61 protein-coding genes (2 of these 61 only partly in view) are annotated in these 53,104 nt (G+C 71.8%); 37 read left to right on the top strand and 24 right to left on the bottom strand.

What is annotated here, in order from left to right:
* Window positions 1-288: the 3' end of a DUF2272 domain-containing protein gene (locus C8P66_RS07455; RefSeq protein ID WP_245903297.1), read on the top strand. 558 nt of this gene lie to the left of the window's left edge; only the last 288 of its 846 coding nucleotides appear in the window; its start codon lies off the left edge, out of view; the stop codon is at window positions 286-288.
* On the opposite strand, the gene C8P66_RS07460 is transcribed toward C8P66_RS07455, so the two are convergent.
* From C8P66_RS07460 to C8P66_RS07470, 3 genes are all read right to left on the bottom strand, one after another.
* Complete coding sequence (locus tag C8P66_RS07460) at window positions 239-1,639, bottom strand: NAD(P)H-dependent flavin oxidoreductase (RefSeq protein WP_111397617.1); 1,401 nt, start codon at window positions 1,637-1,639, stop codon at window positions 239-241. The genes C8P66_RS07455 and C8P66_RS07460 overlap by 50 nt on opposite strands.
* 175 nt (window positions 1,640-1,814) lie before the next feature.
* A complete protein-coding gene (gene pnp / locus C8P66_RS07465) occupies window positions 1,815-4,037 on the bottom strand; it encodes a polyribonucleotide nucleotidyltransferase (protein ID WP_111397618.1) in 2,223 nt (740 codons plus the stop codon).
* 318 nt (window positions 4,038-4,355) lie between these two features.
* The gene (locus C8P66_RS07470) at window positions 4,356-4,760 is read right to left on the bottom strand and encodes a winged helix-turn-helix transcriptional regulator (protein ID WP_111397619.1); all 405 of its coding nucleotides are present in this window, start codon (window positions 4,758-4,760) and stop codon (window positions 4,356-4,358) included.
* A 78-nt stretch (window positions 4,761-4,838) separates the two neighbouring features.
* Between C8P66_RS07470 and C8P66_RS07475 the strand changes: the two genes are divergently transcribed.
* Together C8P66_RS07475 and C8P66_RS07480 are read left to right on the top strand one after the other, a co-directional pair.
* The gene (locus tag C8P66_RS07475) at window positions 4,839-5,153 is read left to right on the top strand and encodes a nuclear transport factor 2 family protein (RefSeq protein WP_111397620.1); all 315 of its coding nucleotides are present in this window, start codon (window positions 4,839-4,841) and stop codon (window positions 5,151-5,153) included.
* The gene (locus C8P66_RS07480; protein WP_111397621.1) at window positions 5,153-5,944 is read left to right on the top strand and encodes an SDR family oxidoreductase; all 792 of its coding nucleotides are present in this window, start codon (window positions 5,153-5,155) and stop codon (window positions 5,942-5,944) included. The genes C8P66_RS07475 and C8P66_RS07480 overlap by 1 nt, the downstream gene beginning before the upstream one ends.
* Window positions 5,945-5,978: 34 nt before the next feature.
* Here C8P66_RS07480 and C8P66_RS07485 read toward each other — a convergent pair whose 3' ends face one another.
* The 3 genes from C8P66_RS07485 to C8P66_RS07495 all read right to left on the bottom strand — a co-directional run bounded on the left by C8P66_RS07485 (window position 5,979) and on the right by C8P66_RS07495 (window position 10,347).
* On the bottom strand, window positions 5,979-6,488 hold the full coding sequence (locus tag C8P66_RS07485) for a GcrA family cell cycle regulator (RefSeq protein ID WP_111397622.1): 510 nt from the start codon (window positions 6,486-6,488) through the stop codon (window positions 5,979-5,981).
* Between the two features lie 147 nt (window positions 6,489-6,635).
* Window positions 6,636-7,613, bottom strand: a complete 978-nt coding sequence (locus tag C8P66_RS07490; protein WP_111397623.1) for an acetamidase/formamidase family protein — start codon at window positions 7,611-7,613, stop codon at window positions 6,636-6,638.
* A 91-nt stretch (window positions 7,614-7,704) separates the two neighbouring features.
* A complete protein-coding gene (locus tag C8P66_RS07495) occupies window positions 7,705-10,347 on the bottom strand; it encodes a DEAD/DEAH box helicase (protein WP_158537141.1) in 2,643 nt (880 codons plus the stop codon).
* A 198-nt stretch (window positions 10,348-10,545) separates the two neighbouring features.
* Between C8P66_RS07495 and C8P66_RS23505 the strand changes: the two genes are divergently transcribed.
* The 7 genes from C8P66_RS23505 to C8P66_RS07525 all read left to right on the top strand — a co-directional run bounded on the left by C8P66_RS23505 (window position 10,546) and on the right by C8P66_RS07525 (window position 15,476).
* Window positions 10,546-10,953, top strand: a complete 408-nt coding sequence (locus C8P66_RS23505) for a hypothetical protein (protein ID WP_146422749.1) — start codon at window positions 10,546-10,548, stop codon at window positions 10,951-10,953.
* 182 nt (window positions 10,954-11,135) lie between these two features.
* Window positions 11,136-11,954, top strand: a complete 819-nt coding sequence (locus tag C8P66_RS07500; protein WP_111397625.1) for a hypothetical protein — start codon at window positions 11,136-11,138, stop codon at window positions 11,952-11,954.
* Window positions 11,955-11,965: 11 nt separating this feature from the next.
* On the top strand, window positions 11,966-13,072 hold the full coding sequence (locus tag C8P66_RS07505) for a PstS family phosphate ABC transporter substrate-binding protein (RefSeq protein WP_158537142.1): 1,107 nt from the start codon (window positions 11,966-11,968) through the stop codon (window positions 13,070-13,072).
* Between the two features lie 65 nt (window positions 13,073-13,137).
* Window positions 13,138-13,821 carry a hypothetical protein gene (locus C8P66_RS07510; RefSeq protein WP_111397627.1) on the top strand — a complete coding sequence of 228 codons (684 nt, stop codon included), beginning with the start codon at window positions 13,138-13,140 and terminating at the stop codon, window positions 13,819-13,821.
* Between the two features lie 65 nt (window positions 13,822-13,886).
* On the top strand, window positions 13,887-14,321 hold the full coding sequence (locus tag C8P66_RS07515) for a hypothetical protein (RefSeq protein WP_146422752.1): 435 nt from the start codon (window positions 13,887-13,889) through the stop codon (window positions 14,319-14,321).
* A gap of 32 nt (window positions 14,322-14,353) precedes the next feature.
* Window positions 14,354-14,644 (top strand): hypothetical protein, encoded by a 291-nt coding sequence (locus C8P66_RS07520; protein WP_111397629.1) that lies wholly within the window; start codon window positions 14,354-14,356, stop codon window positions 14,642-14,644.
* A 31-nt stretch (window positions 14,645-14,675) separates the two neighbouring features.
* Window positions 14,676-15,476: a bestrophin-like domain gene (locus C8P66_RS07525; RefSeq protein ID WP_158537143.1), complete on the top strand. Its 801-nt coding sequence runs from the start codon at window positions 14,676-14,678 to the stop codon at window positions 15,474-15,476.
* A gap of 5 nt (window positions 15,477-15,481) precedes the next feature.
* On the opposite strand, the gene C8P66_RS07530 is transcribed toward C8P66_RS07525, so the two are convergent.
* Window positions 15,482-16,075, bottom strand: coding sequence for a hypothetical protein (locus tag C8P66_RS07530; protein WP_111397631.1), 594 nt, complete (start codon window positions 16,073-16,075; stop codon window positions 15,482-15,484).
* 66 nt (window positions 16,076-16,141) lie between these two features.
* On the opposite strand from C8P66_RS07530, the gene C8P66_RS07535 reads away from it, so the two are divergent.
* The 4 genes from C8P66_RS07535 to C8P66_RS07550 are packed head-to-tail and all read left to right on the top strand — an operon-like array spanning window position 16,142 to window position 18,935.
* Window positions 16,142-17,101 carry a hypothetical protein gene (locus C8P66_RS07535; RefSeq protein ID WP_111397632.1) on the top strand — a complete coding sequence of 320 codons (960 nt, stop codon included), beginning with the start codon at window positions 16,142-16,144 and terminating at the stop codon, window positions 17,099-17,101.
* Window positions 17,102-17,104: 3 nt separating this feature from the next.
* The gene (locus C8P66_RS07540) at window positions 17,105-17,656 is read left to right on the top strand and encodes a hypothetical protein (RefSeq protein ID WP_111397633.1); all 552 of its coding nucleotides are present in this window, start codon (window positions 17,105-17,107) and stop codon (window positions 17,654-17,656) included.
* Window positions 17,653-18,069 (top strand): DUF6524 family protein, encoded by a 417-nt coding sequence (locus C8P66_RS07545; RefSeq protein WP_111397634.1) that lies wholly within the window; start codon window positions 17,653-17,655, stop codon window positions 18,067-18,069. Before C8P66_RS07540 ends, C8P66_RS07545 begins: the two co-directional genes overlap by 4 nt.
* Window positions 18,066-18,935, top strand: coding sequence for a hypothetical protein (locus tag C8P66_RS07550; protein WP_111397635.1), 870 nt, complete (start codon window positions 18,066-18,068; stop codon window positions 18,933-18,935). The genes C8P66_RS07545 and C8P66_RS07550 overlap by 4 nt, the downstream gene beginning before the upstream one ends.
* Here the strand turns inward: C8P66_RS07550 and C8P66_RS07555 are convergent.
* The 6 genes from C8P66_RS07555 to gloB all read right to left on the bottom strand — a co-directional run bounded on the left by C8P66_RS07555 (window position 18,910) and on the right by gloB (window position 23,892).
* Window positions 18,910-20,064, bottom strand: coding sequence for an aminotransferase class V-fold PLP-dependent enzyme (locus C8P66_RS07555; RefSeq protein ID WP_111397636.1), 1,155 nt, complete (start codon window positions 20,062-20,064; stop codon window positions 18,910-18,912). The genes C8P66_RS07550 and C8P66_RS07555 overlap by 26 nt on opposite strands.
* A 115-nt stretch (window positions 20,065-20,179) precedes the next feature.
* Window positions 20,180-21,361, bottom strand: coding sequence for an MFS transporter (locus tag C8P66_RS07560; protein ID WP_111397637.1), 1,182 nt, complete (start codon window positions 21,359-21,361; stop codon window positions 20,180-20,182).
* A gap of 64 nt (window positions 21,362-21,425) precedes the next feature.
* Window positions 21,426-22,034: a class I SAM-dependent methyltransferase gene (locus tag C8P66_RS07565; protein WP_111397638.1), complete on the bottom strand. Its 609-nt coding sequence runs from the start codon at window positions 22,032-22,034 to the stop codon at window positions 21,426-21,428.
* A 10-nt stretch (window positions 22,035-22,044) separates the two neighbouring features.
* Window positions 22,045-22,533, bottom strand: a complete 489-nt coding sequence (locus C8P66_RS07570) for a cupin domain-containing protein (protein ID WP_111397639.1) — start codon at window positions 22,531-22,533, stop codon at window positions 22,045-22,047.
* Window positions 22,533-23,138 carry a glutathione S-transferase N-terminal domain-containing protein gene (locus C8P66_RS07575; RefSeq protein WP_245903299.1) on the bottom strand — a complete coding sequence of 202 codons (606 nt, stop codon included), beginning with the start codon at window positions 23,136-23,138 and terminating at the stop codon, window positions 22,533-22,535. Before C8P66_RS07575 ends, C8P66_RS07570 begins: the two co-directional genes overlap by 1 nt.
* A 25-nt stretch (window positions 23,139-23,163) precedes the next feature.
* Complete coding sequence (gene gloB, locus C8P66_RS07580) at window positions 23,164-23,892, bottom strand: hydroxyacylglutathione hydrolase (RefSeq protein ID WP_111397640.1); 729 nt, start codon at window positions 23,890-23,892, stop codon at window positions 23,164-23,166.
* A gap of 47 nt (window positions 23,893-23,939) precedes the next feature.
* Here gloB and C8P66_RS07585 point away from each other — a divergent pair, with 47 nt between their 5' ends.
* Window positions 23,940-24,698, top strand: coding sequence for a class I SAM-dependent methyltransferase (locus C8P66_RS07585; RefSeq protein WP_111397641.1), 759 nt, complete (start codon window positions 23,940-23,942; stop codon window positions 24,696-24,698).
* Between the two features lie 12 nt (window positions 24,699-24,710).
* On the opposite strand, the gene C8P66_RS07590 is transcribed toward C8P66_RS07585, so the two are convergent.
* Window positions 24,711-25,289, bottom strand: a complete 579-nt coding sequence (locus tag C8P66_RS07590; protein WP_111397739.1) for an NAD(P)H-dependent oxidoreductase — start codon at window positions 25,287-25,289, stop codon at window positions 24,711-24,713.
* Between the two features lie 130 nt (window positions 25,290-25,419).
* On the opposite strand from C8P66_RS07590, the gene C8P66_RS07595 reads away from it, so the two are divergent.
* The 3 genes from C8P66_RS07595 (at window position 25,420) to C8P66_RS07605 (ending at window position 28,270) form a co-directional block, all read left to right on the top strand.
* A complete protein-coding gene (locus C8P66_RS07595; protein ID WP_111397642.1) occupies window positions 25,420-25,839 on the top strand; it encodes a PadR family transcriptional regulator in 420 nt (139 codons plus the stop codon).
* Between the two features lie 64 nt (window positions 25,840-25,903).
* A complete protein-coding gene (locus tag C8P66_RS07600; RefSeq protein ID WP_111397643.1) occupies window positions 25,904-27,349 on the top strand; it encodes an FAD-dependent oxidoreductase in 1,446 nt (481 codons plus the stop codon).
* Window positions 27,350-27,613: 264 nt separating this feature from the next.
* Entirely contained in the window at window positions 27,614-28,270 is a 657-nt protein-coding gene (locus tag C8P66_RS07605) for a GntR family transcriptional regulator (RefSeq protein WP_158537144.1), read from the top strand.
* 4 nt (window positions 28,271-28,274) lie between these two features.
* Here the strand turns inward: C8P66_RS07605 and araD are convergent, their stop codons facing one another.
* The 4 genes from araD to C8P66_RS07625 all read right to left on the bottom strand — a co-directional run bounded on the left by araD (window position 28,275) and on the right by C8P66_RS07625 (window position 32,923).
* Complete coding sequence (gene araD / locus C8P66_RS07610; RefSeq protein ID WP_111397645.1) at window positions 28,275-30,002, bottom strand: L-arabinonate dehydratase; 1,728 nt, start codon at window positions 30,000-30,002, stop codon at window positions 28,275-28,277.
* Window positions 30,003-30,157: 155 nt separating this feature from the next.
* Complete coding sequence (locus C8P66_RS24090; RefSeq protein WP_111397646.1) at window positions 30,158-31,204, bottom strand: NAD(P)/FAD-dependent oxidoreductase; 1,047 nt, start codon at window positions 31,202-31,204, stop codon at window positions 30,158-30,160.
* Window positions 31,204-31,848: a methyltransferase domain-containing protein gene (locus C8P66_RS07620; RefSeq protein ID WP_158537145.1), complete on the bottom strand. Its 645-nt coding sequence runs from the start codon at window positions 31,846-31,848 to the stop codon at window positions 31,204-31,206. The genes C8P66_RS24090 and C8P66_RS07620 overlap by 1 nt, the downstream gene beginning before the upstream one ends.
* A gap of 37 nt (window positions 31,849-31,885) precedes the next feature.
* Window positions 31,886-32,923, bottom strand: coding sequence for a beta-ketoacyl-[acyl-carrier-protein] synthase family protein (locus C8P66_RS07625; RefSeq protein WP_111397648.1), 1,038 nt, complete (start codon window positions 32,921-32,923; stop codon window positions 31,886-31,888).
* An 80-nt stretch (window positions 32,924-33,003) separates the two neighbouring features.
* Here C8P66_RS07625 and C8P66_RS24680 point away from each other — a divergent pair, with 80 nt between their 5' ends.
* Window positions 33,004-33,690: an AzlC family ABC transporter permease gene (locus tag C8P66_RS24680; RefSeq protein WP_158537146.1), complete on the top strand. Its 687-nt coding sequence runs from the start codon at window positions 33,004-33,006 to the stop codon at window positions 33,688-33,690.
* Complete coding sequence (locus tag C8P66_RS07635; protein WP_111397649.1) at window positions 33,687-34,025, top strand: AzlD domain-containing protein; 339 nt, start codon at window positions 33,687-33,689, stop codon at window positions 34,023-34,025. Before C8P66_RS24680 ends, C8P66_RS07635 begins: the two co-directional genes overlap by 4 nt.
* On the opposite strand, the gene C8P66_RS07640 is transcribed toward C8P66_RS07635, so the two are convergent.
* Complete coding sequence (locus tag C8P66_RS07640) at window positions 34,013-34,846, bottom strand: amidohydrolase family protein (RefSeq protein WP_111397650.1); 834 nt, start codon at window positions 34,844-34,846, stop codon at window positions 34,013-34,015. The two genes, C8P66_RS07635 and C8P66_RS07640, sit on opposite strands and share 13 nt — an antisense overlap.
* A gap of 54 nt (window positions 34,847-34,900) precedes the next feature.
* Window positions 34,901-35,704, bottom strand: coding sequence for an AraC family transcriptional regulator (locus tag C8P66_RS07645; protein ID WP_111397651.1), 804 nt, complete (start codon window positions 35,702-35,704; stop codon window positions 34,901-34,903).
* Window positions 35,705-35,745: 41 nt separating this feature from the next.
* Here C8P66_RS07645 and C8P66_RS07650 point away from each other — a divergent pair, with 41 nt between their 5' ends.
* The 5 genes from C8P66_RS07650 to C8P66_RS07670 all read left to right on the top strand — a co-directional run bounded on the left by C8P66_RS07650 (window position 35,746) and on the right by C8P66_RS07670 (window position 39,791).
* Complete coding sequence (locus tag C8P66_RS07650) at window positions 35,746-36,969, top strand: MFS transporter (protein WP_111397652.1); 1,224 nt, start codon at window positions 35,746-35,748, stop codon at window positions 36,967-36,969.
* A gap of 36 nt (window positions 36,970-37,005) precedes the next feature.
* Entirely contained in the window at window positions 37,006-37,812 is an 807-nt protein-coding gene (locus C8P66_RS07655; RefSeq protein WP_111397653.1) for a HesA/MoeB/ThiF family protein, read from the top strand.
* Window positions 37,809-38,189: a DsrE family protein gene (locus tag C8P66_RS07660; RefSeq protein WP_111397654.1), complete on the top strand. Its 381-nt coding sequence runs from the start codon at window positions 37,809-37,811 to the stop codon at window positions 38,187-38,189. The genes C8P66_RS07655 and C8P66_RS07660 overlap by 4 nt, the downstream gene beginning before the upstream one ends.
* A gap of 47 nt (window positions 38,190-38,236) precedes the next feature.
* Window positions 38,237-39,112, top strand: coding sequence for an SH3 domain-containing protein (locus tag C8P66_RS24325; protein WP_245903301.1), 876 nt, complete (start codon window positions 38,237-38,239; stop codon window positions 39,110-39,112).
* Between the two features lie 76 nt (window positions 39,113-39,188).
* Entirely contained in the window at window positions 39,189-39,791 is a 603-nt protein-coding gene (locus C8P66_RS07670; RefSeq protein ID WP_245903303.1) for a YciI family protein, read from the top strand.
* Between the two features lie 103 nt (window positions 39,792-39,894).
* Here C8P66_RS07670 and phbB read toward each other — a convergent pair whose 3' ends face one another.
* From phbB to C8P66_RS07685, 3 genes are all read right to left on the bottom strand, one after another.
* On the bottom strand, window positions 39,895-40,617 hold the full coding sequence (gene phbB / locus C8P66_RS07675) for an acetoacetyl-CoA reductase (protein WP_111397655.1): 723 nt from the start codon (window positions 40,615-40,617) through the stop codon (window positions 39,895-39,897).
* A 70-nt stretch (window positions 40,618-40,687) separates the two neighbouring features.
* Window positions 40,688-41,035 carry a DMT family protein gene (locus C8P66_RS07680; protein WP_111397656.1) on the bottom strand — a complete coding sequence of 116 codons (348 nt, stop codon included), beginning with the start codon at window positions 41,033-41,035 and terminating at the stop codon, window positions 40,688-40,690.
* On the bottom strand, window positions 41,032-42,342 hold the full coding sequence (locus C8P66_RS07685) for an AmpG family muropeptide MFS transporter (protein ID WP_111397657.1): 1,311 nt from the start codon (window positions 42,340-42,342) through the stop codon (window positions 41,032-41,034). The genes C8P66_RS07680 and C8P66_RS07685 overlap by 4 nt, the downstream gene beginning before the upstream one ends.
* Window positions 42,343-42,524: 182 nt before the next feature.
* On the opposite strand from C8P66_RS07685, the gene C8P66_RS07690 reads away from it, so the two are divergent.
* Window positions 42,525-43,106: a Yip1 family protein gene (locus C8P66_RS07690; protein WP_111397658.1), complete on the top strand. Its 582-nt coding sequence runs from the start codon at window positions 42,525-42,527 to the stop codon at window positions 43,104-43,106.
* A gap of 42 nt (window positions 43,107-43,148) precedes the next feature.
* Here the strand turns inward: C8P66_RS07690 and C8P66_RS07695 are convergent, their stop codons facing one another.
* On the bottom strand, window positions 43,149-43,469 hold the full coding sequence (locus tag C8P66_RS07695; RefSeq protein WP_111397659.1) for a TIGR02300 family protein: 321 nt from the start codon (window positions 43,467-43,469) through the stop codon (window positions 43,149-43,151).
* A gap of 180 nt (window positions 43,470-43,649) precedes the next feature.
* Between C8P66_RS07695 and aroA the strand changes: the two genes are divergently transcribed.
* The 11 genes from aroA to trpA all read left to right on the top strand — a co-directional run.
* Window positions 43,650-45,008 carry a 3-phosphoshikimate 1-carboxyvinyltransferase gene (aroA, locus tag C8P66_RS07700; RefSeq protein WP_111397660.1) on the top strand — a complete coding sequence of 453 codons (1,359 nt, stop codon included), beginning with the start codon at window positions 43,650-43,652 and terminating at the stop codon, window positions 45,006-45,008.
* Window positions 45,005-45,637 (top strand): (d)CMP kinase, encoded by a 633-nt coding sequence (gene cmk / locus C8P66_RS07705; RefSeq protein ID WP_111397661.1) that lies wholly within the window; start codon window positions 45,005-45,007, stop codon window positions 45,635-45,637. The genes aroA and cmk overlap by 4 nt, the downstream gene beginning before the upstream one ends.
* A gap of 250 nt (window positions 45,638-45,887) precedes the next feature.
* Window positions 45,888-47,606 (top strand): 30S ribosomal protein S1, encoded by a 1,719-nt coding sequence (gene rpsA, locus C8P66_RS07710; protein WP_111397662.1) that lies wholly within the window; start codon window positions 45,888-45,890, stop codon window positions 47,604-47,606.
* A gap of 61 nt (window positions 47,607-47,667) precedes the next feature.
* Window positions 47,668-48,339, top strand: a complete 672-nt coding sequence (locus C8P66_RS07715) for a trypsin-like serine peptidase (RefSeq protein ID WP_158537147.1) — start codon at window positions 47,668-47,670, stop codon at window positions 48,337-48,339.
* A gap of 8 nt (window positions 48,340-48,347) precedes the next feature.
* On the top strand, window positions 48,348-49,265 hold the full coding sequence (gene sppA / locus C8P66_RS07720; RefSeq protein WP_111397664.1) for a signal peptide peptidase SppA: 918 nt from the start codon (window positions 48,348-48,350) through the stop codon (window positions 49,263-49,265).
* A gap of 23 nt (window positions 49,266-49,288) precedes the next feature.
* Window positions 49,289-49,603 (top strand): integration host factor subunit beta, encoded by a 315-nt coding sequence (locus tag C8P66_RS07725; RefSeq protein WP_111397665.1) that lies wholly within the window; start codon window positions 49,289-49,291, stop codon window positions 49,601-49,603.
* On the top strand, window positions 49,600-49,902 hold the full coding sequence (locus C8P66_RS07730) for a LapA family protein (protein WP_245903305.1): 303 nt from the start codon (window positions 49,600-49,602) through the stop codon (window positions 49,900-49,902). The genes C8P66_RS07725 and C8P66_RS07730 overlap by 4 nt, the downstream gene beginning before the upstream one ends.
* On the top strand, window positions 49,902-50,609 hold the full coding sequence (pyrF, locus tag C8P66_RS07735; protein ID WP_111397743.1) for an orotidine-5'-phosphate decarboxylase: 708 nt from the start codon (window positions 49,902-49,904) through the stop codon (window positions 50,607-50,609). Before C8P66_RS07730 ends, pyrF begins: the two co-directional genes overlap by 1 nt.
* A complete protein-coding gene (locus C8P66_RS07740) occupies window positions 50,606-51,262 on the top strand; it encodes a phosphoribosylanthranilate isomerase (protein WP_111397666.1) in 657 nt (218 codons plus the stop codon). Before pyrF ends, C8P66_RS07740 begins: the two co-directional genes overlap by 4 nt.
* Window positions 51,263-51,288: 26 nt before the next feature.
* On the top strand, window positions 51,289-52,527 hold the full coding sequence (gene trpB, locus C8P66_RS07745) for a tryptophan synthase subunit beta (RefSeq protein ID WP_111397667.1): 1,239 nt from the start codon (window positions 51,289-51,291) through the stop codon (window positions 52,525-52,527).
* Window positions 52,524-53,104: the 5' portion of a tryptophan synthase subunit alpha gene (gene trpA / locus C8P66_RS07750; RefSeq protein WP_111397668.1), read on the top strand. Its footprint extends 244 nt past the window's final position; 581 of the gene's 825 nt are visible here — the first part of the coding sequence; its start codon is at window positions 52,524-52,526; its stop codon lies beyond the right edge, outside the window. The genes trpB and trpA overlap by 4 nt, the downstream gene beginning before the upstream one ends.

Genomic DNA, 53,104 nt, shown 5'->3' on the forward strand with positions numbered 1-53,104 from the left:
CAGGGCGAGCTGAGGCAGTTCCGCCCCACCCATTGCGATCTGGTGGTGTCCTCCGGACCCGGCGCGGTGGAGGCGATCGGCGGCAATGTCGGCGATGCCGTGCTACGGACCCGCTATGGGACCGATGGCCTGGGGCGGCTGCTGCCGCGCCGGCCAGGGCGGGCGCCCTGGCTGGTGGTGATGCGGAACCGCCTCGGGCTGCTGCCGCCTTTCGGCGGGGAGGTCAGCGCCCGGGTTTTCACCGACCCGTCAGGATACGCTCGACCAATTGCCCGGCCGTCGGGATGAAGCCGTTCGAATAGAACGGGTCCTGGGCGAAGCGGAAGGCATTGTGCCCGGCGAACATCAGGTTCTTGTCGGTGCCACCGCCATGGGCGATGTCCTGCAAGGTCTTCTGGATGCAGAAGCTGCGCGGGTCGGCCTTCTTGCCCGTGGTGAAATCGGGCTCCATCTGCGTCCAGTTGCTGAAGCGGCAATGCGACAGGCAGCCCATGCAATCCACCTGGTCCTGCACGATCTGGCGCGCGGCCTCCGGCGTCTCGAAGATCAGCGTCTCATCGGGGGTGCGCAGCGCCTCGGTGAAGCCCGCGGCCTCCCAGCCGGCGATGCGGGCGCGATCCTCGGGCGTGACCCAGACCGGGCGCTTGCGCGGGCCGACGCCATAGGTCGCGGTCTTGGCGCCATCCTCGGCGCCGGCATATTCGACCTGGCGGGCGCTGCGGGCCTCAAGCTCCCGCAGGAAGGCCGTGCGCACGGCGGAGGAGTAGAAGCCGGTGGGCGAGAAGGCCTGGAGCGACACATCGCCCGGCTTCAGGGTCAGCAGGCGCTGCTTCCACTCGTCGGGAATCGGGCTTTCCTGCGTCAGCAGGGGGCGCGTGCCGAACTGGAAGGCGATGGGGCCGAGATCGGGGTTGTCGATCCAATCGGCCCATTCCTCCAGCCACCAGACGCCACCGGCCATGATGATCGGCACGGTATCCAGGCCGAAGGAATTCATCAGCTTGCGCAGCGCGAGGACCCGGGGGAAGGGGTCCTCCGGCGCCAGCGGGTCTTCGCTGTTGGAGAGGCCGTTGTGGCCGCCGGCGAGCCAGGGGTCCTCATAGACCACGCCGCCCAGCCATTCGGCGGCCTTGGAATAGGCGCGGCGCCACAGCGCGTTGAAGGCGCGGGCGGAGGAGACGATGGGGTACATGAACACGCCATGCTCGCGCGCGACGGCCGCGAGGCCATAGGGCATGCCGGCGCCGCAGGTGACGCCATGCACCATGCCGGGAATGGTTTCGAGGATGCCGCGGATGATCCGTTCGGCGCCGCCCATCTCCCACAGGATATTGGCGTGGATGCGGCCGCGGCCGGCATTCATCTCATGCGCGATCTTGATCTGCGCGACGCCGCCGGCGATGCCATAGGCCACGAGTTCCTCGTGGCGCTCGCGACGGGTGCGGCCAAGGTAGGTCTGCGGGATGACGCAGCCATCCGCATCATAGCTGTCGGCGTTGACGGCACTGACGGTGCCCACGCCGCCGGCGGCGGCCCAGGCGCCGCTGCTGCGGCCATTCGTCGCGGAGACACCCTTGCCGCCCTCGATGAGCGGCAGGACGTCGGCGCCCCCCATGCGGATCGCGTTGATTGGCTTCACGGTTCTTGTCGTTCGCTCGTTCCGGCGCCTGACATGGCGACTTGTACGGCCCGGATGAGCCGTTGTGCATCGCGCCGCACATGCGGCGGATTGTGACGCGGCGCAAGTGCAACCCTACGCGCAGCACCCGAAGGACCGGGGCTCACACTGCCCCGGCCACCCAGTTCACCCGATCTCAATCGGCGGCATAGTCACCGCGACGGGGGCCGCGATCGCGACGGCCGTCGCTGCGCTCGCGGCGGGGCTCGCCAGCTTCCTCGCCTTCGGCGCGGGGGCGACGGGCCCCAACCTGCTCGGAGATATCGGCACCGGTCGTCTGATCGACAACCCGCATGGACAGCTTCACCTTGCCGCGGTCGTCGTGGCCGATGACCTTGACCTTCACCTTGTCGCCGACGTTCACGATGTCCGTGGTGCGGTTCACGCGCTCATTGGCGAGCTCGCTGATATGCACCAGCCCATCCTTGGCGCCGAGGAAGTTCACGAAGGCGCCGAATTCGGCGGTCTTCACGACGGTGCCGGGGTAGATGGCGCCGATCTCGGCCTCGGCGGTGATGCCGCGGATCATGTTGATCGCGAGCTCGGTCGCGGCGGGGTTGGTGGAGGCGATCTTGATCGTCCCATCATCCTCGATATCGACCTTGGCGCCCGACTTCTCGACGATGTCGCGGATCACCTTGCCACCGGTGCCGATGACTTCGCGGATCTTGTCCTTGGGCACCTGGATCACGGTGATGCGGGGGGCATTCGCCGCCACATCGCCACGCGCGCCGGTCAGCGCGCGGGCCATCTCAGCCAGGATGTGCATGCGCCCACCCTTGGCCTGATCCAGCGCGATACGCATGATATCGGGCGTGATGGAGGTGATCTTGATGTCCATCTGAAGCGCGGTGACACCGGCCTCGGTGCCCGCGACCTTGAAGTCCATGTCGCCGAGGAAATCCTCGTCGCCCAGGATGTCGGAGAGCACGGCGAAGCCGCGGTCTTCCTTGATCAGCCCCATGGCGATGCCGGCGACGGGGCGCAGCAGGGGCACCGCCGCATCCATCAGCGCGAGCGAGGTGCCGCAGACCGTCGCCATCGACGACGAGCCGTTGCTCTCGGTGATCTCGGACACGACGCGCATCGTGTAGGGGAACACGGTCTTTTCCGGCAGCAGCGGGCGGATCGCGCGCCAGGCGAGCTTGCCATGGCCGACTTCACGGCGGCCCGGGCTGCCCATCCGGCCGGTCTCGTTCACCGAGTACGGAGGGAAGTTGTAATGCAGCATGAAGTGCTCGCGGTAATCGCCGCCGAGCGCGTCGATGACCTGCTCGTCCTGGCCGGTGCCGAGGGTCGCGACGCAGAGCGCCTGGGTCTCGCCACGGGTGAACAGCGCCGAGCCATGGGCGCGGGGCAGCACGCCGACTTCGGCCATGATCGGGCGGACGGTCGTGGTGTTGCGGCCGTCGATGCGCAGGCCGGTGTCGAGGATGGAATTGCGGACGACGTCGGCTTCCAGTTCCTTGAGCAGGCCCTTGGCGGCGGCGGCGTCATGGCCCTCGGCGGTCAGGGTCTCGGCGATCTTCTTCTTGACGTCGCCGACCTTGCCCTGGCGCACCAGCTTCTGGGTCTCGGTATAGGCCTCGGCCATCGGCGCGAAGCCGAGTTCCTTGATGCGGGCCTTGAGCGCGATCTCGGCCTCGGAGGTCTCCTTGACCGGCCAGGGGTCCTTGGCGGCGCGTTCGGCCAGTTCGATGATGCCCTGGATCACGGCCTGGAAGGCCTGGTGGCCGAAGGTCACGGCGCCGAGCATCACATCTTCCGAAAGCTCCTGCGCTTCGGATTCGACCATCAGCACGCCCTCGGCGGTGCCGGCGACCATCAGGTCGAGCTTGCTTTCCTTCCGCTGGTCGGCGGTCGGGTTCAGCACATAGGCGCCTTCGATGAAGCCGACGCGGCAGCCGGCGACGGGGCCGAAGAAGGGGATGCCCGAGAGCGTCAGCGCGGCGGAGCAGCCGACCAGTGCGACCACATCGGGGTCGTTCTCCATGTCATGCGACAGCACCGTCGCGACGACCTGGACCTCGTTGCGGAAGCCATTCGGGAACAGCGGGCGCAGGGGGCGGTCGATCAGGCGGGAGACCAGGGTCTCGACCTCGGAGGGGCGGCCTTCACGCTTGAAGAAGCCGCCGGGGATCTTGCCGGCCGCGAAGGCCTTTTCCTGGTAGTTCACGGTCAGCGGGAAGAAATCCTGCCCCGGCTTGACCGAACGGGCGCCGACCGCCGTGCAGAGCACGATGGTGTCGCCGAGCCGCGCCAGCACGGCGCCATCGGCCTGGCGGGCGATCTTGCCCGTCTCCAGCGTCAGGGTCTTGTCGCCCCAGGGGATGTCCTTGCGGAAATAATTGTCGAACATGAATCGTCCTAAACTACCCTGGGCCGATGCGGCACGGGGCGGCGCGCCCGGCCCATATGGGGGGCACGCGGGTTGGGCGGCGCGGGACGTGGCAGAGGCGTCCGAACCGGCGGAGACGAAGGTCCAGCGCTTCGGGCTGCACGGGGGAGGCCGCTTTCGAGGCAGGCCGCCCATGTGGCCGGAAACGCCGATCCGCCCCGCCTGGGTTCCCGCCCATGCGGGGCATGGAAGGGAACGGAAGCGTGCTGACGGCCCCACGCGCGCGGGGCGCCAAGGAGGTCAGGGACCCCCCAAGCGCGCGCGGTATGGCATGTTCGGCTAGGCTGCGCCACCGCTTTCGCGCGGTGCGACCGGGGCCTCCCCGCGTGCCGCGGCCCAGCGCAGCAGCGCATCCAGCGCCGGGCACAGCGCCTGGCCCCATTCGGTCAGCCCATATTCCACCTTGGGCGGCACCTGGTGATGGATGACGCGCCGGACGATGCCATCCGCCTCCATCTGCCGAAGCTGCTGGATCAGCATCTTCTGGGAGATGCCGGGGATCGACCGTTCCAACTCGGAAAACCGCAGGACCTTGCCGCCGAACAGGCGGAACAGGATCACCAGCTTCCACCGGCCCTCCAGGAACTTCAGCGCCTGCTCGACGCCGGAGGCCGCGGTGTCGGGGGTCAGGGCTGCGGGCTTACTTTCGGGTAAGTACCCTACTTTTTCGTCGGTTCTTGTCATTTTCGGAGCTTAGACGCACCTCCCCAGCACGGCAAACCCGGCGCGCCGCGCCAGGGGGCCAGCCTTGGAGACAGCATCATGACACCGACCCTTCCCCCCGCCATCGCCCGTTATGTCGCCGCCAAGAACCGGCAGGACATCGACGCCATGCTGGCCTGTTTCGCCCCTGATGGCCGTGTCCATGACGAGGGCCGCGAGCATGTCGGCCCCGCCGCCATCCGCGCCTGGCTGGAGCAGACCACCCGCGACTACCGCCCCACGGTCGTGCCCGAGGGTTTTGCGGATGGGGTGATGACCGGCCTCGTCTCCGGCGATTTTCCCGGCAGCCCGGTGCGTCTCAGCTACCGTTTCACCCTGTCGGACGCGGGGATCGCGCGGCTGGAGATCGGCTGATGCCAGAGACTCTGATTTCCGGCCGCTTCGCCGGCAAGCGCGCCCTGGTGACCGGCGGCACCCAGGGCATGGGGGCCGCGATCCTGCGCCGGCTGCTGGCCGAGGGCGCGCAGGTCGCCACCACCGCGCGCGCCGCGCCGCCGCCGGGCCTCGTCCCCAGCCTGTTCGTCCAGGCCGATGTCAGCACCGCCGCGGGGGTGCGCAGCGTCGTCGAGGCGGTGACGGCGCGCTTCGGCGGGCTGGACCTGCTGGTCAATGTGGTCGGCGGGTCGGCCGCGCCGAGCGGTGGCTTCGCGGCGCTGGACGATGAGATCTGGCAGGGGGAGCTGGCGCTGAACCTGTTCCCGGCGGTGCGGTTCGACCGCGCCTTCCTACCCGGGATGATCGCGCGGGGGGCGGGGGCGGTGCTGCACATCTCCTCGATCCAGGCGCGGCTGCCGCTGCCTGAGGCGACGCTTGCCTATGCCGCGGCCAAGGCGGCGCTGACGACCTACAGCAAGGGGCTGTCGAAGGAGGTCGGGCCGAAGGGGGTGCGGGTGAACACCATCTCGCCCGGCTTCATCGAAACGGCGGCGGCGACCCGGCTCATTGAACGCCTGGCCACGCGGGCGGGCACGGATGCCGCCGAGGCCCGCCTGGGGCTGATGCGCTCGCTGGGCGGCATTCCGATCGGGCGGCCCGGGCTGCCGGAGGAGGTGGCGGCGCTGGCCGCCTTCCTGCTCTCCGCCGAGGCCGCCTCGATCCACGGCGCCGACTACGTCATCGACGGCGGCACCGTGCCCGTAGTCTGAGGAATCTGTGGTCTGAGCATCTGTGGTGTGAGGGTTACGCCGCATCCTCGCGCCGGTCGCGGGCGCGGACATAGGCGACGGCGGCGTGCTCGGCGCAATACGGCTTGCCGGTCAGCGCGCCGCCATCACAGAAATGGAAGCCCGAGGTGCCCGGCTCGCCGATCGGCCAGCAGCAGGTCCGGCTGCTGACCCGCGGGAAGGCCCGCAGGCTGGAGGGCTGGGGCGCCACTGCAACCGGCGCGCGCGCCGGGGCGGCGGCAGGGCGGGGCGCGGCCATGGCCCGCGGGGCCACCGGCTCGGACGCCGCCGGGCGTGCCTGGGGCGCGGGCTGGGCGGGCGGCGTGAACAGCGCGCGGCCGGAGGTGATGGGCTGCGACACCCCGTCCCGGCGGATCGGCGAGGGGCGGGCCGGCAGCGCCAGCCGATGCGCCTTGCCGACGATGGCGTTCTTGGAAACGCCCATGCGCCGACCGATTTCTGCGGTCGAATGTCCCTCGGCCCAAAGAGCCTTGAGCGTCTCGATCGCTTCCGCTGACCAATCCATCGTTAGTGGCTCCTACCTGCCCTGCCTACCACATGGAGTATCTGGAAAGCAGCCCGGCGGATCAAGCGATGGATTCGGTCGAGGCACTTAAACTTGTGGAGAACCCTGCCGGCGCCTACCAGGGGTAGAGTCGGCAGGCCGATCCGATCAGAAAAGAAGGCCTTTGCGCAGCATTCCGTGAACGCCCTTTTCGCCGTTCACCGTCTGGGTCACCCGGAAGTCCACCGCCAGGGAGCAGAACTGGTAGGCATCGGCCGGGGTGATGTTGGTCCGCTCGACGATGAAGGCGATCATCTCCCGCAGCGCCTGCTTCATGGCGAGGTCGAGATCCTCATTCAGGCCCATGGTGATAAAATGGGTCTTGGTCTCCCCGCGCGGGAAGGCGAGGCGGGGGTCCTTCGCGCCACCGCCCTTTTCCAAGGTCAGGCGGAAGTGTCCGGTCAGGCACATTTCCAAAGCGTTGATGCAGACCTCGCCATCGCCCTGCACGCCATGGCCGTCCCCGGCCGAGAACAGCGCGCCCGCCATATGCACCGGCAGGAACAGGGTCGAGCCCTCGCCGAGTTCCTTGTTGTCGAGGTTGCCGCCATGCGCGCGCGGCTCCTTGGTGCTGATCTGGCCCCAGGCTTCCGGCGGGGCCAGGCCCATGACGCCGAAGAAGGGGCTGAGCGAAAGCTGGGTGCCGCCCTCCTGCGGGCCGAAGGGCAGGCGGCAGGTCTTGGCCGCGCGGTCCACCGGGATGTGGATCAGGCGGCGGAAGGGGAAATCCTCCGGCAGCGTCCCGAACAGCGGGCGGAAGCCGCAGAAGCCCCAATCGGCGCCGAGTTCGATCTTCTCGATGTCGATGCGCAGCATGTCGCCGGGCTCCGCGCCCGCGACGGCGACCGGGCCGGTCAGGATATGCGGCCCGAGGCGCGGCGGGTGGCTCGCATGGATGGCGGCCAGGGCCGGGGGGATCACCATGCCGGAGCCGGCCGGCGGCATCACATCCGGCGCGCCGGAGACGCATTCCAGCACCACGAGGTCGCCGCTCGCGATGGTCGCGACCGCGGGGAAGCTCGCATCGAAGGCACCGAAGCGGATGGTGTCCGGCGTGGCCGGGACGCGGTGGGTGGCGGCGGGCATGGGCGGCTGGCTCCTGACGACGACACTCTTGTTGCAGCGCGGCGAGCGGCCGCGCGCAAGGGGGGAGGGGCCAGATTCAGGGTGGCCGGATTCAGGCCTGGGCGAACAGCGCCTCCAGATCGCCCTCGGTCAGGCTGAGCGCATCCGCCCGCCCGTCGTCCAGCACCGAGGCGGCGAGGCCGCGCTTCTTGTCCTTCAGCAGCTCCATCTTCTCCTCGATGGTGCCGAGGGTGATGAGGCGGTGCACGAACACGGATTTCTGCTGCCCGATGCGATGGGCGCGATCGGTCGCCTGCGCCTCCACCGCCGGATTCCACCAGGGATCGTAGTGGATGACGGTATCGGCGGCGGTCAGGTTGAGCCCGACGCCGCCGGCCTTGAGGCTGATCAGGAACACCGGGACCTTCTCGGCCTGGAACTCGCGCACCGGGGTGGTGCGGTCGGTGGTCTGCCCGGTGAGGATGACGTGCTTGATATTGGCCTCGGCCAGGCGCTTCTCGATCAGCGCCAGCATGGTGGTGAACTGGCTGAAGATCAGCACCCGGCGGCCCTCGCCCAGCAGCACCTCCAGCAACTCCATCAGCCGCTCCAGCTTGGCCGAGCCGGCCTTCTGGGCCGAGGCGAGCTGCAACAGCCGCGGATCGCAGCAGACCTGGCGCAGCTTCAGCAGCGCATCGAGGATGATGATGCCGGAGCGCGCGATGCCCTTCTCGGCGATCGCCGCCTGCACGCGGCTGTGCATGGCCAGCCGGATCGCCTCATAGACGGCGCGCTGGGTGGTCCCCATCTCGATCGGCTCGGCGATCTCGGTCTTGGGCGGCAGCTCCCGCACCACCTCATCCTTGGTCCGCCGCAGCAGGAAGGGGCGGACGCGGCGGTTCAGCAGCGCCTGGCGGTCGCTGTCGCCATGCTTCTCGATGGGCGTGCGGTAGCGGGTGCGGAAGGTCTTGGCGTCCCCCAGGAAGCCGGGGGAGAGGAAGTCGAACAGCGACCACAGCTCGCCGAGGTGGTTCTGGAGCGGCGTGCCGGAGAGGCAGAGCCGCTGCCGCGCCCGCAGCCGCAGCGCCTGCCGGGTGGTCTCGGCATTGGGGTTCTTGATGGTCTGGGCCTCGTCCAGGATCACCGCATGCCAGTCCTGGGCGGTCAGCACCTCATGGTCGCGGGCCAGCAGGGGGTAGGTGGTCAGGACCAGATCGTGGTCGGCGATCTCGTGGAAGCGTTCCTTGCGCGCCGGCCCGTGCAGCGGCAGGACCCGCAGGCCGGGGGCGAAGCGCTCGGCCTCCAGCCGCCAGTTGGGGATCAGGCTGGTCGGGCAGACGATCAGCGCCGGGCGGTCCAGCCGCCCTGCCTGCTGTTCGACCAGCAGATGCGCCAGGGTCTGCACGGTCTTGCCGAGGCCCATGTCGTCGGCCAGCACGCCGCCCAGGCCGGCGGCGCGCAAAAACTGCAGCCAGGCGACGCCCTGGGCCTGATAGGGGCGCAGCGAGCCCTTGAAGGTGTCGGGCACCTTCGCCTCGGGGATCGCGCCGCCGCCGTCGCGCAGTTGGCGGCCCAGGGCGCGCAGCCCCTCGGCGCCATGCCACAGCAGGCCGGAGGACTCCTCCAGCCGCGACATCTCCACCGCATCGTGCCGGGCAAGGCCGAGCTTGCCCGAGGCCGGATCGACCAGCCCCGCCTCGACCAGCTCCATCAGCGCCATCAGCGTGGGCCGGATGCTCTCGGGCGAGAGGGTCAGCAGGCGGCCATCTTCCAGCGGCAGCAGGAAGGGGCTGTCGCTGCCATTGTCCGGCCCGATGCCGGTCTTGATGAGCTGGAGCATCAACGGGATCAGGTCGATGCGCGTGCCCTCGACCATCACGCCGAGGTGCAGCTCCAGCCAGTCGATGCCGGTGGTGTCGCGCAATTCGCCCTCGACCTCGCCATCGGGCTCGACCAGGCGGACGGGGAAGTCGTCGGTGACCACGACATGCCAGCCGGCGCTGCGCAGCGCCGGGATCTCATGGCGCATCACATCGAGCCAGGTGGTGCCGTCCTGGTCGTCGTCCAGCAGGAAATCATCGCCCTGGCCGGCCGGCACGAAGACCGGGGCGACATCGCCCACGGTCGCGAAGCCGATGCCACCCAGGCGGCGCAGCACCGCCTGTTCCGCCGAGCGGTCGCGGGTCGGGCGGTAGCGCCGGCCGTCCTGCTCCACCACGGCGGGCGAATCCTGCCGCGCGAAGGGCAGCAGCAGCGGGCCATAGGCAAAGGAGAGCGTGGCGAGGGGCGCCGCATAGGCGGTCGGCGCGCCATAGCGCGGCGGGGCCCGCCGGCGGGCCGGATCGAAGGGCACGCTGCCCAGGTGAAGATACAGATACGGCACCAGCGGCCCGGCCACCGGCTCCGCCGGCGCGCCCGAATCGACGGGGGCGGGGGTGGCCCCGTGGCGCAGCGACAGCAGCACCGCCGCGACATGCTTGCAGTTCACCCCGACCGCGCAGGTGCAGGTGCCCTGGAAGCCAGGGCGGCCCTCGCGGAAGATCTGGATGCTCTGGCGGTAGGGGGCGGGGGCGCTGCCCTGCACCTCGGCCTTGATCCGGCGCCCATCGGGCGAGACGGTCACGGAGCGGACCCGGCCCTCGGCGAGATAGAGGCGCGCGGCCGCCAGCGCCTTGGCCGAGACCTCGTTGAGAATGACTTCATCGCCGAAATGGGCGAGGTCGGGCAGTGCGGACGACGACAGCAGAGAGGACATTCCGTCATATATGCTGTCCTTGCCGCTGCCGACCACCCAAGGTCGACGCCGGTCTGCTCTTCGCTGCCCGATGGGGCCGGCCGGGGGGCTTCCGCCCCGGCCAGGGACGGCCGTATCGTTCCGTCCCGAGCCCCAAGCCCCAAGCCCCATGCCAGCCCCGATCCCGCCCGCCCCCCCTGCCACCCCGGCCCGCCGGGCGTGACCGCGCATGGCCCAGCCCCGCATGGCCCGGCCCCGCTGGCGCGGCTGGCGGGGATGGGGGGGCTGCTGCTGCTCTATCCCGAGCATCTGCGGATCGAGCGCATCGGGCTGTTCTTCGCCGGACTCAACATCTTGCACCATCTGGAGCGGGAGATGGAGACGACGATCCCGCTGCGGGCGCTGACCGGGGTGCATTTCGTCCGCTCGCTGCTGCTCGTGCAATTCCTGCGCTTCACCTATGCCGGCTGCCCCGCGCCGACCGGGCATTACCTGCGCGACGCCTTCGCCGAGAACGCCTTCCTGCTGAGCCTCGCCGACAATCGCCCGCTGCTGGCGATGATGGCCCGGATCGAGGCCCAGGTGGCGGCGCTTGCGACACCGGGGCACGAACTCTCGTCCCGGTGACGTTTCGTTAGGCTCGCGGCGCGATAACACCGCTGTTCGAGGACGGCGGGCCCAGCCCGCGCCACCCCCCGGACGCGGAGGCGCCGTCCGACCCAGGCGCTGCGATCCCCGCCACCCTGCGTGGCGAGGACGGACCGGAGGCTGCGGCTGCCTTGCGCTCACCTCGGCACACTTCCGCGCAGATGCGCCATGCCGCGCCGGCGCCGCCGCCCGGCTGGTTCGCGGCCGCCACGCGGGGGATGCCCCCGGCCGCCGTCTGGTCGCTGGTGGCACTGGCCTGCGGGCTGGGTGGGACCGCGCTGGTGCTGTCCGGCACGGCGCGCGGCTCCGCCGCCCCCATCGCCACGCCTCCCTCCGCCGCCGAGCAGGTGGTGCTGGCCCAGCGCATGGCGCATCTGGAGGAAAGCTTCGCCAGCTTCGAGCCCACCGCCGCCCGTATCCTGGCCGAATTGCGCGAGGCCGCGTTGAACGAGGCGCTGGCGGCCCCGCGCTCGGATCGCTTCGTCGCCGCCGCGCTGACCTTGCAGGCGGCGCTGGCCACGCCCCGCCCCTTCACCCGCGAATTGCAGGTGCTGCGCGAAAACGCGCCGCCGCAGTCGCTGCCCGCCCCCTTGGCCGAGGTGCTGGCCAGCCACGCCGGGCGCGGCCTGCCGACCGTCTGGGAATTGCGCGAGACCTTCGAGGCGCTGAGCCCCGACCTGCTGGCACGGGCCCCGGTCGAGGGCTGGCGGCTGCTGGACTGGTCGCGCGGGGCGCTGTCCTCGATCGGCCTGGTCCGCCCGCCGCCGGTCAGCGCGCCGCGCCAGGCGGTGACCGAGATCCTGCAATCGCTCGCCCGCGGACATCTGGCCGCCGCCGTCGCCGATGCCACCACGCTCGATGCCAGCGTGCAGCCGATGCTGGCCGGCTGGATGGCGCAGGCGCGGGCGCGGCTCTCGGTCGAACAGGCCATCAACGAAACGCTGCTGCGCGCATTGGCGCGCCCTGGGAGGACCGGATGAGGAGCATCGGCATGAATAGGGTCCGCGCAATGCTGCTGGCCACGGCGGCGGTTCTGGCGGGCGGCGGCGCCCAGGCGCAGACCCAGACGCTGGCCCAGGTCTTCGGCGATCCGGTGCCGTCGCAGATCTCGCGCCCGCGCCCCCGGGAAGCGGTGTTCGTCGTGGCGCCCGGCACGTCCCGTCTGCTGGCCACGACGCTCTCGCGCAGCTTCACCGAACGCTACAGCGATGCCGTTGCACCCCGGGTGGAGCTGCTCGCCGCGGGGATGGTCGCGCAGGCCTTCTGCTCGGGCCTCGGCCCGACCGCGCCGGATGTCGCGGTGCTGACACGGCAGATGCCGCGCGCGGTGATCGATGCCTGCGCCGCCAATGGCGTGACCGAGATCGTGGAGCTGCATCTGGGCTTCAGCGCGGTGGTGCTGGCGGTGCGCCGGGGCGATGCGCTGGCCGCGCTGACGCCGCACCAGGTCTATGAGGCGATGCGCGCCGAGAAGCCGGAGGGCGAGGAATTCGCCGTCAACCGCGTCGCCACCTGGTCCCAGATCGGGCAGGGCCTGCCGGACACGCCGGTCCGGATGATCATCCCCGATGGTGACGCCTCCGCGCGCCCCCGCTTCAACAGCTTCATCATGGAGGCCGGTTGCCGCGATGTCTCGGCGCTGCGGCTGATCTTCGATGCCTCCTACCGCGTCGGCAAATGCACCACGCTGCGCAACGACGGCCGGGTGGTGGAGCGGCGTGGCGGCGAGGTTCCCGGTGCGTTGTTGCAGGCCGAGCCTGGCACGATCGGCGTCATCACCTTCGGCCAGTTGCAGGACAGCGGCGGCAATCTGGTGCCGCTGCGGCTGAACGGGGTGATCCCCACCGCGACCAGCATCGCGAACCTGGATTATGAGGCGGTGAACCGCGTCTACCTCTACGTGAAGCGACAGCATGCGCGCAGCCAGCGCGGCGGTGGCGTCGTGCGCGGCATCCGCGAATTCGCGATGGAGGCCGTGTCGGAAGCCGTGAGCGGGCCGGGCGGACAGTTGGTGCTCGGCGGTCTGGTGCCCTTGCCGCCGGTGGAGCGCACCGCGCAGCGGCGCATCGCCGACCGCCTCGAACGGATGTCGCACTGATGCCGCAGCTTCCCAGGGAGACGACCCCCATGACCCCTCCGCGCCGAACCTTGCGTGTCGCAGCCTTGCTTCTCCTGACCACCGCCTGGATCGCCGGGCCCTGGCCCGCCGCGGCCCAGAGCCTGTCCGCCTCGCCGGGGCCGGTCGCGGTGCCGCTACAGGACCTGCCCGCCGCCGAAAGCCTGGGTGACCGGCTGGAGCGGATCTGGAGCGGGGTGATCGACTCGATCGGCTTCGGCACCGGCTCGATGGGCTATGCCATTCGCCAGAACCAGACCAACCAGACCGACGACTTCACCTGGCTGATGGACATCGCCGGCTTCAAGCTGAAGGAGATCGAAAGCACCGTTGGCCTGATCCCCGGGCTGACGCTGGTGTTCGGCCAGTCGCGCGAATTGTCCGAGGCCGATCGTGAATTCCTGTTGCGCAGCCTCGATCGCCATGCGCGCCGCCATGGTGGGCCGATCGCGGTGATACAGCGGGCGATCGTGTCCGGGATCCTCGATGCCAATGAGATCGGCGGCTTCGGCGTGGACAAGCTGCAGGTCACCTTGATGCCGCTGCCCTATGTGAAGTTCACGCTCTCCCCGGTCGATCCGCCGCTTGGGCAGGAGGCCAGCCGCATCCTGCGCTCCATCGACCGGCTGAACCAGCGCTTGCAGACCATGAGCCCGAGCAACCAGGGCTTCGAGCAACGCGCGCCGGGTCCGGCGCAGATCCGCCCGGCCGTCTACGAAATCCAGCACTAGCCCCCTCCTTCTTCCCTGTCGCCGTCACGAAAATCGTGACGGGCCAACGCCAGAAAAGGTTTGCCATGACGATGACCGACAGCGCCGTGCGGGGCCGCTTTGCCGAGTTGGTGAAGCTCCATCTCCAGGGCCGCAGGTTCCTCGACCGGGAGCAGGAGACCAAGCTCCTGGAAGACGCGGTCACCCGCTACAGCCTCTCGCTGGAGGAGGCGCAGGCGACCATCCGCACCAGCGCCGAGGCGCTCGGCGTGGTGCTGGCGCGGGAGCTCGACCGGCCCACCGTGCAGCTGCTGAAAACCCTTGGCGACCGGCAGGGCCGTGTCGCGCGCGACGACTTCCGCAAGGTCGTCGCCTTCTACCGCGCCCGCACGGGTGCCGCGCTGACCGAGGCCGATGGCCAGAAACGCGTCAAGCGCCTGATGGAAGAAAACGAAATCGCGCCGCGACGCCAGGGACGGATCGTGCCGACCCGCCGCTGGTATCGGGCGATCGAGGCGTGATGCCTTCAACACCCCCCAAAAGGAAACCTGCGATGAACGCACGCCTGTTGCCCGCCATTCTTGCCCTGGGCCTGGCCGCCACGCCGGCGCTGGCCCAGACCGCCCCTGGCACGGTGCCCCATGGCGCCACGCTGATGGAGCAGGCCATGGCCGCGGCCCCCACGGCCTCGCATGCGATGGCCCTCGGCATCGGCATGTTCGGCGGCGCGGTGCTGGGCTCGGTGCTGATCAATGGCGGCGCGCTGGCGGCGGCGGTGGGGGCCGCGGCCGGTCTCGCGGTCGGCAACTACGTGCATCAGCACGATCTCGACGATCTCGACTGACGCAACGGCAAGACAGCGCGGGGATACCAAAATGGATCCGGCGATCACCCAATTCCTGGCGGTGCTGCCACTGCCCCTGATGATCCTGGCCATGCTGGGCGTGCCGCTGCTGTTGGCGCTCGCCTGCGGCCACATCATCCAGTCGGTGTTCACGCCGCAGGAACTGTCGGCGAATGCGGTGGTGGGCGCCACGAAATACGGCTTCATCGTCGAGGTCTATGCCGTCGTCGCCGCCCTCACTTTGGTCGGCGCCTGGGACATCTACCAGACGGCCCGCGACACGCTGCAAAAGGAAGTGGGCGGGCTCTACATGCTGGCGCTCAGCGTGCCGAGCTACAGCCTGCCCGAACAGGGGCCGGCGCGGGGGGAGATGTATGCCTCGATCCGCGGCTACGCCGCCGCGGTGGTGGAACGCGATTGGGAGAACATGCAGTCAGGGTCAGGGCTTTCGGAATCCGACGCCGCCTTCGGCCGCCTCACCCGCGCCTTCTTCGACCCCGAGCCGGTGACCCAGGCGCAGCAGGCCCTGGCGCAGAACACCATCGGCTGGGTCGCCCAGGTCGCCGAGGGGCGGATCGCGCGGCTGTCGGTGATGTCGCGCACCATCGGCGGGCTGATCTGGGCCTTGATCCTGATCCTGTCGGTGGCGATCCTGGCCTTCCAATGGTTCTTCGGCAGTTCGACCGCGGCGGTGCATTACGCCATGGGGGGCTTCGTCGCGCTGATTGTCGGCAGCGTGCTCGCGGTGTCGATCAAGCTCGCCTTCCCCTTCATCGGCGATCCGGCGCTGCTGTCGGCGCGGCCCTTCCTGCAATTGATGCGCGTCGAATGAGCGTCTCAGTGCCCAGTGGCGGGTGCTGCATAGCGCCAGCGCTGGAACAGCAGCAGCAGCAGCGGCAGCACCCAGATGTTGAGCTGCGCCAGGCTCCAGGCCAGCAGATGTGCCGCGTAGTGCAGGATCACCGCGATCCAGACGGCGAGCAGGCAGACCGCGCCGGCCGCCCGCCAGCCGGGCCAGAGGCGCCGGGCCATGATAATCGCCGCGCCCAGCACCAGGATCGCGCCCCAGCCGGTCAGCAACGCGAGCACGCCGGCCTTGCCTTGCAGCCCATCGGCCGCCGCGCGCAGCGTCGCCATCGCCGGCAGCGCGTGGCGCTCCAGGAAGACGGGCAGGCCGATGCTCCAGGCGCCGTCGGTGGCGAAGATCTCGCCGGCGCGGAACAGGCCCGCATCGGGCAACAGCAGCCCCACCCCGCCGAGCGCCCCCGCGACCAGCCCGAGCATGTGCAGCACGGGCGTCGCCTCCGCGCCATGCGGGGCGAGCGTGCCGTATTGGAAGGCGCCGAGGCGCAGCATCCCGAAGGCCAGAGCGAAGGCGAGCAGGGCCGCCATGCCATCGACCAGCACCGGCCAGACCTCGAAGCCCCCCATCCCCTGCCATCCCCCGCGCCGCTTCGGGACAGACTTGCCACGGAGCCGCTGTGGCGGCGAGGCCGCATGATCTGGTTCGGCACCGGCCTGACCATCGCCGTCATCGGCCCGCTGCTGCTGCGCCATCCGGGCCAGGCGGGCGGCATGGTGCCGCCGCCGCCGCCGCTCGTCTGCCCGGCCGAGGCGATGGCGCGCTACGATGCGGGCGGCGCGCGGATGCGCCGCTTCGCCGCCACCATGTTCCAGGATTCCGCGACCCAGCGCTTCGGCGTCGCCCGGCTGCGCGTGCCCGGCTTCAGCGACTGGGCCTACGACTGGGTGCAGAGCTACCTCACCTCCTACCGCATCCTCGCCCAGGCGCTGCGCGGGGCGGGGGAGGCGGCGGTGACGCCGGGGCGGCTGCCGACCGTCGATGAATTCGCCCATCGCCTCGCCGGCCCGATCCGGGAGAACTTCGACGAACAGGTGACGCGCCCGGCGATGGACGGCGGCGGCCTCGCCGCCGATCTCGCGCATATCGCTGCCATGCTGGAGGAGGAACATCGCATGCTGCTGGCCGAACTAGCCGCCACCATCCCCGGGGCGACGGCGCTGCCGCCGCTGGCCCCCGAGATCATCGCCGCCGTGCCGCATGATGCCGACACGCTGTTCCATCCGGTGATCGACACCGAAACCGTGTTCCTGCGCTCGGTGCGCCCGCTCGCCTCGCGGCTCGGCGTGCTGGCGGTGCGGGTCAGCGAGGCGGGGTCCATCGTCACCACCGCCGGCGTCTTCGGCTATGCGCTGGCGGGGACGCCGGGGGTGGTCGCCGGCGTCGCGGGCGGCATCGGCCTGTCCTGGGGCCTGGACTGGATCATCAACCGCGTCGATGCCGCCATCAACCGCGACGCCTTCGAGGCCAATGCAATGGCGGCGATCACCACGGCCGAGGCCGGCTTCCTCGCCAGCGGCAATGCCGCCGTCGATGCGGTGCTGGCCGCGCGACGGGCGGCGCTCGGGGCCCTGCCCAGGGCGGGGTGCGTCTGAGCCATGCGCGGCGCCCTTGCCCTTGTCCTGTTGCTGGCCGGCCCGGCCCTGGCGGATCCGATCATGGCCGCCGCCGGGATCGAGATGCTGCTGCCGCAGCTCGCCCGCCCCGCGCCCTTCCCCCGCAGCCTCGCCCTGGCCGGGCGGATGGCGGGGGAGGATGCGGAGATCCAGGCCGTGCTCGGCCGCCTTGGCGATCTGGCGGCGGTGGGGGTGCCCAACCGGCGGATGCTGGCGGCAACGCTGCCCGCCGCCCTCGATGCCGCGGTGGCGGCCGAGGTGGGGGTCGAGGGCGGCCTCGGGCTGTTCCTCGCCCGCGTGATGCGCCTCGGCGCCGGTGTCAGCGGCGGGCTCGACAGCCCGGCGCTGATCGCCGCCGTCGTGGCGCAGGCGCATATGGAGGCGGGCGGCCTTGCCCCGGCCGCCGCCGCCCTGGCCGGCCTGCCGCCGGAGCCGACGCTCGATGCCTGGCGCGAGGCCGCGCGCGCGCGGCTGCGGCTGGAGGCGGAGGCAGCCCTGCTCGCCGATCTCGCGATGCGGCGCCTGGTGCCGTGAGCACCGTCCGCTACGACTGGAAGCCGGTGGCGGCGCGGATGCTGTTCAGCCTCTTCGCGGTCTTCTCGCTCTACAACCCAAGCGGCTATTCCTACTGGCACTGGCTGACGGCCGGTCTGGAGGACGGGCTGGCCAAGCTCGCGGTCGGGCTCATGCTCGCCGGCGTGCATATGGTGCTGTGGAAGACGGTGCTCGCCGTGCTGCGGCCGCGCGGGATCACCTTTGTGCTGCTGCTGTGCCTCTGCGCGCTGGCGCTGCTCTGGCAGGTCGGTGCCGCCGATCTGACCGATGGCGACACGCTGCTGCTCGGGCTGCTGGTCTGCCTCGCGGTCATCCTGACCTCGGGGCTCATCTACAGCTCGATCATGCATCGCCTGACCGGCATCGCCCATGTCGAGGAGGTTCCCCATTGACCCAAAAGGCCGAGACCTTCCTGCTGGCCTGCATCGACCCCCGGCTGATCGACGACAGCGGCATGTATTTCGCCGCCATCGGCCGGGGCGAGCGCTACAGCGAGATGCGCGTCGCCGGCGCCGCGCTGGCGCTGGCGGACCCGGCCCGCGCCGCATGGGCCGCGACGATCTGGGAGAATCTGGCCGCCTCCCGCCAGTTGCATGGCGTGACGCGCGTGACCCTGCTGAACCACCGCGACTGCGGCGCCATGGCGCAGCATCTCGGCCGCCCCTTCGCCGATGCGGCCGAGGAGGAACGGCTGCACGCCGATGTCCTGGCCCGCGCCGCCGAGGCGGTGCGCGCGCGGCATCCGGACATGCGGATCGAGACCAAGCTGATGGAGCTGGACGGGCGGGTGAGCATCCTGCCCTGCGCCGTCTGCGCGCCGCGCGGCCCGCTGGTGGCCGAGGCGGTGGCGCCACCGGCGGCACGGGCCGGCTTCGCCGAGCTGGTGCGGCTGCGCGCGCGGGATGGCACCGCGGGCAGCCCCGATGTGCTGACCCAAGGCGTCACCCGCTACGGGCTGTCGGCCGAGGAGGTGCGCCAGGTGCTGGCCGCCGAACGCGGCGCGCCTCCGGCCGCACAGGATGTCGCGGCCTTCCTGCGCTCCCGCCAGGACGGCCGTGGCCGGATCGGGCGGCAGGCGGTGGGGGAGGCGGCGCGGCTGTACCGGCGCCTCGCCGGCCCCGGCACCACCCCGGCCGAATCCCAGGCCCGCGCCACCAGCATCGCCGCGGCCGAAGGGCTGGCGCCGCGGCCGGAGGGCTGGCCGCTGTTCCGCTCGACGCGCTGGTTCGACGTCAGTCGCGGCGCGTCGTCGCCGTGAGGAAGCTTTGCAGGAAGCGATCGACATCCGCCTCGTCATTGTAGACATGCGGGCTGATCCGCAGCCGCCCGAGCCGGGCCGCGACATGTACGCCATCGGCCTCCAGCCGTTCCATCAACCCGCTTGGCAGGCCATGGGGAAAGCCCAGGCTCAGGATATGCGGCGCGCGCAGCCTGGCCGGCAGCATGCGGGCGCCGCTGTCGGCCAGCCCCGCCTGCAAGCGTGAGGTCAGCGCGCCGAGCCGCTGGGTGATCGCGCTGGTGCCCCAGCCGGCCATCATCTCCATCCCGATCGCGGCCATCTCCATGCCGATGTAGTGGTCGCGCTCGCCCATGTCGAAGCGCCTCGCGCCATCGATGTAGGCCGTGTCAGCGAAGTAGGGCGCGCGTTCGGCGGTGACGGCGCGGCGGCCATGCGCCGTCTGCTCCAGCGGCACACCGCCCTGGTGGCGCCGGGCGATGTAGAGGAAGGCGCGCCCATAGGGGCCGAGCACCCATTTGTAGGTCGGGAAGACCAGCACATCCGGGTCCAGCCCACGCACGTCGATCGCGACCGCGCCGGCGGCCTGGGTCGCATCGACGACCAGCAAGGCCCCCGCCGCGCGCAGCGCCACGGCGATGGCGGCCATGTCGAGCATCCCGCCATCCGCCCAATGCACCGTGGAGATCGAGGCCAGCGCGACCGGGGCCGCGCCCGGCCGCGCGATCGCCGCCAGCACCATGGCCGTCCAGTCACCCGCGGGGTCGGGCATCACCGCCTCGACCGTGAAGCCCCGCGCCTCGGCGCGCGACTCCCATTCCAGGACCGGCGAGGCGTGATCCTCATGCAGCACCAGCACGCGGCTGCCGCGTGGCACCGGCAGGATCTTCGCGGCGGTGGCGATGCCGTAGCTGATCGAGGGGATCAGCGCGATGTCCACGGCCTCGGCCCCGATCAGCGCCGCCGCCGCCCGCGCCCGCGCGAACAGCACCGCGGGCCGGGCCGGGTCCAGCGTCCAGGGCTGCACCTTGCGTCGCGCCCCGATCAGCCCCGCGTCGCGCACCGCGAGCGGCAGCGGACTCGCGGAGGCGGCGTCGAGGTAGGAGACCTCACGCGGGATGTCGAAGAGGGCACGCTGGGAGGGCAGCATGGCGCGGTCCTTGCCTGATGCCGGCACAGTGCCGCATCCGGCGGCGGGATCAACTCTCGGCCCGGATGGGGTGCTGCGCCGGGCCGGGGCCTGACGCCTCAGCGCCGCGCCAGCCTCAGCGCCGCGCCAGATAGAAGCCGAGGCCGAGAATCCCGGCGCCGCAGAGCACCACCGCCGGCAGCACCCCCGCCGGTGCCGCGAGCAGGCCGAAGGCGAGCGGGCCGATGCTCTGGCCGAGGAAGAACCAGAAGGCATGCATCGACACCGCGCTGCCGCGCGCATGGGGTGCGACCTCGGTCACCCGGGTCTGGATCGAGCCATGCACGGCGAAGAAGCCGAAGCCCATCAGGATCGTTCCTGCCGGCACCATCGGCAGCGTGCTCGCCAGCCCGACCGACAGCAGCCCGGCCGCGACGCAGATCGCGCCGAGGCGGATGAGGCCGGACTGGCCGATGGCGCGCAGGATGATCCCGGCCAGCAGCGTGTAGAGGAAGCCGCCAAGGCCGAAGCTCGCGATGGACAGCCCCGCCTGGGTGGCGCCGCCGAGGCCGCGTTCCACCAGCAAGGGGCCGAGATAGGGGAAGAGGCCGAAGATCAGGCAGCCTTCGATGAACACGGCGCCGAACAGCAGCCGCGCCGCCGGATTCGCCAGGATCGTGCCGGTGCGGCGGAAGCTCTGGCCGAAGTTCAGCGGCAGTCGCGGTTCGGCCGGGCCGCCGCGCGCGGCGAACCACCCCGCCAGCGCGGTGAGTGCGGACAGCGCCAGCACCCCGCGCCAGCCGAGCAGCGGCGCCAGCACCCCCGCCAGCGCGCCGCCCGAAACCTGGCCCGCGATGGCGAACATCAGCAGGCGGCTGATCGCGACCTGGCGGCGCACCAGCGGCACCGAATCGCCGAAGACCGCGAGGGTCAGCGGCATGGTGCCGCCGGCGGTCAGCCCGGCCAGGATGCGCGCGGCAAACAGCCACCAGAAGCTCGGCGCCAGGGCGCAGAGCAGGGCCGAGACCGCCAGCCCGAGCAGTGACCAGCCCACCACCCGGCGTTTGCCGAGCGCGTCCCCGATCGGCCCCAGCACCGGCTGGATCAGCGCATAGGGCAGGGCGAAGGCGGAGGCGAGCAGCGCGGTCTGGCGCGGCTCGGCGAGGAAATCCGTCCCGATCAGGGTCATCATCGGATCGAGGAGCCGGGTGCCGAGCGCCGAGGCATAGGCCCCGAGACCGAATGCCAGCAGGAGCCGCGTGACGAGCTGGCGCGAATCCAGCTCCGTCTGCGGGCGGTCAGGGTGGAGTTGCGCCATCACCGCCGATCTTGCACCGCAGCATAAGCCGCCGTCCATCTGCCCGCCGCGCGGATCCGCCGCGTCAGCCCGGGCGGCGCAGCAGGGCGCGGACGACCTCGGCCAGGCCCTGGTGCTTCGGCCCCTCATCCAGCAGCACGGCGCCCTCCAGCAGCTCCAGCACCTCAAGCCCGGGGAAGAGGCGTTCCACCTCGGCCCGGGTCCAGAGCAGGCTCGCATCCTTCGGCCCACCGGCACGGCGGCCGGTGCCGGCGGGGGAAAACCCCTCCAGCGCCAGCAGCCCGCCGGGGGCCAAGGCGGCGGCGGCCCCGGCCGCGGCCACGGCGCGATCGGCCGGCGGCAGATGCACGAAAACCCAGGCGAGCAGATCGAAGGCGCCAACGGGCCAGTCCCACAGGGTCAGGTCCGCTTGCACGAAGCGGGGGGCGACCCCGCGCGACGCGGCCAGTGCCGCGGCCTTGGCCTGGCCCTCGGCCGACCAGTCCACGGCGGTGACCTCCAGCCCCAGCCCGGCGAGCCAGGCGGCATTGCGCCCCTCGCCATCGCCGATCGCCAGCGCCCGCATCCCCGGCCGCAGCCGGTGGGTCAGGCTGCGGAGGTAGAGGTTGGGCTCGGTGCCGAACAGGAATTCGGGCACGGCATAGCGTCGGTCCCAGGCGCCGGCGTCACTCATCGGGCGTTGCTCATGCCGGATCACTCCTGCGGCGGCCGCCCCGGGGCGGGGGGGCCGGGGCCCAGCCCGGCGGGGCCATCTCGAAGCCCGCGAAGTCGAAGGCGGGGCTGACGGTGCAGCCGACCAGGGTCCAGGCGCCGCGCGACCGCGCGCCCTGCCAGCAGCCGGCGGGCACCATCGCGAAGGGCTGTTCCGCGGCCCCGAGGTCGGGGCCGAGGATCAGCGCGGTCACCGCCCGCCCGTCGCGCGAGAGCGACAGGTCCAGCGCCGCCCCCGCATGCCAGTGCCAGCCCTCGGCCGCGTCGACGCGGTGCCAGTGGCTGATTTCGTCGGCCATCAGCAGGAACAGGATGCTGGTGCCGACGCCGCGCTCGCCGCCGGCGGGGCGGTCGCGCCAGGTTTCACGGAAATGCCCGCCCTCCGGATGCGGGGCCAGTTCCAGCGCCTCGATGAGGACGCGTGGGTCCAGCCCCGGATCGCGGAGGTCGGGCAGGCGCATCAGGCCGCCGGCGGGCGCGTTGCCGAAAGCGCCGGCAGCACGTCCACCGCCTCGTACCAGGTGGCCAGGGCGGGATGGGCCTCGCGCCAGGGCTCGTGCGGGAAGCGGAAGTCCAGGTAGCCGAGGGCGCAGGCGACCGAGATGGCGCCGAGGTCATGCAGTTCGGACAGGCTGCCCGGCTCGATCGCCGCCAGCCCGCGCTGCACGGCGGCCTTGTAGCGGCTGTCGGCGCGGGTGCGGCCCTCGTCCATCGGCAGGCCGATGAGGCCGCGGCGCGCCACGGCGGCGTCCATGATGCCATCGGCCAGGGCTTCCAGCACCAGCACCTTGGTCCGCTCCTTGCCGCTGGCCGGGATCAGCGGGGGCGCGTCGCCCATCCGGTCCAGCACGTCGCAGATCACCGCGCTGTCGAAGACGGCGGTGCCATCCTCCAGCACCAGGCAGGGGATCTTGGACAGCGGATTGACCGCCAGCAGATCCTCGGGCGAGACGTGCGGGTTGGTCGCGACGGTCTCAATCTGGCCGTCGAGGCCACGGATGATGGCCACGGCCATCACCTTGCGCACGAAGGGGCTGGCGGGAGAGTGGTGCAGGGTCATCGGCATGTGGGTGTCGGTCCTTGGAAGAGGGTCAGCGAAAATTGTCTTTGCCCCGGCGTCGTTCCGCCAGGGTAGCGACGTCACCGGCCCGCATGAAGGGGTTGGTCGCAAGTTCATGTCCGATGGTGGTCGGCACCGTCGGCTTGCCCTCGGCGCGCAGGGCGGCGGCCTTGGCGGCCCAGGCGCGCAGCGCGGCATTCTCCGGCTCGACCGTCAAAGCGAAGCGGATGTTGCTCTCGGTGTATTCATGGCCGCAGCAGACCAGCGTCTCCGCCGGCAGCTTCGCCAGTGTGGCGAGGGCGGCGAACATGTCGGCGGGCGTGCCCTCCAGCAGGCGCCCGCAGCCGGTGGCGAAGAGCGTGTCGCCGCAGAGCACCGCGCTCGCCTCCGGCACGTGGAAGGCGATGTGGCCGAGGGTATGGCCGGGGCTGTCCAGCACCTGGGCGGTGGCCGCCCCGATGGCCAGGGTGTCGCCCGGGCTCACCGCCTGGTCGAGCTTCGGCAGGCGATGGGCGTCGGCCTTGGCGCCGATGACGCGGGCGCCGGTGCGGGCCACGACCTCGGCCACGCCATCGACATGGTCGCCATGGTGGTGGGTCAGCAGGACCATATCCAGCCGCCCGCCGGCGGCCTGGATGGCGGCGAGGCAGGGGGCGGCCTCGCCGGGGTCGCAGAGGGCGACGGTCCCGGTCGCCTCGTCGGTCAGCAGCCAGGCATAATTGTCGGACAGGCAGGGAATGGCCTCGACACGGACGGTCATTCGGCTGGCTCCTTCGATGCTGTGGGGTTTGCGCCTATATCGGCGCCATGGGTGACGAGGTCCACGGGCTGCCGGGTTTTTATGCGACCCCCGCGGGGCGGGTGGCGGCGCGCCTGCTGCGGGCGCGGCTGGCGGCGATCTGGCCCTCGGCCAAGGGCGAGCGGGTGCTCGGGATCGGCTGGACCTCGCCCTACATGGGGCTGTGGCGGGATGGCGCCGAACGCTGCATCGCCCTGGTGCCGGCCCATCTGGGCGATGCGCCGCGCGGGCCAGGGGCGGTCTGGGCGGATGAGGTGCGGCTGCCCTTCGCCGACCGGGCCTTCGACCGCGTGGTGATGGTGCATGGGCTGGAGGCGTCGGAGGATGTCCGCCGCGCCATGCGCGAGATCTGGCGGGTGCTGGCCGAGGACGGGCGGTTGCTGGTCGTGGCCCCCAATCGCCGCGGCATGTGGGCGCATATGGAGCACACCCCCTTCGGCCATGGCCGCCCCTATTCGTCCGGGCAATTGTCCCGGTTGCTGACGCGGCATCTGTTCGAGGTGGAGCGCCGCGACACCGCCTTGTTCATCCCGCCCTTCGGCTGGCGGCCGCTGCTGCGCGGCGCGCGGGTGTGGGAGGCGCTGGGGCGGGCCCTGGCGCCGCGCTTCGCCGGGGTGGCGATCATGGAGGCGCGCAAATCGGTCTGGGCCGGGCTGCCGGCGGGGGAGAAGGTGGTGCGGCGGGTCGTGGTGGAGGTGGGCGCGGGGGCGCCGCGGCGGCCAATTTCTCGGGGTGAGGTCTCCCGGGGCGAGGCTTCCGAGGGCTAGGCGTCGGGGCCGTTACCGTGCCGCGGCGCCCAGGGCCCGCATGGCGGCAAGATGCCTGGCGGCCGTTGCGGGTTTCACTTCGCCGGCGCCGCCGATCACCGTCTCCCGCACCGCGCGGATGCCGATGAAGCTGAAGATGTTCCGCCGCAGCGCCTTGAGGCTCGCGGCCCCGAACCACCAGCGGAAGACGAAGGCCGGCATCCCCATGGTCACGACCACCCGCGCCGAACGCCCGCCCAGCAAGCCGCCGGACAGGCCGGCATCGGGCTTGAAGGCGAAGCCCGGTCGCAAGGCCTGCTCCAGGACTCCCTTCAGCAGGGCCGGCATGCCGCCCAGCCAGAGCGGGTAGATCAGCACCCAATGCTCGGCGTCCCGTAGCGCCGCCTGCACCGCCAGCACGGTGGGGGAGGGGGAGGTGGTCTGGAACTCCTCCGGTGATCGCAGGAGCGGCAGGTCAAGCTCGGCGACGGTGAGGCGCGCGACCTGATGCCCGGCCTCGATCGCGCCGGCCGCATAGGCCTCGGCCAAGGCGCAACACAGGCGCCCTGGCACGGGATCGGGGTGGCCCTGGATGATGAGGATGCGGCGCATGCGGCAGGATGAGCGCGGCGCCGGGGTCCGCGCCTTGCGCCGCATCAACCCGGGGCGGGAAGATGCCGCGCCATCGTGGCGGCGTTAATTGTGGGTTGATGCATCGGGCATCGAGGTATAAAGGCAGCGCATGCCCGCCGTTCGACCCGCCCCGCCGCCGCCCCGCGTGGACTACGCCTCCCGCGCCTATTGGGCCGGCACGATCAAGATGGGCCTGTCCAAGTTCTTCATCCTGCGCGTGCTGCACGACGGCCCCATGCATGGCTACGAGGTTGCCCGCGCCGTCGAACACACCACCGGCGGCTGTTGCTCGCCGACCGAGGGCACCATCTACCCGGTGCTGCGGGAGTTCGAGGCCGGTGGCTTCGTCACCGTGGCGGAGGAAGTGGTGCAGGGCCGCCAGCGCCGCGTCTATGCGCTGACCGATGCCGGGCGCGCCGCCTTCCGTGTGGCCCTCGATGCCTGGATGGACGCGACCGCGGCCCTCCAGGATACCGGCCGGGCCTTTGCCGCCGCCGATCGCGCCAAGGCCGCCAAGGGCTGCTGCTGATGCGCCCTTCGCCGTTTTGGCTTGGCCAGATACATCGATGGTCTATGCATCAAGGAGCCGTGTCATGACTGAAAACCGCCATCCGGTCGCCGTCATCGGCGCCGGCCCCATCGGCCTCGCCGCCGCGGCCCAGCTTCTCGCCCGCGGGCTGGAGCCGCTGGTGCTGGAGGCCGGGCCCGCGGTCGGGCAGGCGGTGCGCGCCTGGGGCCATGTCCGGATGTTCTCGCCCTGGCGCTACAACACCGACGCCGCGGCGCGGGCCCTGCTGGAGGCGGAGGGCTGGGTGGCACCGGAGGCCGATACCTATCCGACCGGGGCGGAGCTGGTGGATCGCTACCTCGCCCCGCTGGCGGCGACCGCGGCCTTGCGCGACCGCATCCGCACCGGCGCGAGGGTCGTCGGTGTCGCGCGCCGCGACCATGGCCGGCTGCATGACGGCCAGGGCCGCGCGACCGCCCCCTTCGTCCTGCATGTCGCCGGCGCCGATGGCGGCCTGGCCGCGATCGAGGCCGCCGCGGTCATCGATTGCGCCGGCACCTGGGACGCGCCGAATCCGGCCGGCGCCCATGGCATGCCTGCCCTTGGCGAGGCGGCCCAGGCCGGGCGGATCGCCTATGGCGTCCCGGATGTGCTGGGGGCCGCCCGTGCCGCCTATGCCGGGGCCACCACCCTCGTGGTCGGCGCCGGCCATTCCGCCATGAACGCCGTGCTCGACCTGGTGGCGCTGGCCAAGGCGGCGCCCGGGACCCGCATCCTATGGGCCTTCCGGCGGCCGCTCGGCGCGGTGAGCTTCGGTGGCGGCGCAAGCGATGCGCTGGCCGAACGCGGCTCGCTCGGCCTCCGCGCCCAGGCTTTGGTCGAGAGCGGTGCCGTCACCGCGCTGGCGCCCTTCCTGATCGAGAGCATCGCGCCCGATGGCGCGGGGCTGGCCATCGCCGGGCGGCAGGACGGGGGCGCCACCACCGTGCGGGCGGACCGCATCATCGTCGCCGCCGGCTTCCGCCCCGACCTGTCCTATCTGCGCGAGATCCGGCTCGGGCTGGACCTGGCGGTGGAGGCGACGCCCGCGCTCGCCCCGCTGATCGACCCCAACCTGCATGCCTGCGGCACCGTCCGCCCGCATGGCGAGGCGGAGCTGCGCCACCCGGAGGCCGGCTTCTGGATCGCCGGCATGAAGAGCTACGGGCGCGCGCCGACCTTCCTGATGGCCACGGGCCACGAGCAGGTGCGCAGCATTGCCGCGGCCCTGGCGGGCGATTGGGCGGCGGCGCGGGAGGTGCGTCTCGACCTGCCCGAGACCGGGGTCTGTGCCACGGACCGGGGCACCGGCGCCGATGCGGCCTGCTGCACGGCGGAAACCCCGCAGGGCGCCTGCTGCGCGCCCAAGCCGGCGCTTGCCGCGACGGCGCCGTGCTGCGGGCCCGCCGCCGCCCCGCCTGCTTTGGCCCCGCCTGCTTTGGCCCCACCTGCTTTGGCCCCGCCTGCTTCGGCCAGGGGATGCGGGGCGTGATGCCCTTGGCGAGCGACGCGGGCAGGCCGGCACGACGCCGCTGATCCTGCTGCTGTTCGGCGCCGGGCGGGTGGTGGCGGCCGGGATGCCGCGCGACGGGCCGGTGGCGACCTTCGCGGCGAATTGGGCGGCCGCAGGGCTGCCGCGCGGTGACTGACGGAGCCTATGCGGCTGCCGCGGGCTGTCCTGGCCCCCGCTTCATCGACAAACCGCCCCGCAGAGGGGCACTTGTCGTTTCCCGAGCGATTTGGCACCAAGGAGGCCATGGCCGAACCCTCCGTCGATACCCTGGCGACCCAGATCCACCGCCTGCTGCGGCAGGATCTGCTGGATGGCGTGCTGGCGCCGGGCATCAAGCTGAAGGTCCACGACCTCGCCGCCCGCTACGGCGCCGGCCCCTCGCCGGTGCGCGAGGCTTTGGCCAGCCTGTCCTCGGAAGGGCTGGTGGAGCGGCTCGACCAGCGCGGCTTCCGCGCCGCCCCGGCCAGCGTCGCCGAATTCGATGAGCTGGTCCGCGCCCGCGCCTGGGTCGAGGAAGTGGCCTTACGCGAAAGCATCACGGCGGGCGATGCCGCCTGGGAGGAAGCGGTGGTCCTCGCCCGCTTCCGCCTGGAACGCATGCCGCGCGAGGAAGCGGGGTGGGAGGCCGCCCATATCGCCTTCCACGCAGCCCTGCTGGCGGCCTGCCCATCGCCGACCCTGCTGGGGTTCTGCGGGACGCTGCGCGACCGCGCCGCGCGCTACCGGGCGCTGGCGCGCGCTGTCGCCTATCCGAGCCGCGACATCGCCGCCGAGCATGCGGCGATCGCCGAGGCGGCGCTGGGGCGGGATGCGGCCCAGGCCGTGACCTTGCTCGCGGCGCATTACCGCGCCACGGCCGGGTGGCTGCGCCAGGCGCTGGCCCGGCGGGACGCGGCCTGACGGCTCAGTAGATATCCGGCTCCGGGCTCGGCGCGGTGCCTTCCAGGAACGCCATGTCGCAGCCCTCATCCGCCTGGGTGACCTGATCCAGGTACAGCGAGGTCCAGCCACGGGTGTAGCGCCGCGGCCGCTGCACCCATTCCGCCTGCCGGCGCGCGAGTTCCGCCGCATCCACCAGCAGGTCCAGCTTGCGGTTCGGCACGTCCAGCGAGATCAGATCGCCCGAGCGCACCAGCGCCAGCGGCCCGCCGATGTGGCTCTCGGGCGCGATATGCAGCACGCAGGTGCCGTAGGAGGTCCCGCTCATCCGCGCATCGCTGATGCGGACCATGTCGGAGACACCCTGGACCAGCAGCTTCTTCGGCAGCGGCAGCATGCCCCATTCCGGCATCCCCGGCCCGCCCTGGGGCCCCGCCTGGCGCAGCACCAGCACGCTGTCGGCGGTCACCTCCAGATCGGGGTCGTCGAGGCGCTTCTTGAGGTCGGCGTAATCCTCGAAGACCACGGCGGGGCCGGTATGGGTCAGCAGCCTGGGATCGGCGGCGGAGGTCTTGATCACCGCCCCGCGCGGGGCCAGCGAGCCATGCAGCACCGTCAGCCCGCCATTGGCCTGCAACGGATTGTCCAGCGTGCGGATGACGGCGTCGTTGTACACCTCGGCACCGGCGATCTCCTCGCCCATGGTCCGTCCGGTGACCGTCATGGCCGCAAGGTCGAGGTGCTCGCGCATCCGTTCGAGGAAGGCGCGGCTGCCGCCGGCGTAGAAGAAATCCTCCATCAGATAGGTCGTGCCATTGGGCCGCAGGTCGGCGATCAGCGGCACGCGGGCGCTGATGGCGTGGAACCGCTCAAGGTCCAGCTCCAGCCCGGCGCGACGGGCCATGGCGATCAGATGCGGAATGGCATTGGTGCTGCCGCCGAAGGCCATGGCGGCGGCGACGGCATTGTCCACCGAGCCCTGGCTCAGCATCTTCGCGGGCGTCAGGTCTTCCCAGACCATATCCACGATGCGGCGGCCGCTGTCGGTCGCCATGCGCGGATGCGCGGCATCCGGGGCGGGGATGGCGGAGGCGCCGGGCAAAGTGAGGCCCATGGCCTCGACCGCCAGCATCATCGTGGCGGCGGTGCCGGCGGTCATGCAGGTGCCGAAGGAACGGGCGATGCCGCCCTCCATCTCCTTCCAGGCTTCCTCGGTGATGCGGCCGGCGCGGAGTTCGGCGTGGTATTTCCAGGTGTCGCTGCCGCTGCCCAGCGTCTTGCCGCGCCAGTTGCCGCGCAGCATCGGCCCGGCGGGGACGAAGATGAAGGGCAGCCCCGCGGTGATCGCGCCCATGGTCAGCCCCGGCGGCGTCTTGTCGCAGCCGCCCAGCAGCACGAGCCCGTCGCAGGGCTGGCTGCGCGCCAGCTCCTCCGTCTCCATCGCCAGCATGTTGCGATACAGCATGCTGGTCGGCTTCATGTATTGCTCGGTGACCGGATGCGCCGGCAGTTCCACCGGGAAGCCGCCGGCCTGCCAGACGCCGCGCTTCACCTCCTCCACCCGCTGCTTGAAGTGGAAGTGGCAGGGCGAGAGGTCGGACCAGGTGTTGATGATGCCGATCACGGGCTTGCCGCGGAAATCGGATTCCGAAAGCCCCATCTGCAACATGCGCGAGCGATGGCCGAAGGCGCGGATATCGTCGGTGCCGAACCAGCGGTGGCTGCGCAGTTCCTCGGGGCGTTTGCGGGTCATGGTCGATCCTCCCAGGCGGTCTTTCTGGGAGTCTGGCGCGCGCTGGCCCCGGGGGGAAGCGGGCGGCGGCGTTTTGTCGTGTGGGATGGGCGCGGGGTGCTTGGATGCGCCGGTGCCGGTCTGTTGGAACATCTCCAAGGCGGAGTAGGCGCGCCTCAGCCTTGCCCCAGCCGTGTCGCGCCCGCCAGCCAGGCCATGGCCGGCGGCGCCAGCCCCGCCGCCAGCGCCGCGAGCCCCGGCGCCCGGCCGAGTGCCGCCGCCACCCAGCCCGCCCGCCGCAAGGGCGCCCGCGCCCGCGTGGCGAAACCGGCCTGGAACTGCGCGGCCGAACGCCCGGCCAGAACCGCCTCGGCCGCCATGAGGCCGGAGGCCAGGGCCAGCCCCATGCCTTCCCCGGAAAAGCTCGGGATCACCGCCGCTTGGTCGCCCAGGCGAAACAGCCCCGGCGGCGTCGCCTCGGCCAGATGGCCATAGGGCAGGCCCGCGATCGCCAGCGCCCGCGGCCAGAGCGGCCGCGCGTCCCGCAACAGCGCCGCACCCTGCGCCGAGGCCCCCGCGACCAGGGCGACGAACGCCGCCGCATCCACCGGCAACGCCACTTCCGGCGCGAAGGCGGCGCAGAGGGTGAGCCCCGCCCCATTCGGCTGCACCCCCGCATACCCGCCGCGAAACGGCAGCAGCGCGACCTCGGCGGCGGGGGCCTCGGCCGCCAGATGCAGCTTCAGCCCGACCCAGCCCCGCCCCGGCCGTGGCGGCGCCCCGCGCAGCCCGTGCTTGCCGGTCGCGAGCATCAGGATGGGGGCGGAGAGGGCCTCGCCGCCGAAACGCGCCTGCCAGCCGCCGGGGATCGCCACGACCTCCCGCACCATCCGCCCGGTGCGGAGCACGTCGCCGGCGGCCTCCCGCAGCCGCGCATCCAGCAGCAGGCGCGGCAGGCCGAGGCCGGGGAAGGGCAGGGCGGCCCGCGCGACCCGCCGGCCATGCGCCAGCACCACCCCGGCGATGGGCGCGGCACCCTCGGTCCCGACGCCGAGCCGGGCCAGCGCCGCCTGGGCGGTAGGCCCCAGGAACTCGCCGCAGACGATTTCGCGGGCCTCTGCCTCGCGTTCCAGCAGCAGCACGCGCCTGCCGGCCCGGGCCAGCAGGATGGCGGCGGCGCAGCCGGCGGGGCCGGCGCCGATGACCAGGACCTCGGCGTCCATCAGCCGCGCGAGACGGCCCAGCGGAAGGGGAAGCGGCGCCGCGCCCGCGCCGGCACGCCCGCCTCGGCGATCAGCCGGGTCCAGTCGCCCCGGCGGAACCCGCGCCCGACCGAGGCGGTGCTGTCATGGATCACCATGCTGTCCATCCGCAGCAGCCGCGTGCCCAGCCAAAGCCCGGCCCAGGACAGCGCATGGCGATGCAGGTCGAGGATCAGCCAGTCCTGCTCCGCCCGCGCATCCAGCCAGCGCAGCAGCCGCACCACCCCCGCATCCGGCATGTGATGCGCGACCAAAGTGCAGAGCACGAGGTCGAAGCGTTCCTCCTCCGGCAGCTCGAACACATCGCCGGTGATCCAGCGCGCGCGCAGATCAGGGTGCAGCCGCTTGGCGCAGGGGCCGGCATGGGGGCTGAGATCGAGGCCGGCAAGCTCGGTGGTGACGCCATGCCTCTCGCCCCAGGCCTGCACCGAGGCCAGCACATCGCCCCCGCCCGCACCCACATCGAGCACCGACACCCGCCGGCGGCCGGAGAAGGGCTCAAGAAATTCATGCAGCGGGCGGTCGGCAAAGGTCCAGCGGTTGAGCCGGCCGAGGTCGCGCAGCGCGGTCTCCCAGGCGGCCTCGGTCTCGGCCGGGTCGTCCATGCGCTCGGGCCACATCCGGCGCGGGCCGACCCACATCTCAGGCGACCGTGCCGCGCAGGGCCTCGGCCGAGAGCCCCGGGCCGAAGGCCAGGGCGGCGAGGCTCTGGCCCCGCGCGGCCTGGGCCAGCATGTCGCGCAGCACGAAGAGGATGGTCGCCGAACTCATGTTGCCGGCGCGGGAGAGCACGGCGCGGCTCGCGGCCAGCGCCTCGGGGGCCAGGGCCAGGGCCGCCTCGGCCGCGTCCAGGATCGCCCGCCCGCCGGGATGCACCGCCCAGAGGTCCGGCGCCGGCCCCGGCAGCAGCGCGGCGGCGGCGCCGGGCAGCAGCCGCTTCAGGGTCGCGGGCACATCGGGGGAGAGATGCAGGTCGAAGCCCTGCATCCCCACCTGCCAGACCATCTCCTCCTCGCCCTCGGGCAGCAGGGTGGAGGTGAAGCCATCGAGCCGCAGCCCCTCCGGCTCGGCGGTGACCAGAGCGCAGGCGGCGCCATCGGCGAATTGCAAAAAACCCATCAGATGCGCGACATCGGTGCGTTCCTGCAGATGCAGCGTGCCGAGCTCCAACGCCATCACCAGCACCCGCGCGCGGGGATCGGCGCGCACCGCATCGGCGGCGGCGCGCATGGCGATGATCCCCGCCTGGCAGCCCATGAAGCCGACCAGCATGCGATGCGTGCCCGCCCCGGCGCCGAGGGCGCGGAGCAGGATCTGGTCGAGGCCCGGGGCGCGGAAGCCGGTGCAGCTCGCGGCGATGACATGGGTGATGCCATCGACCGGGCCGAGGGAGTCCAGCGCCGCGCGGGCCAGGATCGGTGCCTCGCGGGCATAGGCCGCCATGCGCTGGTCGGTGCCGGGGAAGGCGCCGGCGGGGAAGAAGGAGGCCGCATGCCCCGGCGGCGGATCGACCGGCATGACCGACCAGCGCTCCGCGATGCCGGCGCGCCCGGCCAGCCGCGCGAAGGCGCGCCGGGTGCGGTCGTCCGGCAGCAGCGATTGCGCGAGACCGAGGAAGGCCGCGTGGCAACCGTGGGAGGGCAGCGCACAGCCGATGCGGTTGATGTGGGGGGATGTCACCGCTCATAGATGGGGTATTTGCGCCCCATGCAATGCCGGGCGCATTGCCGCGCCGCCCCCCGCCGGGCAGGTTGGCCGCCATGGCCGAGCCCGAAGCCCCCATCGCCACCGCCGCCAGTGCCTGGCGGGCGGGCATCCGAGCGAGTTTCGGGCCGCAATCCGCGGCGATGATGGCGACCTTCCTTGCCTTCGGTGCCGCCTGTCGCGGCGCGGACATGCCGATCGCCTGGATGCTGGCCTCCTGCGTGCTGGTCTATGGCATGCCGGGGCAGATGATCCTGCTGGCGGTGCCGGGGCTGCCGGGGGTGATGGGCGCGACCGTCGCCAATGCCCGCTTCCTGCCGATGGCGGTGACCTTGGCGCCCTACCTCGGCCCGCGCGGCTGGATGGGGGCGCATTTCATCGCGGTGACGCCCTGGGTGGTGGCGATCCGGCATCTGCCGGGGGTGCATCCAAGGCTGGGGCTGGCCTGGTTCCTGGGCTGCGGCAGCGTCGCCTGCGCGCTCGGGACCATGGCGGCGGTGGTGGGCTTCTATTCGGCGGGGGCGCTGCCGGCGTCGATGCGGGCGGGGCTGCTCTACGCCAATGCCTTCTATTTCGCGCTGCTGATGGCCGGAGACCTGGCGCGCCCGGCGGTGCGGCCGGCGGTGGTGGGGGGCATCCTCGCGGCGCCGCTGGCGCTGCTGCTGCCGCCGGCCGAGGGGCTGCTGCTGGCCGGGCTGGTGGGCGGGACCGGGGCCTGGCTCTGGCGCCGGATGCGGCCTTGAACGCCGCGGAGGCCGATTGGGCGCCGCTGCTGCTGGCGGCCGCCGTGGGGCTGACGATGCGGATCGCGGGGGTGCTGATGGCGCGGCGGATGCGGCCGGACCATCCCTTCGTCGCCTGGGCCGGGGCGCTGGCCGGGGCGACGCTGGCGGCCTTCGTCGTCATCGCGCTGGTCGCGCCCTCCGGCCCCGCGGCGGGCGTGCCGCCGCTGGTGCGCGCCGCCGGGCTCGGCGCGGCGCTGCTGGCCTATGTCCGCTGGGGGCTGCTGGCGGGGCTGGTGGCGGGGATCACGGTGTTGAGCCTGCTCGCCGCCGCCCTGGCCGGTCAGAACTTGTAAAGCCGCGCCGCATTCCCCGCGAAGACGGCGGTGTGATGCGCCGCGGGTATGGCGGCGGCGAACATGTCGATCAGCGCCGCGTCATCGGGCGGCGTCAGCGCCGGGTTGTTCGGATGCGGCCAGTTGGTGCCCCAGACGGTCTGCTCCGGGTTGCAGGCGACCAGGGCGGCGATGAGCGCCGCCGGATCGCCCGGGGGCAGCGCATAGGGGGAGGAAAGCTTGACCCAGCCGCGCCCCGCCTCCAGCAGCCCCGCCACGACCTTCCAGGCCGGATGCGCCTTGAACCCCTCGGGCGGCAGCAGCGCCAGATGGTCGAAGACGACGGGGCAGGGCAGGACGCGCAGCACCGGCGCCATCTCCGCGATCAGCTCCGGTGTGGCGAAGATCTGCAGATGCCAGCCCATGTCCGCGAGGCGCGCGCCGAGGGGGGCCACATCCGACGGGCTCAGCGGCACGCCCTGCACGAGGTTGGCCCGCGCGCCGACCGCCCCCTGGGCGGCCATGGCGCGCAGGTCGTCGAGCGAGGTGTCCGGGGCGACGACGACGACCGCGCGGCTGTTCGCCCCACCGGCCGCCGAGGCGGCGAGGTGCAGCCGGTTGTCGAAGCCATAGGCGGAGGGCTGCACCAGCACATTCCGCGTGACGCCCAGCAGCGCCCGCAGCCGGGCGTGGTCGGCGAGCGAGGCATCCCGCCGCACCGGCAGCCCGGGGTAGGTCGGGAAGCTGTGGTCGTAGATGTGGTGGTGCACATCCACGGTTCCGGCGGGCAAGGCCGTGCGGGGCGGCGCGGATGCGGCCGAAAAGGGGATGGGATCTGTCATGTCGGGCCAAGGCTGCGGCGACCCGCCGCCCCCGGCAAGAGGGATGGCGCCATTTCAGCCGTGCACCGCGCCCGGCGTATGGCCGAAGGCGGCCCGAAAGGCCGCGCCGAAGGCCGAGGCGCTGGCATAACCGACCCGCGCCGCCGCCCGCGCCGGGGAGGCCCCGGCCGCGAGCAGGGCCGCCGCCTCCGCCAGCCGCAATTGTTGCCGCCAGGCGGCGAAGCCCATGCCGGTCTCGGCCCGGAACAGCCGTGTCAGGGTGCGGACCGAGGCCCCGGCATCCCCCGCCCAGGCCTCCAGCCCACGCGCATCGGCCGGGTGCGCGCGGAGGGCGGCGGTGATCCGGCGCAGGCGGGGGTCGCGCCCCTCCGGCACGCCGAGCGGCAGCACCGGGGCGGCGGCCAGCTCCTCCAGGATCAGGGCGGCGAGATGCCCCGCCCGGCCGGCCGGGTCCCATTCCAGCGGCAGGGCGCAGGCGGCCAGCACCAGCTCGTGCAACAGCGGCGCGATGGCCAGCACCGCCGTGGTCACCGGCCCGACCCGGGCCGCATCGGCACGGAAGAACAGCGCCCGCATGGCCACCCGCCCATCGGCGCGCACCGCATGGACCTCCCCGGCCGGCATCCACAGCGCCCGGCCGGGCGGCACGATCCAGCCGGCGCTGCCGGTGGCGATGCGCATCACCCCGGCCGTCGCATAGAGCAACTGCGCGCGGGCATGCCGGTGCCGCCCGGTGTCATGTCCCGGCCGGTAATCATGCGAAAACGCGGCGAGCGGCCGGTCCACCGCCTCCTGCGCCACGGTCAGCCGCGAGGATAATTGGCTGATTGGCGATAGACTCTGTCCGGACGTCTCCATACAGCCAGAGTATCCTTGGTGCGGAGCTTGAGGAAACACCCATGTCGCCCGCGTCGCGCCAGATCGCGCTGATCAACGTCAGCCATACCTTCACGCATTATTCGCTGCTGATCCTGGCCACCGCCTGCCTGGGGATGGTGGTGCAGGAGCCCGGTCGCTTCGGCATCGAATACGGGCCGATCCTGGCGCTGGGGACGGCGATGTTCGTCCTCTACGGCGCGCTGTCGCTGCCGATGGGCTGGCTCGCCGAACGCTTCGGGCGGCGGGGGATGATGGCGACCTACTTCTTCGGCGCGGGCGGGGCGATGGCGCTGGCGGGGCTCGCCGATGGCCCCTGGACGCTGGGCGCGGCGCTGGCGGTGATGGGTGCCTTCAGCGCGATCTACCACCCGATCGGCACCGCGATGCTGGTCGAGGCCGCGGGGGAGAAGGTCGGCCGCGCGGTCGGGCTCAACGGCGTGTTCGGCAATGTCGGGGTGGCGCTGGCGCCGGTGGTGACGGCGGCGATCGCGGCCGGGATCGGCTGGCGCTGGGGCTTCATCCTGCCCGGCCTCGCCTGCATGTCCGTCGGCGTGCTCTGGCTGCGGGAGGCGCCGCTGGACCTGTCCGGCCGGGTCGGCGGCGGCAAGCCCTTCCCGGCGATCCCGGCCGCCGTGGTGCGGCGGGCGGTGACGGTGCTGCTCGCCATCGCCCTGGGCTCGGGCTTCGTCTTCAACGCCTTCACCTTGCTGCTGCCCAAGCTGATGCAGGAACGCCTGGCCACCAGCCCCGACCTTCTGCCTGTGGTGGGCGTGCTCGCCTTCGGCGCGACGCTGTTCGGAGGGGTCACGCAGTTCACCGTCGGGCGGCTGCTGGACCGCACCACGCTCAAGCGCGTCTTCGTGCCGCTGGCGCTGGTGCAGATGCCGGCGATGCTGGCGCTGGCCTTCATGGATGGCTGGGTGGTGCTGCCGCTCTCGGCGCTGCTCGCCGCCGCGATCTTCGGCCAGGTCACGGTGAACGAGACGATGACCGCGCGCTACGTCGCCCCGGCGTTGCGGGCGAAGCTCTATTCCATCCGCTTCTTCATCGGCTTCCTGGGGGCCGCCGCGGCCTCGCCCATGGTCGGCACGCTCTATGACCTGTCGGGCAATATGGCGCTGCCGCTGCTGGTGCTGTCGGTCTTCGGGGGGCTGACCCTGGTCTGCGCGCTGTTCTTCCCCGACCGGGAGGAGGAGCTGCGCCCCGAGCTTTGGGCGCGGGCGAGCCCCGCCCCGGCGGAATAGCCCCGCCCCCTTGCCGGGGGCGGCGGGGGCGCGCAGATGCCCCAGATGGACCTCGATTTCACCGATGCGGAATTGCACCGCTACTCGCGCAACATCCTGCTGAGCGATGTCGGCGCCATCGGCCAGGCGCGGCTGCGGGCGGCGCGGGTGCTGGTGGTGGGCGCGGGGGGGCTCGGCTCGCCGCTCGCGCTGTATCTGGCCGCCGCGGGCGTCGGCACCATCGGGCTGGTGGATGACGACCGGCTGGAACTCTCCAACCTGCAGCGCCAGATCGCGCATACGACCGACCGCATCGGCCGCAACAAGGCCGAGAGTGCCGCCGAGGCCATCGCCGCGCTGAACCCGCTGGTGCGGGTGGAGCCCCATGCGCTGCGGCTGGATGCGGCAAGCGCTGCCGATCTGGTGCCGCGCTACGACATCATCTGCGACGGCACCGACAATTTCCCGACCCGGTTTTTGCTGGGCGATGCCTGCCACCTCGCGGGGCGGCCGCTGGTCTCGGCGGCGGTGCTGCGCTTCGAGGGGCAGCTTTCGGTGTTCCGCGGCCATCTCGGCGCGCCGCACCCCTGCCACCGCTGCCTGCACCCGAACCCGCCGCCGCCGGGGCTGGTGCCAAGCTGTTCGGAGGCCGGCGTGCTCGGCGCCGTCACCGGGGTCATGGGCACCTTGCAGGCGACCGAGGTGCTGAAGCTGATCATGGGCATCGGCGAGCCGCTGGATGGGCGGCTGCTGCTCTGGGACGCGCTGGATGCGCGGATGCGGACGGTGAAGCTCCGGCGGGACCCGGGCTGCGCCCTGTGTGGCGAGCACGCCACGATCCAAGATCTCGCTGGCCACGCATGAGCACCCCGGTCCTCGGGCTGCTGCTGCGCTCCGGCGGGCATGAGGCGGCGCATTACGCGCTGGTGCTGGCAACGGCGGCGGCGGCGGTGGGGCGGGATGTGATCATCTTCGCGACCAATGACGGCTGCGCCCTGCTGCGCGCCGATCCGGCGGCGCTGCTGGCCGATCCGCGCGAATCGGCGCTGGCCGCGCGTGGCGTGGCGGGCATCGGGGTGCTGCTGCCGGCGGCGCGCGACCTTGGGGTTCGGCTGATTGCCTGCGACGCCGGGCTGCGCGCCACCGGGCTGGAAACGGCCGAATTGGCGGTGGATGTTGAGGTCGCGGGGGTGGTCACCTTCCTGGTCGCGGTGGGCACGGGCCAGATGTTGTCCCTTTGATCTCAAGGCGCTTGACCGCGGAGGGCGAAGGCTGGCCAACCTGGGCCATGCCATTTTGCCGATCCACACTCGCCCTGATGCTGTCCTTCACCCTGGCCGGGGGGGCGGCGGCACAATCGAGCCTTGGCGGCGCGGCGCTGCCGCCCCCGGTTCCGGCCCAGCGCGCCGCGCCACCGCCGACGCCCCCCGCCGCCCCCCGCGCGGCCACGCCGCCGGCGACGGCCCCGGCGACGACCCCGAGGGCGGCGGCACCCCCCCGGCCCGGCACCGCCCGGCAGGCCGCGCCCGCCGACACCCCCGCCAGCCGGCGCCGGGACCGGCCGGCCACGCCGCCGCGCCAGGCGCCCGCCGCCGCGCGCCCCCCGCGGCCGGAGGCGGAGGTGAAGCGCCCGCGCACCGCCGCGGCCGCAGCCGCCGCTGCCGCCGCCACAGCCGCCGCCGCCGCCCAGGCGGCCGCCCCGGCCGCGCCCCCGCCCGAGCCGACGCCGCCGCAGATCGGCAGCGTCACCGGGCTGCAATTGCCGCGCTTCGTCACGCTGCGCTCCGATGAGGTGAACATGCGCGCCGGCCCCGGCACGCGGTTCCGCATCGAATGGACCTATCAGCGCCGCGACCTGCCGGTGGAGATCGTGCGCGAATACGATCTGTGGCGCCGCATCCGCGACCATGAGGGCACCGAGGGCTGGGTGCATTCCTCGACCCTGGCCGGCCGCCGCACCGCGATGATCCGTGACGGCGAACGCCGCCTGCGCCGCCGGCCGGAGGATGGGGCCGCGACCGTGGCGCGGCTGGAACCCGGCGTGATCGGGCGCATCCGGGCCTGCCCGCCGGGGCCCTGGTGCGAGATCCGCGTCGCCGACCACACCGGCTTCATCCGCCGCGACGAGGTCTGGGGCGTGCTGCCGGACGAGGTGCTGCCCTGATTACGGGAATTTCCTTTTTGGTGGCACGCTTTCGGCGGATGCTTCCCAGGGGCATCCAGCGAAAGGCAGCGGCGTAATGGAATGGCTTGTTCTCGGCCATGATCGGACGGATGCCGAGGCACCGGCCCGCCGCCTTGCCGCCATGCCACGCCAAATGGACCTGCTGCGCGGCCTGGCGGCGGCCGATCGCCTGAGCTTCACCGCGCCGATGCTGGATATGCAGGGCGGCCGGGCGACCGGAAGCCTGGTCGTGGTCAAGAATGACGCGATCGAGGACTACCTCACGGCCGAGCCCTTCGAGACTGTCTGGGAACGGCGGGAGGTCTGGCGCTTCCTCGCCGCGCGCAGCCTGGCCTTTCCGCCCTTGCCCGGACCGGGGGCGCCCCCGGTCGCCGCCACCGCGCTGGTGGCGCTGGATGGCACCGACGCGGGCGCCGCCGCGCGGCGGCAGGCGGCGCGCCCGCTGCATTTCGACCGCGTGGGGGGGGAGGCGCGATGCGGGCGGCTGCTGCTGGGCGGCGCGCTGCTGGATGAGGCGGGGGGGATGATCGGCTCGCTCGTGATCCTCGCCATGGCCCCGCATGAGGCCTTCGCCTGGGCGGCGGCCGATCCCTACGTCACCTGCGACGTGTGGCGGCGGGTCAGCCTGTACCCGACCGTGGTGGCCTGCCTGGCCTGAGCCATGACGCTTGGACCGCGCCCCGCCCGCGATCGGCTGCGCGTCGCACTGGGGCCGGAGGCGGCCTGACGCCCCCGGCCCCAAGCCCTCCAGTACCAGCCCTTCAGTACATGTGCTGCCCGCCGTTGATCGACAGCGTCGATCCGGTGATGAAATCCGCATCATCCGCGGTCAGGAACAGCACGCCGCGGGCGATGTCCTCGGCCTTGCCCAGGCGGCCGCGGGGAATGCGGGCGATGATCTTCTCCAGCACATCCGCGGGCACGGCGCGCACCATCTCGGTATCGACATAGCCGGGCGCGATGGCATTGACCGTGATCGAGGCGCGCGCGCCTTCCTGCGCCAGGGCCTTGGTGAAGCCATGGATGCCGGATTTGGCGGCGGCGTAATTCACCTGCCCCAACTGCCCCGCCTGGCCGTTGATCGAGCCGATATTGACGATGCGCCCGAATTTCCGCGCGCTCATCCCGTCCCAGACCGATTTGCACAGGTTGTAGCAGCCGCCGAGGTTGGTATCGATCACCGCATCCCACATGTCGCGCGTCAGCTTGCGCATCATGGCATCGCGGGTGATGCCGGCGTTGTTGACGAGGATCTCGATCGGGCCGACCTCGGCCTCGATCTTCGCGACGGCGGCCTGGCAGCCGGCGAAGTCCGAGACGTCGAACTTCACGCAACGGATGCCGGTCTCCTCGGTGAAGGCGGCGGCGGCGGCGTCATTGCCGGCGTAGCTGGCGACGACCGTGCGGCCGGCCCCCTGCAACGCCTTGCTGATGGCGGCACCGATGCCGCGTTGTCCGCCGGTGACGAGCGCTACACGAGCCATGGCCTGATCCTCCCTTTGTCTTTTTGGGATATGACCAGACCAAGGAAGCTGGCCGGTCGCAACCCTTGTCTCACTCCACGGGGAGGAAGATGAACACCACCGCCGCGACGAGGCAGCCCATCGCCGCGAAATAGGTCCAGCGCAAGGCCTCGCCGAGCACCAGCACGCTGAAAACCGCGAAAACGCCGAGGGTGATCACCTCCTGCATCACCTTGAGCTGCTGGCCGGTGAAGGTGCCGTAGCCGATGCGGTTGGCCGGAACGGCGAGGCAGTATTCGAAGAAGGCGATCCCCCAGGACAGGAGGATGGCGAGCCACATCGGCCAGCCCGGATGCTTGAGGTGCCCGTACCACGCATAGATCATCACGACGTTCGAGACGACCAGCAGCAGCGGCGGCAGGATCATCGAAGGCGTCATCGGGCGGGCTCCGGCAGCGGGGCGGGCTCCGGCGCCGGCGGCGGCAGCCGGCGCAGCAGGAAGAGCATGATGCCGAGCGCGGGCAGCGCCGCCGCCGTCGTCAACAGGAAGAACGGCGTCCAGCCCATCGCGCCCGCCAGCCAGCCCGAGCCCGCGCCCAGCGTCCGCAGCGGCACCGCGGCCAGCGAGGACAGCAGCGCGTATTGCGTCGCGGTGAAGCTGCGCGAGGTCAGCGCCGAGAGGTAGGTGACGAAGGCCGCATCCGCGAGCCCATCGGTGAAGTTCTCCACCCCCACCTGGGCCCAGAGCATCGGCAGGCTGTGCCCCGCCTCGTTCAGCGCGACATACATCAGGTTGGAGAGCATCTGCGTGAGCCCGGTCAGCACCAGCGCCCGCGCGGTGCCGATCTTGGCCACCAGCCAGCCGCCCGCGACCGCGCCCAGCAGCGTCGCGAACAGCCCGAAGACGCTGCTGACCGCCGCCACATCCAGCCGCGAGAAGCCGAGGTCGCGATAAAACGGCGCCGTCATGATGCCGGCCAGGGCCTCGCCCAGCTTGAACAGCGCGATGAACAGCAGGATCGCCAGCCAGTGTTGGTGGCGCAGGAAATCGCGGAACGGCGCCAGCACCGCCGTCTCCAGCCGTGGCCCCCAGCCGGCGGCGAGGCGGACATGCCCACCCTCGGGCGGGGCGGGTTCCGGCCCCAGCACGACGGCTGCGAAGCCGATGCCGATCAGCCCCGCGCAATAGGCGAAGGCGACGCCCCAGCCGAAGAACTCCGCCACCGCCAGCGCCCCGGCGTTGGAGGCGAGCAGCGCGCCGCGATAGCCCCAGATGTAGCAGGCCAGCCCATAGCCCTGTTCGCGTTCGGCCAGGATCTCGATCCGGTAGGCATCGACCACGATGTCCTGGCTGGCCGAGAGGAAGGCGACCAGCACCGCCACCGCCACGGTGACCGAGGCCACCCCCACCGGATCGGTCTGCCCGAGCGCCAGGATCGCCAGCGCCAGCACCGGCATGATGCAGGCAAGCCAGCCCCGCCGGCGCCCCCAGGCGCGGAAGGCCGGCGGCGCCACATGGTCCAGCAGCGGCGACCACAGGAATTTGAAGGTGTAGGCGAGGCCGATCAGCGCGGTGAGGCCGATGGCGGCCAGGCTGATGCCGCTCTCGCTCATCCATTGGCGCAGGGTGAAGGCGGTCAGCGGCAGCGGCACCCCGGCGGAGAAGCCGAGGGCCAGCAGCACCAGGAAGCGCCGGTCGCGCCAGGCGGCGGGCGAGGGGGGCGACTCGGGGAGGGCAGGGCTCATCGCCCTCGGGGGTAGCGCCAGCCTTGCCCCGCCACCAGCGCCGCGTGGCCCGGTTCGGGCCCAGGTTCGCGCCCAGGGTCGCGCCCAGGTTCGCGCCCAGGGTCGCGCCCAGGTTCGCGATTGCGCCCGGGGCCGGAGGCAGGCCAGTATCCATGTAACCCACACCACGGAGAAACCGGCCCATGGATATCGTCGCGCGGGCGAAAAACCTGATCCTTTCGCCCAGGACCGAATGGGCGGTCATCGCGGCCGAGCCGGTGGCCAACCCGATCGATCTGATCAAGAGCTACGCCGTGCCGCTGTCGCTGATCCCGGCGATCTGCAGCTTCATCGGCTCGGCGCTGATCGGCGCCTTCCTGTTCCGCAACATGGGGCCGGGGATGCATTTCGGCCTGGGCGGGCTGCTGGTCAGCGCGGTGGTCGGCTATGTGCTCGGGCTGGTTGGCGTGTTCATCATCGCTAAGATCATCGAGATGCTGCAGCCATCCTTCGGCGCGCCGGCCGATCCGGTCGCGGCGATGAAGATCGCGGTCTATTCGCCGACCGCGATGTGGCTGGCCGGCATCTTCACCCTGCTGCCGCCGATCAGCTTCCTCGCCATCTTCGGGCTCTACAGCATCTACCTCCTCTACGTCGGCGTGCCGATCGTGGGGCGGGTGCCGGAGGCCAAGGCGGTGCCCTTCATCCTGGTGCTGGCGCTGATCGGGATCGTGGTGAACCTCGTGATCGGCGCCCTGCTCGGGATGCTGTTCTTCATGTTCTGAACCCGGGGTCCCGGGGGGGCGTGCCCCCCGGGGGAACAAGGATCAGGCTTCCTCGTCGCGCTCGGTCTCGACCTCGATTTCGTCGGCGATCACCTCGTCGGCGTCCTCCAACTCCTCGGCGTCGTCCAGCGCCTCATCCTCGGGCGCGTCCTCCACCTCGGCGTCATCGCCCTCGGCCGGGGCCGCGGCGGCGCGCTTGGCGAGCTTGGGATCGACCGGCAGCGGCGCGCGACGGGCGCGCGGCTGTTCCGCCGGCTGTTCGGTGCCGCATTTTGGACAGACCGCCGGGGTCTTGCCCATATCGTAGAATTTTGCCGCGCAGGCGACGCAGGTGCGCTTCAGGCCGAGGTCGGGCTTCGCCATCTTTGGTTCCTGGCTTACGGCCCGGAAGGACCGGGCTGTCGAAGGGGGTTTGACCCCGAATGAAACGGGCTATCCGGACGGCCATGGTCGAGGCCCTGGGCAGGGTCCCGACATGGGCGGCGCGCATTGCCACGGCGGCCAAGCCCGTGTCAAACGCCCATCCGGCATTGGCAGCTCCGCATGACATCGACCGCGAAACCACGTCCCCTCTCCGCCTCCCCCGCCATGGCGCCGTTGACCGGGACGATCGCCGTCCCGGGCGATAAATCCATCAGCCATCGCGCCCTGATGTTCGGGGCGCTCGCGGTGGGCACGACCCGGATCAGCGGGCTGCTGGAAGGCGAGGATGTGCTGCGCACCGCCGTCGCCATGCGCGCCCTCGGCGCCGAGGTGACGCAGCTCGCCCCCGGCGCCTGGGAGGTTTCGGGCCGGGGCGTCGGCGGGCTGGTGGAGCCCGCGGATGTGCTGGACATGGGCAACAGCGGCACCGCGGCGCGGCTGCTCTGCGGGCTGCTCGCGGCGCATCCGATCTTTTCCGTCATGACCGGGGACGCCAGCCTGCGCGGGCGGCCGATGAAGCGGGTGATCGACCCGCTTTCGGCCTGCGGCGCCCGCTTCGCCTCGCGCGCCGGCGGGCGGCTGCCGCTGGCGATCGAGGGCGCGGCCGAGCCGCTGCCGCTCGACTACCGCCTGCCGGTCGCCTCGGCTCAGGTGAAAAGCGCCGTGCTGCTGGCCGGGCTCTGCGCCCGCGGGACCACGCGGGTGGTGGAGCCGGAGGCGACGCGGGACCACACCGAGAACATGCTGCGCCATTTCGGCGCGACCGTGCGGGTGGCGATCGAGGGCCATGGCCGCGTCATCGAACTGGATGGCCAGCCGGAGCTGATCGCGGCCCCGGTGGTGGTGCCGGGCGATCCCTCCTCGGCCGCCTTCCCGCTGGTCGCGGCGCTGCTGGTGCCGGGCTCGGCGATCCGCATCGGCGGTGTCGGGCTGAACCCGCTGCGGACCGGGCTGTTCGCGACCCTGCTGGAAATGGGCGCCGACCTCACCTTCGCCGACGAGCGGCTGGAGGGGGGTGAGCGCGTCGGCGACCTGCTGGTCCGTGCCGGGGCGCTGCGCGCCGTGGATGTGCCCGCCGCGCGGGTGCCGAGCATGGTCGATGAATTCCCCATTCTGGCCGTCGCCGCCGCGCATGCAATGGGGATCAGCCGGTTCCGGGGCCTGGGCGAGCTGCGGGTGAAGGAGAGCGACCGCCTGGCCGCCACCGCCGCCCTGCTCACGGCCAACGGCATCCGGGTGGAGATCGAGGGCGACGACATGCTGGTGCATGGCCTCGGCGGGCCGCCGCCGGGCGGCGGGCGGGTCGTGACCCATATGGACCACCGGATCGCCATGTCGGCGCTGGTGCTCGGCCTTGGCGCGCGGGCGCCGGTCGTGGTGGATGATGGCGCCTTCATCGAGACCTCCTTCCCCGGCTTCTCCGATCTGATGAACGGGCTGGTCGGCAATGGCGGCGGCAGCGCCGTGGCGCCGGCGTGACCGTGGCGCTGATCGTCGCGGTGGATGGCCCCGCCGCCGCCGGCAAGGGCACGCTGGCGCGCCGCCTCGCGGCCGAGCTGGGGCTGCCCTACCTCGACACCGGGCTGCTCTACCGCGCGACCGGGCGGCGGGTGCTGGATGCCGGCGCCGATCCCTTCGACCCGGCGGCGGCCGAGGCCGCGGCGCGCGCCCTGGACCCCGCCGACATGCAGCGCGACGATCTGCGCGGGGCCGAGGCCGATCGCGCCGCCAGCGGGGTGGCCGCGGTGCCCGGCGTGCGCGCCGCATTGCTCGATTTCCAGCGCGATTTCGGCCGCAGGCGGGGGGCGGTGCTGGACGGGCGGGATATCGGCACGGTCGTCTTCCCCGATGCCGGCGTGAAGCTGTTCGTCACCGCGAGCCCGGAGGCGCGGGCGCATCGCCGCTGGCTGGAGCTGCGCGCCAAGGGCATGGCGCGGGCCGAGGCGGATGTGGCGGCGGAGATGGCCGAGCGCGACGAGCGCGACGCCATCCGCGCCGCCGCCCCGCTGCGGCCCGCGGCGGATGCGCATGTGCTCGATACCACGGCGCTCGATGCGGATGCGGTCTTCGCGCTGGCCTTGGAGTTGGTGCGTTCCGCTCGCGTTTAGACTTGACCGGCGCCCCATTCCGGGCGTAGCGCTGCCCCCGCGCCGGTCTCCCTCAAGGGGTCGCGGCCATTCCGGGGCTTCGCGCACCGGGATAAACGGGACGGGGCGGGCCGATACACGCCCCATGCCACAGGTGGTCGGATGGTGCCCGCAGGCACTCGGCTGCAAGACGTGCCTTCCCGTATCCGGGTTGGGGCGCAGGAGAACGATCGGCGGGACACCCCGCGGGTCGCCAGGAAATTAACGCCACATGGCATTTGCCGCCACCCTCGATACCGGCTCCGCCGGGATGGAGGATTTCGCCACTCTCCTGGACGCCACGCTGGGGGCCGATACCGGCTTCGCGGGCTCCGTTGTCACTGGCCGCGTCATTCGCGTCGATGATGAATTCGCCATCGTCGATGTCGGCCTCAAGAGCGAGGGCCGCGTCCTCCTCAAGGAATTCGCCGCCCCCGGCCAGAAGGCCGAGGTCAAGCCCGGCGACCTGATCGACCTCTTCGTCGAGCGCTACGAGGACAAGGACGGCGCGATCGTCCTGTCGCGTGAGAAGGCGCGTCGCGAGGAAGCCTGGACCAACCTCGAGAAGTCCTACACCGCCCAGGTTCGCGTCAATGGCGTGATCTTTGGCCGCGTGAAGGGTGGCTTCACCGTCGATCTCGGCGGCGCTGTTGCGTTCCTGCCGGGCAGCCAGGTGGACATTCGTCCGGTGCGCGACGTCGGCCCGCTGATGGGCAGCCCGCAGCCGTTCCAGATCCTGAAGATGGACCGCGCCCGCGGCAACATCGTGGTCAGCCGCCGTGCCGTGCTGGAAGAGACCCGCGCCGAACAGCGCGCCGAACTCGTCCAGGGCCTCAAGGAAGGCATGATCCTCGACGGCGTGGTCAAGAACATCACCGATTACGGTGCGTTCGTGGATCTCGGCGGCGTCGATGGCCTGCTGCATGTCACCGACATCGCCTGGCGCCGCATCAACCACCCGTCCGAGGCCCTGACCATCGGTCAGCCGGTCCGCGTGCAGGTGATCCGCTTCAACTCCGAGACGCAGCGCATCAGCCTCGGCATGAAGCAGCTGATGTCCGATCCTTGGGAAGGTGTGGCGGTCAAGTACCCCGTCGGCGCCAAGTTCTCGGGTCGCGTGACCAACATCACCGACTACGGCGCCTTCGTGGAGCTGGAGCCGGGGGTCGAGGGCCTCGTTCATGTGAGCGAGATGTCCTGGACCAAGAAGAACGTGCATCCGGGCAAGATCGTCGCTTCCAGCCAGGAAGTCGAAGTGATGATCCTGGATGTGGACGAGCCCAAGCGCCGTATCTCGCTCGGCCTCAAGCAGGCCCAGGGCAATCCGTGGGAGGTGTTCATGGACGCCCATCCCCCGGGCAGCATTGTGGAAGGCGAGATCCGCAACATCACCGAGTTCGGTCTCTTCATCGGCATCACCGCCGACATCGACGGCATGGTTCACATGTCCGACCTGTCGTGGGATCAGGCCGGCGAAGCGGCGATGGCCGACTACCAGAAGGGCCAGGTCGTCAAGGCCAAGGTGCTGGATGTGGATGTCGAGAAGGAACGCATCTCGCTCGGCATCAAGCAGCTTGCGTCCGACCCGGCCGCCGAAGTCCTCGACAAGGTGCGAAAGGGTGACGTCGTCACCTGCGTCGTGACCAAGATCGAGAGCAACGGCATCGAGGTGAAGGTGGACGACGTCCTCACGGGCTTCATCCGCCGCGCCGAACTCGCCCGCGACCGGGACGCCCAGCGCCCCGACAAGTTCGCGGTCGGCGAGAAGGTCGATGCCAAGGTCACCGCCGTGGATCGCGCCGCCCGTCGCCTCGCCCTGACCATCAAGGGCAAGGAAGTCGAGGAGGAGCGTGAGGCGATGAAGGAATTCGGGTCGGTCGACTCGGGTGCCAGCCTTGGTGACATTCTCGGTGCCGCCATCCGGCGCCGGAACCTGTCGACCGAGGAGTAACATCCTCGCCTTCGCTGAAATGGATGCGCCGCGGACCGGAAGGTCCGCGGCGTTTCTTTTTGTGCTGCTGCTGGCATCGCCCGCCGCGGCCCAGATGCTGCCCGGAATCGGCGGGGAGGATGCGAGGCGCGTCGTCCCCGACCCCGCCGCTTCCCCCTTCAATTCCCTGGCCCGGGTGCAGACCGAGCTTGGCGGGCGTTGCACCGGCGCGCTGATCGGCCCCGCCACGGTGCTGACGGCGGCGCATTGCCTCGTCTCCCCCCGTTCCCGCCGCATGGTGCAGCCAGGGTCGGTGCATGTCCTGCTCGGCTATCGCATGGGCAGTTGGGTCGCGACCTCCCGCGTCGCGCGCTACGAGACCGGCGCCTGGACCGTCGCGGCGCATGGCCCGACGGCGGGCGATTGGGCCGTGCTGACCCTGGAGACGCCGCTCGCGGGGCCGGTGCTGCCGATCCTGCCCATGCCCCCGGTGGGGACGCCGGTGATGCTCGCCGGCTACCAGCAGGACCGGCCGGAGGTGCTGCTGGCCACCATCGGCTGCCACATCGTCACCTCCGGCGCCGTGCTGGTGCATGACTGCGCCGCGACCCGCGGGGCCAGCGGCGCGCCGCTGCTGGCGCAAGGGGCGGATGGGGCCTGGGGGATCGCGGGCATCGCGGTGTCGATGGCGGCCGACCGGCCCATCGGGCTGGCGGTGGCCGCCACGGTGGCACGCACCGCCGCAAAGGATTAGGAGGGGGCATGGCCCTTGATCCCGATCTCCTGACCGATCGCCGCCGGCTCAAGCGGCGCCTGACCCTGTGGCGCGGCGCCGCCGTCATCGCGGTGCTGATGGCGCTCTACGCCTGGTTCGGGGTCTCCAACTCCGCGCTGCTGGGCGGCGCGCATGTCGCCCGCCTGTCCATCTCGGGCACCATCAGCGACGACCGCCGCCTGATCCGCGCGCTGGACGAGGCGACCCGGGACAAGACCGTCCGTGCCATGATCCTGGCCGTGGACAGCCCCGGCGGCACCATGGCGGGGGGCGAGGCGCTGCACGGCGCGCTGGCCCGCTTCGCCGCCCAAAAGCCGCTGGTCGCGACCCTGGGCGGCACCGCCGCCTCGGCCGGCTATATGATCGCCATGCCGGCCGGGCGGGTGTTTGCCCGCGAAGGCACGGTGACCGGCTCGATCGGCGTGATCCTGCAAAGCTTCGAGGGCTCGGAACTGCTGGGCAGCCTCGGCGTGCGGCCCGAGACCATCGCCTCCGGCCCGCTGAAGGACCAGCCGAGCCTGTTCCGCCCGCTGACGCCCGAGGGCCGCGCCGCGCTCACCGCGGTGGTGCAGGACCTCTACGCCCAGTTCGTCGCCATGGTCGCCGCCGGCCGGCACATGGATGAGGAGCGCGTCCGCAGCCTCGCCGATGGCCGCGTCTATACCGGGCGGCAGGCGCTGGCGCTGGGTCTGGTCGATGCGATCGGCGGCGAGGCCGAGGCCCGCGCCTGGCTCGCGGCCGAGCGCCAGGTGCCGGCATCCCTGCCGGTGCGCAGTCTCGACCCGAGAGGCCTGTCGGAGCGCGCCTTCGCCTCCGCCCTCACGCTGGTCGGAAAAACCCTTTCTGCGGAATGGCTTGTCCCCCTGTTGCGGATTGACGCGCGGCTGCCGCTTTGGCAGCGTTGAGGGAGCGGGAGCGGATGCAAGGCATGACACGGTCGGAGCTGATGGCACAATTGGCGGCGGCCAATCCGCATTTGCGACTGCCGGACGTCGAACTGATCGTCACCACCGTGTTCGACGGCATCGCCAATGCCCTGGCCGAGGGCCGCCGGGTGGAGCTGCGCGGCTTCGGCGCCTTCTCGGTGAAGCGGCGCGATCCGCGCACCGGGCGCAACCCCCGCACCGGGCAATCGGTGCAGGTGACGGGCAAGGTCGTGCCGCATTTCAAGCCGGGCAAGGAATTGCGTGAACGGGTGAACGGCGGCCCATTGCAGGCCGAAGCCGCCATCAAGGCCGCATGATGCTCCGGCTGGTCGCGCTGCTGCCTCTGCTCGCCATCATCCTCATCTTCGCCTTGTCGAACGGGCAGATCGTGCAGGTGCGGCTCTGGCCGTTCGACCTCGCCTGGGAGGCGTCGCTTTCGGTGGTGGTGCTGATCGCCGCGGCCATTTCCTTCCTGCTGGGGGCGCTGGTCGCCTGGGGCTCGGCGCTGCCGGCGCGGCGCCGGGCGCGCCATCTGGAACGCGCGGGCCGCGTGCTGGAATCCGAACTGGACGTGCTGAAGGCCGAGGCCGCGGCCCAGCGCGACGCAGCCGCGTGATCGCCCGCCCGACCAAGGGGGCGGATCGCATCATCGCCGCCCTGGATACCGAGGATGCCGCCGCCGCCCTGGCCCTGGCCGGGCGTCTGGCCGGGCGCGTCGGGCTCATCAAGGCCGGGCTGGAACTGTTCTGCGCCGCCGGCCCCGCCGGGGTCGCGCCGCTCATCGCCGCCGGGCCGGTGTTCCTGGACCTGAAGCTGCACGACATCCCCAATACCGTCGCCGGCGCCACCCGCGCCGTCTGCCGCACCCCGCCCGCGATGCTGACGCTGCATGGCGCCGGCGGGGGGGCGATGATCGAGGCCGCCCGCCGCGCCGCCGAGGATGTGGCCGGCGACCGCCGCCCGATCCTGCTGGCGGTGACGGTGCTGACCAGCATCGATGCCGCCACCCTGGCCGCGACCGGGGTGGCCGGCGATCCGGTGGAGCAGGTGCTGCGCCTCGCGCGGCTGGCGCTGTCGGCCGGGGCCGATGGGCTGGTGTGCAGCCCGCGGGAGGTCGCGCGGCTCCGCGACGCGCTGGGCGCGGCACCCTTCCTGGTGGTGCCGGGGGTGCGGCCGCTGGGTTCGCCGGCGGGCGACCAGGCCCGTACCGCGACGCCGGCCGAGGCGGTGGCGGCGGGGGCGGATTGGATCGTGCTCGGCCGCCCGATCACGGCGGCGGCCGATCCGGTGGCGGCGGCCGAGGCCATCGCGGCCTCGCTATGACGCTGGTCAAGATCTGCGGGCTGAAGGATGCGGCGGGCTTCGATGCCGCCTGCGCGGCGGGGGCCGATCTGGTCGGTTTCGTGTTTTTCCCCGCCAGCCCGCGGGCGGTGACGCCGGCCCAGGCGGCCGCACTTTCCGCGCGCGTCACGGGCGGGCCGCTCCGGGTCGGGCTCTTCGTCGATGCCGGGGATGATCTGCTGGCGGCCACGCTCGCCGAGGCCCCGCTCGACATCCTGCAACTGCATGGCGAGGAAACCCCGGCCCGCTGCGCCGAGATCCGCGCCCGCTTCGGCCGGCCGGTGATGAAGGCGATCGGGGTCTCGGCCGCCGCCGACCTGGCCGTGCTGGCCGATTACGCCCCGGTCGTGGACCGCTTCCTGCTGGACGCCAAGGCCCCGCCGGGGGGGGCGCTGCCCGGCGGCAATGCGGCGGTGTTCGACTGGTCGCTGCTGGCCGGCGTCGCGGTCCCCCGCCCCTGGCTGCTGGCCGGCGGCCTGACCCCGGGGAACGTCGCCGAGGCGATCGCCGCGACCGGCGCGCCCGGTGTCGATGTCTCCTCCGGCGTCGAGCGGGCGAGGGGGGTCAAGGACGCAGGCCTGATCGCCGCCTTCTGCGCCGCCGCGCGGGTAGCCCCCGCTCCCCTGCCGCGCTAAACCCGGCCTCCGCCCGGGAGCCACACGTGAACAAGACGATCCCCAATTCCTTCCGCAGCGGCCCTGACGACCGGGGCCGCTTTGGTCAGTTCGGCGGCCGTTTCGTCGCCGAGACGCTGATGCCGCTGATCCTCGAGGTCGAGGCCGCCTATGAGGCCGCCAAGATCGACCCGAGCTTCGACAAGGAATGGCGCCGGCTGCTGAAGGATTACGTGGGTCGCCCGTCACCGCTCTGGTTCGCCGAGCGCATGACCACGCATCTGCGCAAAAACGCCCCCGAGGGCATGGGTGCCAAGGTCTATTTCAAGCGCGATGAGCTGAACCACACCGGCGCGCATAAGATCAACGCCGTGCTCGGCCAGATCCTGCTGGCCAAGCGCATGGGCAAGACCCGCATCATCGCCGAGACGGGCGCCGGCCAGCATGGCGTCGCCACCGCCACCGCCTGCGCGCTGATGGACCTGCCTTGCGTCGTCTACATGGGCGCCGTGGATGTCGAGCGCCAGAAACCCAACGTCTTCCGCATGAAGCTGCTGGGGGCGGAGGTGATCCCGGCGACCTCCGGCTCCGCCACGCTGAAGGATGCGATGAACGAAGCGCTGCGCGATTGGGTCGCGAATGTCAGCGACACCTACTACTGCATCGGCACCGTCGCCGGCCCGCACCCCTATCCGCAGATGGTCCGCGACTTCCAGTCGGTGATCGGCGTCGAGGCCCGCGCCCAGATGCTGGAGGCCGAGGGCCGGCTGCCGGATGTGCTGGTCGCGGCGATCGGCGGCGGCTCCAACGCCATGGGGCTGTTCCACCCCTTCCTGGACGACCCCGAGGTCGCGATGGTCGGCGTCGAGGCCGCGGGCCATGGGCTGGACACCGACCAGCACGCGGCCGCCATCTCGCGCGGGCGGCCGGGGGTGCTGCATGGCAACCTCACCTATCTGTTGCAGACCACCCAGGGGCAGATCACCGAGGCGCATTCGATCAGCGCCGGGCTCGACTACCCCGGTGTCGGTCCCGAGCATTCCTGGCTCGCCGAGTTGGGCCGCGTCTCCTATGTCGCGGCGACGGACAATGAGGCGCTGGACGCCTTCCAGATCTGTTCGCGGCTGGAGGGCATCATCCCGGCCCTGGAACCCGCGCATGCCCTGGCCGAGGTCATCAAACGCGCGCCGACCATGGCGGCCGACCAGATCATCCTGATGAATCTCTGCGGCCGTGGCGACAAGGACATTTTTGCGGTGGCCGAGCATCTGGGAGTGAGCCTGTGAGCCGCATCGCCGCCCGTTTCGCCGCGCTGAAGACCGAGGGGCGCGGCGCGCTGATCCCCTTCCTCGAAGCCTATGACCCCGATCCCGCGACCAGCCTGGCGATCCTGCGCGGCATGCCGGGGGCGGGGGCGGACCTCATCGAGATCGGCGTGCCCTTCACCGATCCCATGGCCGATGGCCCGATCATCCAGCGCGCCGGGCTGCGCGGGCTGAAGGCGGGCGCGACCTTGGCCGGGACGCTCGCCATGGTGCGCGACTTTCGCACCCAGGATGACGCGACGCCGATCGTGCTGATGGGCTACTTCAACCCCATCATGTCCTATGGCGTCGATCGCTTCTGCGTCGATGCGGCGGCGAGCGGCGTCGATGGGCTGATCGTGGTGGATGTGCCGCCCGAGGAATCCGATGTGCTGGTGCCCCAGGCCACCGCCGCCGGGCTCGACATGATCCGGCTGGTCGCCCCCACCACCGGCGACGCACGGCTGCCGATGGTGCTGAAGGCCAGCACCGGCTTCGTCTATTACGTCGCCATCACCGGCATCACCGGCACCCGCAGCGCGACCGCGACCGACCTTGC

It is taken from the genome of Humitalea rosea (assembly GCF_003253705.1).
Taxonomy (GTDB): domain Bacteria; phylum Pseudomonadota; class Alphaproteobacteria; order Acetobacterales; family Acetobacteraceae; genus Humitalea; species Humitalea rosea.

What these genes read in the sequence shown, in the direction of transcription:
- pnp (WP_111397618.1), bottom strand. Translation starts at nt 4,037, where the DNA reads ATGTTCGACAATTATTTCCGCAAGGACATCCCCTGGGGCGACAAGACC.
- C8P66_RS07470 (WP_111397619.1), bottom strand. Translation starts at nt 4,760, where the DNA reads ATGACAAGAACCGACGAAAAAGTAGGGTACTTACCCGAAAGTAAGCCC.
- C8P66_RS07475 (WP_111397620.1), top strand. Translation starts at nt 4,839, where the DNA reads ATGACACCGACCCTTCCCCCCGCCATCGCCCGTTATGTCGCCGCCAAG.
- C8P66_RS07480 (WP_111397621.1), top strand. Translation starts at nt 5,153, where the DNA reads ATGCCAGAGACTCTGATTTCCGGCCGCTTCGCCGGCAAGCGCGCCCTG.
- C8P66_RS07485 (WP_111397622.1), bottom strand. Translation starts at nt 6,488, where the DNA reads ATGGATTGGTCAGCGGAAGCGATCGAGACGCTCAAGGCTCTTTGGGCC.
- C8P66_RS07490 (WP_111397623.1), bottom strand. Translation starts at nt 7,613, where the DNA reads ATGCCCGCCGCCACCCACCGCGTCCCGGCCACGCCGGACACCATCCGC.
- C8P66_RS07495 (WP_158537141.1), bottom strand. Translation starts at nt 10,347, where the DNA reads ATGTCCTCTCTGCTGTCGTCGTCCGCACTGCCCGACCTCGCCCATTTC.
- C8P66_RS07500 (WP_111397625.1), top strand. Translation starts at nt 11,136, where the DNA reads ATGCGCCATGCCGCGCCGGCGCCGCCGCCCGGCTGGTTCGCGGCCGCC.
- C8P66_RS07505 (WP_158537142.1), top strand. Translation starts at nt 11,966, where the DNA reads ATGAATAGGGTCCGCGCAATGCTGCTGGCCACGGCGGCGGTTCTGGCG.
- C8P66_RS07515 (WP_146422752.1), top strand. Translation starts at nt 13,887, where the DNA reads ATGACGATGACCGACAGCGCCGTGCGGGGCCGCTTTGCCGAGTTGGTG.
- C8P66_RS07520 (WP_111397629.1), top strand. Translation starts at nt 14,354, where the DNA reads ATGAACGCACGCCTGTTGCCCGCCATTCTTGCCCTGGGCCTGGCCGCC.
- C8P66_RS07525 (WP_158537143.1), top strand. Translation starts at nt 14,676, where the DNA reads ATGGATCCGGCGATCACCCAATTCCTGGCGGTGCTGCCACTGCCCCTG.
- C8P66_RS07530 (WP_111397631.1), bottom strand. Translation starts at nt 16,075, where the DNA reads ATGGGGGGCTTCGAGGTCTGGCCGGTGCTGGTCGATGGCATGGCGGCC.
- C8P66_RS07535 (WP_111397632.1), top strand. Translation starts at nt 16,142, where the DNA reads ATGATCTGGTTCGGCACCGGCCTGACCATCGCCGTCATCGGCCCGCTG.
- C8P66_RS07540 (WP_111397633.1), top strand. Translation starts at nt 17,105, where the DNA reads ATGCGCGGCGCCCTTGCCCTTGTCCTGTTGCTGGCCGGCCCGGCCCTG.
- C8P66_RS07555 (WP_111397636.1), bottom strand. Translation starts at nt 20,064, where the DNA reads ATGCTGCCCTCCCAGCGTGCCCTCTTCGACATCCCGCGTGAGGTCTCC.
- C8P66_RS07560 (WP_111397637.1), bottom strand. Translation starts at nt 21,361, where the DNA reads ATGGCGCAACTCCACCCTGACCGCCCGCAGACGGAGCTGGATTCGCGC.
- C8P66_RS07565 (WP_111397638.1), bottom strand. Translation starts at nt 22,034, where the DNA reads ATGAGTGACGCCGGCGCCTGGGACCGACGCTATGCCGTGCCCGAATTC.
- C8P66_RS07570 (WP_111397639.1), bottom strand. Translation starts at nt 22,533, where the DNA reads ATGCGCCTGCCCGACCTCCGCGATCCGGGGCTGGACCCACGCGTCCTC.
- C8P66_RS07575 (WP_245903299.1), bottom strand. Translation starts at nt 23,138, where the DNA reads ATGCCGATGACCCTGCACCACTCTCCCGCCAGCCCCTTCGTGCGCAAG.
- gloB (WP_111397640.1), bottom strand. Translation starts at nt 23,892, where the DNA reads ATGACCGTCCGTGTCGAGGCCATTCCCTGCCTGTCCGACAATTATGCC.
- C8P66_RS07585 (WP_111397641.1), top strand. Translation starts at nt 23,940, where the DNA reads ATGGGTGACGAGGTCCACGGGCTGCCGGGTTTTTATGCGACCCCCGCG.
- C8P66_RS07590 (WP_111397739.1), bottom strand. Translation starts at nt 25,289, where the DNA reads ATGCGCCGCATCCTCATCATCCAGGGCCACCCCGATCCCGTGCCAGGG.
- C8P66_RS07595 (WP_111397642.1), top strand. Translation starts at nt 25,420, where the DNA reads ATGCCCGCCGTTCGACCCGCCCCGCCGCCGCCCCGCGTGGACTACGCC.
- C8P66_RS07600 (WP_111397643.1), top strand. Translation starts at nt 25,904, where the DNA reads ATGACTGAAAACCGCCATCCGGTCGCCGTCATCGGCGCCGGCCCCATC.
- C8P66_RS07605 (WP_158537144.1), top strand. Translation starts at nt 27,614, where the DNA reads ATGGCCGAACCCTCCGTCGATACCCTGGCGACCCAGATCCACCGCCTG.
- araD (WP_111397645.1), bottom strand. Translation starts at nt 30,002, where the DNA reads ATGACCCGCAAACGCCCCGAGGAACTGCGCAGCCACCGCTGGTTCGGC.
- C8P66_RS24090 (WP_111397646.1), bottom strand. Translation starts at nt 31,204, where the DNA reads ATGGACGCCGAGGTCCTGGTCATCGGCGCCGGCCCCGCCGGCTGCGCC.
- C8P66_RS07620 (WP_158537145.1), bottom strand. Translation starts at nt 31,848, where the DNA reads ATGGACGACCCGGCCGAGACCGAGGCCGCCTGGGAGACCGCGCTGCGC.
- C8P66_RS24680 (WP_158537146.1), top strand. Translation starts at nt 33,004, where the DNA reads ATGGCCGAGCCCGAAGCCCCCATCGCCACCGCCGCCAGTGCCTGGCGG.
- C8P66_RS07640 (WP_111397650.1), bottom strand. Translation starts at nt 34,846, where the DNA reads ATGACAGATCCCATCCCCTTTTCGGCCGCATCCGCGCCGCCCCGCACG.
- C8P66_RS07645 (WP_111397651.1), bottom strand. Translation starts at nt 35,704, where the DNA reads ATGGAGACGTCCGGACAGAGTCTATCGCCAATCAGCCAATTATCCTCG.
- C8P66_RS07650 (WP_111397652.1), top strand. Translation starts at nt 35,746, where the DNA reads ATGTCGCCCGCGTCGCGCCAGATCGCGCTGATCAACGTCAGCCATACC.
- C8P66_RS07655 (WP_111397653.1), top strand. Translation starts at nt 37,006, where the DNA reads ATGCCCCAGATGGACCTCGATTTCACCGATGCGGAATTGCACCGCTAC.
- C8P66_RS07660 (WP_111397654.1), top strand. Translation starts at nt 37,809, where the DNA reads ATGAGCACCCCGGTCCTCGGGCTGCTGCTGCGCTCCGGCGGGCATGAG.
- C8P66_RS24325 (WP_245903301.1), top strand. Translation starts at nt 38,237, where the DNA reads ATGCCATTTTGCCGATCCACACTCGCCCTGATGCTGTCCTTCACCCTG.
- C8P66_RS07670 (WP_245903303.1), top strand. Translation starts at nt 39,189, where the DNA reads ATGGAATGGCTTGTTCTCGGCCATGATCGGACGGATGCCGAGGCACCG.
- phbB (WP_111397655.1), bottom strand. Translation starts at nt 40,617, where the DNA reads ATGGCTCGTGTAGCGCTCGTCACCGGCGGACAACGCGGCATCGGTGCC.
- C8P66_RS07680 (WP_111397656.1), bottom strand. Translation starts at nt 41,035, where the DNA reads ATGACGCCTTCGATGATCCTGCCGCCGCTGCTGCTGGTCGTCTCGAAC.
- C8P66_RS07685 (WP_111397657.1), bottom strand. Translation starts at nt 42,342, where the DNA reads ATGAGCCCTGCCCTCCCCGAGTCGCCCCCCTCGCCCGCCGCCTGGCGC.
- C8P66_RS07690 (WP_111397658.1), top strand. Translation starts at nt 42,525, where the DNA reads ATGGATATCGTCGCGCGGGCGAAAAACCTGATCCTTTCGCCCAGGACC.
- C8P66_RS07695 (WP_111397659.1), bottom strand. Translation starts at nt 43,469, where the DNA reads ATGGCGAAGCCCGACCTCGGCCTGAAGCGCACCTGCGTCGCCTGCGCG.
- aroA (WP_111397660.1), top strand. Translation starts at nt 43,650, where the DNA reads ATGACATCGACCGCGAAACCACGTCCCCTCTCCGCCTCCCCCGCCATG.
- rpsA (WP_111397662.1), top strand. Translation starts at nt 45,888, where the DNA reads ATGGCATTTGCCGCCACCCTCGATACCGGCTCCGCCGGGATGGAGGAT.
- sppA (WP_111397664.1), top strand. Translation starts at nt 48,348, where the DNA reads ATGGCCCTTGATCCCGATCTCCTGACCGATCGCCGCCGGCTCAAGCGG.
- C8P66_RS07725 (WP_111397665.1), top strand. Translation starts at nt 49,289, where the DNA reads ATGACACGGTCGGAGCTGATGGCACAATTGGCGGCGGCCAATCCGCAT.
- C8P66_RS07730 (WP_245903305.1), top strand. Translation starts at nt 49,600, where the DNA reads ATGATGCTCCGGCTGGTCGCGCTGCTGCCTCTGCTCGCCATCATCCTC.
- C8P66_RS07740 (WP_111397666.1), top strand. Translation starts at nt 50,606, where the DNA reads ATGACGCTGGTCAAGATCTGCGGGCTGAAGGATGCGGCGGGCTTCGAT.